The organism is Thermogemmatispora sp., from assembly GCF_042408735.1.
In the GTDB taxonomy this organism is placed as follows: Bacteria; Chloroflexota; Ktedonobacteria; order Ktedonobacterales; family Ktedonobacteraceae; genus Thermogemmatispora.
Genome location: NZ_JBHOQV010000089.1, coordinates 1 through 43,435 on the forward strand (window position 1 = coordinate 1; position 43,435 = coordinate 43,435).

At 60.9% G+C, this 43,435-nt stretch carries 29 protein-coding genes; 17 read left to right on the forward strand and 12 right to left on the reverse strand.

The window, feature by feature from the left end:
- The 3 genes from ACFMO7_RS06970 to ACFMO7_RS06980 form a co-directional block, all read left to right on the forward strand.
- Positions 1-475 (forward strand): ABC transporter substrate-binding protein (locus ACFMO7_RS06970; protein WP_376794800.1); only part of this gene is annotated, 475 nt, incomplete at its 5' end.
- An 878-nt stretch (positions 476-1,353) separates the two neighbouring features.
- Positions 1,354-2,232 carry a class I SAM-dependent methyltransferase gene (locus tag ACFMO7_RS06975; RefSeq protein WP_376794801.1) on the forward strand — a complete coding sequence of 293 codons (879 nt, stop codon included), beginning with the start codon at positions 1,354-1,356 and terminating at the stop codon, positions 2,230-2,232.
- Positions 2,233-2,618: 386 nt separating this feature from the next.
- Positions 2,619-3,494, forward strand: coding sequence for a class I SAM-dependent methyltransferase (locus tag ACFMO7_RS06980; protein WP_376794802.1), 876 nt, complete (start codon positions 2,619-2,621; stop codon positions 3,492-3,494).
- A 262-nt stretch (positions 3,495-3,756) separates the two neighbouring features.
- On the opposite strand, the gene ACFMO7_RS06985 is transcribed toward ACFMO7_RS06980, so the two are convergent.
- The 3 genes from ACFMO7_RS06985 to dnaA form a co-directional block, all read right to left on the reverse strand.
- Positions 3,757-4,812 carry an S-adenosylmethionine:tRNA ribosyltransferase-isomerase gene (locus ACFMO7_RS06985; protein WP_376794803.1) on the reverse strand — a complete coding sequence of 352 codons (1,056 nt, stop codon included), beginning with the start codon at positions 4,810-4,812 and terminating at the stop codon, positions 3,757-3,759.
- A gap of 169 nt (positions 4,813-4,981) precedes the next feature.
- On the reverse strand, positions 4,982-5,692 hold the full coding sequence (locus ACFMO7_RS06990) for an SDR family oxidoreductase (protein WP_376794804.1): 711 nt from the start codon (positions 5,690-5,692) through the stop codon (positions 4,982-4,984).
- A 252-nt stretch (positions 5,693-5,944) separates the two neighbouring features.
- The gene (dnaA, locus tag ACFMO7_RS06995) at positions 5,945-7,537 is read right to left on the reverse strand and encodes a chromosomal replication initiator protein DnaA (RefSeq protein WP_376794805.1); all 1,593 of its coding nucleotides are present in this window, start codon (positions 7,535-7,537) and stop codon (positions 5,945-5,947) included.
- A 712-nt stretch (positions 7,538-8,249) separates the two neighbouring features.
- On the opposite strand from dnaA, the gene ACFMO7_RS07000 reads away from it, so the two are divergent.
- From ACFMO7_RS07000 to ACFMO7_RS07030, 7 genes are all read left to right on the forward strand, one after another.
- Positions 8,250-9,029 carry a hypothetical protein gene (locus tag ACFMO7_RS07000; protein ID WP_376794806.1) on the forward strand — a complete coding sequence of 260 codons (780 nt, stop codon included), beginning with the start codon at positions 8,250-8,252 and terminating at the stop codon, positions 9,027-9,029.
- Positions 9,030-9,266: 237 nt separating this feature from the next.
- Entirely contained in the window at positions 9,267-9,695 is a 429-nt protein-coding gene (locus ACFMO7_RS07005; protein ID WP_376794807.1) for a zinc ribbon domain-containing protein, read from the forward strand.
- 235 nt (positions 9,696-9,930) lie between these two features.
- Complete coding sequence (locus ACFMO7_RS07010; RefSeq protein ID WP_376794808.1) at positions 9,931-11,325, forward strand: FHA domain-containing protein; 1,395 nt, start codon at positions 9,931-9,933, stop codon at positions 11,323-11,325.
- 30 nt (positions 11,326-11,355) lie between these two features.
- Positions 11,356-12,942, forward strand: coding sequence for a phytoene desaturase family protein (locus tag ACFMO7_RS07015; protein WP_376794809.1), 1,587 nt, complete (start codon positions 11,356-11,358; stop codon positions 12,940-12,942).
- Complete coding sequence (murA, locus tag ACFMO7_RS07020) at positions 12,939-14,357, forward strand: UDP-N-acetylglucosamine 1-carboxyvinyltransferase (RefSeq protein WP_376794810.1); 1,419 nt, start codon at positions 12,939-12,941, stop codon at positions 14,355-14,357. The genes ACFMO7_RS07015 and murA overlap by 4 nt, the downstream gene beginning before the upstream one ends.
- A gap of 131 nt (positions 14,358-14,488) precedes the next feature.
- Complete coding sequence (locus ACFMO7_RS07025) at positions 14,489-15,082, forward strand: TetR/AcrR family transcriptional regulator (protein ID WP_376794811.1); 594 nt, start codon at positions 14,489-14,491, stop codon at positions 15,080-15,082.
- Between the two features lie 99 nt (positions 15,083-15,181).
- A complete protein-coding gene (locus tag ACFMO7_RS07030; protein ID WP_376794812.1) occupies positions 15,182-16,876 on the forward strand; it encodes an MDR family MFS transporter in 1,695 nt (564 codons plus the stop codon).
- 183 nt (positions 16,877-17,059) lie between these two features.
- Here ACFMO7_RS07030 and ACFMO7_RS07035 read toward each other — a convergent pair whose 3' ends face one another.
- The 5 genes from ACFMO7_RS07035 to ACFMO7_RS07055 form a co-directional block, all read right to left on the reverse strand.
- Positions 17,060-18,076: a hypothetical protein gene (locus tag ACFMO7_RS07035; RefSeq protein ID WP_376794813.1), complete on the reverse strand. Its 1,017-nt coding sequence runs from the start codon at positions 18,074-18,076 to the stop codon at positions 17,060-17,062.
- A 291-nt stretch (positions 18,077-18,367) separates the two neighbouring features.
- On the reverse strand, positions 18,368-22,948 hold the full coding sequence (gene gltB / locus ACFMO7_RS07040) for a glutamate synthase large subunit (protein WP_376794814.1): 4,581 nt from the start codon (positions 22,946-22,948) through the stop codon (positions 18,368-18,370).
- Between the two features lie 486 nt (positions 22,949-23,434).
- Positions 23,435-24,289, reverse strand: a complete 855-nt coding sequence (locus ACFMO7_RS07045; protein WP_376794815.1) for a metallophosphoesterase — start codon at positions 24,287-24,289, stop codon at positions 23,435-23,437.
- 129 nt (positions 24,290-24,418) lie between these two features.
- Positions 24,419-25,405, reverse strand: a complete 987-nt coding sequence (locus ACFMO7_RS07050; RefSeq protein ID WP_376794816.1) for a serine/threonine protein kinase — start codon at positions 25,403-25,405, stop codon at positions 24,419-24,421.
- Between the two features lie 458 nt (positions 25,406-25,863).
- Entirely contained in the window at positions 25,864-27,432 is a 1,569-nt protein-coding gene (locus ACFMO7_RS07055; protein ID WP_376794817.1) for an APC family permease, read from the reverse strand.
- 449 nt (positions 27,433-27,881) lie between these two features.
- Here ACFMO7_RS07055 and ACFMO7_RS07060 point away from each other — a divergent pair, with 449 nt between their 5' ends.
- The 4 genes from ACFMO7_RS07060 to ppc all read left to right on the forward strand — a co-directional run bounded on the left by ACFMO7_RS07060 (position 27,882) and on the right by ppc (position 33,976).
- Positions 27,882-28,271 (forward strand): ACT domain-containing protein, encoded by a 390-nt coding sequence (locus ACFMO7_RS07060; protein WP_376794818.1) that lies wholly within the window; start codon positions 27,882-27,884, stop codon positions 28,269-28,271.
- Positions 28,272-28,500: 229 nt separating this feature from the next.
- Complete coding sequence (locus tag ACFMO7_RS07065; protein WP_376794819.1) at positions 28,501-28,791, forward strand: hypothetical protein; 291 nt, start codon at positions 28,501-28,503, stop codon at positions 28,789-28,791.
- Between the two features lie 146 nt (positions 28,792-28,937).
- Positions 28,938-30,446, forward strand: coding sequence for a carbohydrate binding domain-containing protein (locus tag ACFMO7_RS07070; RefSeq protein WP_376794820.1), 1,509 nt, complete (start codon positions 28,938-28,940; stop codon positions 30,444-30,446).
- A 593-nt stretch (positions 30,447-31,039) separates the two neighbouring features.
- Entirely contained in the window at positions 31,040-33,976 is a 2,937-nt protein-coding gene (ppc, locus tag ACFMO7_RS07075) for a phosphoenolpyruvate carboxylase (RefSeq protein WP_376794821.1), read from the forward strand.
- Positions 33,977-34,135: 159 nt separating this feature from the next.
- On the opposite strand, the gene ACFMO7_RS07080 is transcribed toward ppc, so the two are convergent.
- Positions 34,136-35,098, reverse strand: a complete 963-nt coding sequence (locus ACFMO7_RS07080) for a TIGR03560 family F420-dependent LLM class oxidoreductase (RefSeq protein ID WP_376794822.1) — start codon at positions 35,096-35,098, stop codon at positions 34,136-34,138.
- 879 nt (positions 35,099-35,977) lie between these two features.
- Between ACFMO7_RS07080 and argG the strand changes: the two genes are divergently transcribed.
- Genes argG through ACFMO7_RS07095 form a run of 3 tightly spaced genes read left to right on the forward strand, consistent with a single transcriptional unit; the run spans position 35,978 to position 40,063 of the window.
- A complete protein-coding gene (gene argG, locus ACFMO7_RS07085; RefSeq protein WP_376794823.1) occupies positions 35,978-37,270 on the forward strand; it encodes an argininosuccinate synthase in 1,293 nt (430 codons plus the stop codon).
- 3 nt (positions 37,271-37,273) lie between these two features.
- A complete protein-coding gene (gene argH / locus ACFMO7_RS07090; RefSeq protein WP_376794824.1) occupies positions 37,274-38,719 on the forward strand; it encodes an argininosuccinate lyase in 1,446 nt (481 codons plus the stop codon).
- 21 nt (positions 38,720-38,740) lie between these two features.
- Entirely contained in the window at positions 38,741-40,063 is a 1,323-nt protein-coding gene (locus ACFMO7_RS07095; protein WP_376794828.1) for an argininosuccinate synthase, read from the forward strand.
- A gap of 102 nt (positions 40,064-40,165) precedes the next feature.
- On the opposite strand, the gene ACFMO7_RS07100 is transcribed toward ACFMO7_RS07095, so the two are convergent.
- The 3 genes from ACFMO7_RS07100 to ACFMO7_RS07110 all read right to left on the reverse strand — a co-directional run.
- The gene (locus ACFMO7_RS07100; protein ID WP_376794825.1) at positions 40,166-41,071 is read right to left on the reverse strand and encodes an LLM class flavin-dependent oxidoreductase; all 906 of its coding nucleotides are present in this window, start codon (positions 41,069-41,071) and stop codon (positions 40,166-40,168) included.
- Between the two features lie 145 nt (positions 41,072-41,216).
- Complete coding sequence (locus tag ACFMO7_RS07105; protein ID WP_376794826.1) at positions 41,217-42,128, reverse strand: LLM class flavin-dependent oxidoreductase; 912 nt, start codon at positions 42,126-42,128, stop codon at positions 41,217-41,219.
- Positions 42,129-43,251: 1,123 nt separating this feature from the next.
- Positions 43,252-43,435 (reverse strand): hypothetical protein (locus tag ACFMO7_RS07110; RefSeq protein WP_376794827.1); only part of this gene is annotated, 184 nt, incomplete at its 5' end.

A 43,435-nucleotide genomic window follows, 5' to 3' on the forward strand; every position in this document is an offset into this window, starting at 1 on the left:
CAAGACTGGCCGAGTCGATGCCCTTAGCTTCTTCAAGCCTGTCGGCGAGACCGTCGAGACCCAGGGCCTGGGCCGGATCCTGATCAGCCCCGCTGGCGGCGACGTTCCTCAAATGCGAGGCCAGCTCAACGCTGTCTTCTATGCTAAGGCCAGTCTCATCCGCGCTAAACCGAACGCTATAAAAGCTCTGGTGCGCGCTATGGCTACAGCACTGGCCTTCATCCACAAGTACCCTGACCAGGCCATCAAGATCCTGCAGAAGTACACCCACATCGATGAGAAGACGGCCAATGCCGCTGCTCAACACCTGGCCAACTCCTACGCCACCACGCCTATCGTCGATGAGCAGGGATATAGCGTCAGCGCTTCCTTCGCTCTTCAGACAGGCGTTGTCAAGAAAGTCCCACCTTTCAGCACCCTGGTCGATATGCAAACTGCCACTCAGGCCATGCAGGGCTTTACACCACAGGTCTAGCCAGTTTGCTTTCCAGGGAAGAGCTGCCGCACGCGCTCTCCGCCGGCCAATCGGCAGCTCTTCCCTTGATGTAATCCGGGAAAAGCTCATCAAGTTAGAAGAAGTTTTAACAACAAATCGCCAACAGTGGTATCTACTCGCCTCTGCAGTGATTATCTTCATCGAAAGATATCTGAGAGATTATCAGACAGGTAGTGCTTTTTATGCAGAACTAGCTACTCGCCCCTTTCGCCTGAGCTGGCCAGCCAGGGGGAGCCTTTTCGATCTGAATCAGGTGGCAGCTCCTGAGTATAAAAAAGAGGAGATCCCTCACCAATACAGCGCTCAGCCCTCTTGCAATCAATATCAATACAGATTGATTGTCGACCGGACTTCGCCAGAGTGGCCAATCGCTCCGAGAGAGGCCGGCAATCATCGCAAGCTTCTCGCAGCTTGGCCGCGAGAAGACCTTCTCTTCTCACCCCCAGAAGGGCCAATCGGGTATTGGCCTGGTGTGATCAGTCGTCTGACGGCCCCTGACAGTTGGCAGGACTTTGAGGCTGCACAGTGCAGAGCGTTATGTGGCTTCCCCCTCTACCAGAGGCAGGCACAAAGCCGGTCGCTGGCCCTGGTACCTGGATCAGGGCAGCCGGTGATGCGCTCTCTTGGCTGGCTGCCTACGGTGTTCCTGAGCGAAGCTACAGGTGCGATTGACTCCTACAGAGCAGCTTTCTTAAGCAAGGCAGCTCAGCCTGGCAAGGCTTGTTTATTTATCAGCCCCAACTATCAGCCGCTCCTTTACTCAGCCTACGACAGCGATCAGTTTCTTAGCCTGGTTGATCAATCCTTTACGGGGGACCGACTGTCCCTCTTCGTTCGAAGGTGCAGGAGGGTTTGCTATGTCAGATTATGACTCGTCTTCCAGGAAGCAGCTTCTTGGCCTTACCGCTTACCTGACAGCCGCAGCTCGGGCCTACGAGAGCCAGCGCGAGGACCGCCTCTTCGATGACCCCTGGGCGGCCTCTCTGGCTGGACCCGAGGGGGTAGAGCGCTTTGCCAGCACTGAGGACCAGGGAGGATCGATTATTGTACGCACCCGCTACTTCGACGAATGGCTCCAACAGATAACGTACAAGGAGGGACTACGCCAGATTGTTCTGCCGGCTGCCGGCCTTGATACCCGCCCCTTTCGCCTGAACTGGCCACCTGCCACCCGCTTCTTCGAGCTGGATCAGGCCCCTATTTTGTCCTACAAAGAAGCTGTTCTCCAGGCCCTTCAGGCACAGCCACACTGCGAGCGCATCCTCGTGAGCACAGACCTGGCCCAGCCTGACTGGACCAGCGCACTTTTGGAAGCTGGTTTTGATCCCTCCACTCCTTCGGCCTGGCTCATCGAAGGTTTGCTGGCCTATCTTCCGCTTGAGCAGTCCCAGCAGCTATTGTCAGCCATCAGTCAGATAGCTGCCGAAAATAGCTGGCTAGCTTTCAATGCCGTTCATAGCGCGATGCTCAGCTCTCCCCTGACTCGGCCAAGAATTGAGCGCCTTGCCCGGGCCGGCTCACCCTGGATCGGGCCAATCGATGATCCCGTTGGCTTGCTAGAGGCTCTCGGCTGGGAAACAAGTTTCGTCTCAAGTGCCCACAAGGGTTACGAGTACGGACGAGCTGTTTTCCCTTTCATTGGCTTGGAAGAGCTATCCCCAGAGACAGAGAGGCTCTATCACATGCTGGTAACCGCCAAGAGAAAAGGCCCACCCTCCGCTCTTGCTGATCACTGATGAAATGCACCGTTCCTCTTCGCTTTCGCTCACCACCCATGACAAGGAGGTAGTTACTCGCTTGCAAAACCGATCCGAAGCAAGGCTTCAAAATCACTATTCGCTGCTAAATTCTCTTCTGATACAGCTTCTTTCTTGTTCATACAACAGCGCGCGGTCCCCGCCTCAGTACAAGCGCTAGCATACGCAGTCAGGAAGAGACGCCGCAGAGCTTCTCGCTCCAGATTGCAACCGGACTCAGGCTTGTCCCGAAGGCCATCCGCCGCTCGCAGTTGTAACGGATCGGTCAGAGCAGCGACACCGTCGGCAGGGAAGTCTACCGATCCCCATGATCTGGCCTGTTGTCATTCTAGCCGATCAGACTCACTCTGGAAAGGATCAACCCGATGTCAGAGCAATACAAAACCACTCTTCCGAAAGCTTCCATCGGACAGACAGCATATATGACGGCTGCCGTGCGCGCCCATGAGAGTCAGCGAGCGGACCGCCTCTTCGATGACCCGTGGGCTGCCGCCCTGGCTGGTCCTGAAGGCGAACGCCGCTTTCTCCAGCTCGAAGATGCCGGCGGGGGCATCATCGTGCGCACCCGCTTCTTCGATGAATTCTTGCACCAGACCATCGCTTTATCGGACATCCGTCAGCTTGTCATGCCTGCCTGCGGCCTTGACACGCGCGCCTTTCGCCTGTCCTGGCCTCCGGATACCTGCCTGTTCGAGCTGGATCAGCCTGCCGTCCTCCAATACAAGGAACAGATCTTACATGCCCAGCAAGCCATCCCACGCTGCCAGCGCCGCCTTGTGCCTGTCGATCTAACCGAAGCCTCCTGGCCCAACTCATTGCTAGAGGCTGGCTATAACCCTGCCCAACCCTCCGTCTGGCTGGTTGAGGGCCTCCTCTTCTACCTTCCCAATCCGGTCATCTTCCAGCTGCTTGAGCAGATCGGCGACCTCTGTTCCCCGCAGAGCTGGCTAGCTTTCGACGCGATCCACAGCGCAATGACCACCTCGCCTCTAATGCAGAAGCGCATAGAGCGCGTTGCCCGCCTTGGTGTACCCTGGATAGGCACGATCGACGACCCCGTCGCTCTTCTCTCTTCCCTGGGCTGGCAGGCCACCGTTATCTCTACCGCACGCAAGAGCTACGAGTACAACCGTCCGGTCTATCCTTTCATCCCGCAGGAGGAGCTGACGGTCGAAACGGAAAAACTCTATCACCAGCTCGTCGTTGCCGAACGCCGGAGGCAGAACACCCACGAGCAGTAACCAGGTCGGGCAGCGACTCCTCCCAAGGCTGCCCGCATCGCGGAAGAGAGCGGGCAAGGGCGCACGCTCAGGCTCCAGGAGGCGAGAGGCTGTCACGTGTCGTCCGGCAGCCAGGAGCGTCCCGATTCGCGGGAAGCGGTGCCCATCCGCGCGGCCCCAGGCAGCCAACAGCATTCGCCAGGTCGATGAGCGAATGCTGTTGGCTGCTTCCGACCTCAAGTCGGGCCAGAGCTGTCTTCAAGAAGCGCCGAGGACGGCTCGTTCACGGCAGGATCAGATGGACATCGCCAAACTCGTGCCAGAGATAGCCCTCCTTGAGAGCAGCGGCATAGGCCAGCTCCAGATGCTCCCGTCCAGCCAGCGCCTCCAACAGTGCCAGATGGGAAGCCTGCGGCTCATGGAAGCCGGTCAACAGGCCATTGACGGCGCGCAGTCCCCGCAGCGGGGTAATGACGAGATCGGTCCAGCCCTCGCCGGCATGCACCACTCCGTATCGATCAACAACCGTCTCTAGTGCCCGCATCGGCGTCGTTCCGATGGCAATGACCCGCCGTCCCTGCCGGAGGGCCGCATTGACCAGCTCAGCGCTTTCAGCAGGCACACGATAGTACTCCTCATAAGGCGGCTCATGCGCCTCCAGGCTGGCCACCCCGGTATGCAGAAGCACAGGAGCAAACTGAATGCCCTCAGCAACCAGACGAGTGACCAGTTCAGCCGTAAACGGTCGACTGGCCGAGGGCATTTCCGCGCTCCCGATCTCCGTCACAAAGACAGAGCGATAATACTCAATCGGCCACTCCTGCCTTACATAGGCATAGCGAATAGGAAAGCCATGATGCTCGAGATAAGCCGCCAGGGGTTCTGGCAGATCCAGCGTTGCCAGCCAGAGCCGCGCCCCAGCGGTCTCCCCCGCCCCCACGCGTATTTTCCGCCCGTAGGGGGCATAGAGTCGCGCCTGTCCCCCCCGCGGCAACGCCAGTATCTCGCCAGCTACAGCCTCGAAAAAAGGCTCTGAGCCACGCGCCAGCGGTAGCCGCAGCTCGATTACCCATAGATCAGCCGCCAGGCGCGTCGAAAGATGTAGCTCCAGCCGCTTCCCATCGGCCCGCACCGCATGCAGCGCAGCTTTCATCGTCCCACTGGTATTGATGACCAGGACATCGCCCCGCCTGAGAAACGTGGGCAGATCCCGAAAGCGCGCATGCACCAGGCGATGATCATGGCGATAGGAGACCAGCAAGCGCACCTCATCGCGTGCCAGACCACGCTCCTCGGGGGGTTCCCCAGCCTCCAACTGCGGCGGCAAGTGAAATGACATGGCGGTCAGTTCCGACCTGGCCCCCTTCGACAACCATCCCGGGGTAGCCCTCAAGTAGGCTTGTTCCCCATGTACCTCTCCCTCCGGCCGCCGTTCTCTCCAATCCTGTTCCCACATGTTCATAGGCACCTACCAATGTCAAAGATCCCGATTGCAACCGGCCAGCGCATCATCTTTTCACCTCGCGCGCCAGATAGCGACCAGAGGGATAGTCTCCCTCAATCAAGGCTACCAGACCTGGCACACTCACCTCCGGCGGAGGCCGATCGCTAATATCCTCGCCAGGAAAGGCTTCTTGATGCAGGCGCGTATTCATATCACCCGGATCGACCAGGTAAATGCGCCACTGCGGCTGCTCCGCGGCCAGAATCGCTGTCAGTTGCTCTAAGGCCGCCTTGCTCGAGCCATAGCCGCCCCATCCCGGATACGGCTCGCGGGCCGCATCGCTGGTAACATTGATGATACACGCTCCAGATGGTAGGTAGCGACCCAGGCGCTGGATAAGGGAGAGGGGTGCGAAGGTATTGACACGATAGACCTGCTCCAGCATATCGAGAGGATAATCCAGGAGAACAGGCTGGGGACTGGGACCAAGGATGCTGGCGTTATTGACCAGCAGGTCCAGTCTGCCCCAGCGCGCCACCAGAGAGGCCAGAGCCTCCTGATGCTCTGCAGCACCGATATCGCCAGCAATGGCAGCGATTTCACTCCACTGCGCCAACTCGCTCCGTGCCAGTTCCAGCTCGCTGGCCGTGCGAGCATCGATAATCAACCGCCAGCCAGAGCGAGCCAGCCGGCGAGCCAGAGCCAGGCCCAGCCCCCGGGAAGCCCCTGTGATCAGCCCGAGGCGTTCAGCTTTCAGAAGAGAAGAAGACATCATAGAGAACAGACCTCCTTGCTTCTTGCAGCCCACACAAGCGAGGTCCATCATAAGCGAGCGGCAGCCAACGCACACCGGGCAAGGGAACAGCTTGCGACCTGGCCACAGGGACAGGTCGCCTTTGACCAAAAGCTCAATCGAGACCGAGATCCTCAGCAGGATAGAAAAAAGGGCCTGGCCGACAGTGCAGCGCTCTCTTTGGTTTAGCACACTGCCGGTCAGGCACTGGCGCGGGACCAGGGGCCTGGTGGCTCAGAGCTGCCGCAGCCCCATCCTCGACTGCTCGATCGTCTCGATCACTGCGGCAATCTCACGGCGCACGCGATCATTGGTAGCCATCTCGGCCTGAACCTTCTCCCAGCCATGCATGATCGTCGTATGGTCCCTTCCTCCCAACTCAGCTCCGATCTGCAGCAGCGAGGCATCGGTCTGCTCGCGCATCACATACATTGCCACTTGACGCGGCCAGACGATCTCTCGATCGCGCGCTTTTCCCCGCAACTGCTCGGGATCGACGTTATAATAGCGGCAGACCCCTTCCAGAACCTCACGCACCGTCAACGTCGCTGGCGGCTTGCTGTTATAGATATGCTCTAAAGCTTTAGCAGCCAGGCCAACAGTGAGCGGCTCCTGATGGAGAGTCGCATAGGCGATCACCCGCTTCAAGGCCCCTTCCAGCTCACGAACGCTGCGGCACTCTGGACGTGCGATGTAGTCGATGACCGCTGGAGGAACCTGGAAGCGCATCGACTCAGCCTTCGAGCGCAGGATCGCCTGGCGATGCTCATAATCGGGAGGCTGAATATCGGCCAGCAATCCCCACTCGAAGCGGGAGCGCAGGCGATCTTGCAAGCTCACGATCGCTTTGGGAGGCCGATCGCTCGTCACCACAATTTGCTTATTAGAATCGTAGAGAGCGTTGAAGGTATGGAAGAACTCCTCTTCCGTCGATTCCTTTCCAGCGATAAACTGAATATCGTCGACCAGCAAAATATCGATCTGGCGATACTTCGCGCGAAACTCTTCTGTCTTCTGAAAGCGAATAGCATTGATAATTTCGTTGGTGAACTTCTCGGAGGTCGTATAGAGGACGCTGAGACCGGCAGCCTCCCCGTGATGGCCGATGGCATGTAGCAGGTGGGTCTTACCCAGGCCCACCCCGCCGTAGAGGAAGAGCGGATTGTAGACATAGCCGGGGCGCTCGGCGACTGCCTTTGAGGCGGCATGAGCCAGGCGGTTCGACTTGCCGACAATGAAGGTATCGAAAGTATAACGTGGATTCAGCATACTGCCGCCTTCAATGGGAGTAAAGAGGTGCTCCTGCACGCCGCCACCTCCAGCCTTCTCCTCAGCGGAGCGTTCATAGCCAAGAAACATAGCAGCCTGCTCCTCCTCATGGGCCTCGGCGCGATGAGGGGCCGGGCGAGCGTTAGCGGGGGCCTGAGACGTCATTGCAATCGCCGGTGAAGACGAGTCGAGCTTTGCCCGCAGGGCCGGGCGATGCCTGGGTGCGCGATAGGCGCGCTTCAAACGCTGGGCAGGACTCTCACCCCGAGCAGCCTCCTGCTCCAACTCCTGCAGCTCCTCACTGACAGTCGAGCCTTTAGTGACCAGAAAACGCACCTCGGGCTGACAGCCAATCACCTCCGAGAGGAGCGAGCGGATCATATCGATAAAGCGCACTTCCATCTGAGCCTTGGCAAAGGCCGAAGGCACCCCTACCATAAAGACATTCTCTTCAAACGAGAGACCCACCGTCCCGCTAAACCAGGTATCGTAGACGGACGGCTGGACCCGGGTCTGGATGTGCTCCAGGGTCGCTTTCCAGATCTGTCTTGCATTCACCGGCTCTCACCTCATACGCAGTTCGTCTCTGCCTTCAGGCTGCGTCAGTTCACTCTGGTTTGGTTCGTTCGGGCATAGGAATGCCAGGTCACAGGCCTGGATCTTTCAGAACAACTTGGCAGCTAGAGGGGTGCCAGCTCTGCCCTACGCTGGTAGTACAAGGGTCGGATGAGTAGGACAAAAAACACCCGGATGAACGTATTCCTGAATAGCAGAGGGTAATGGTAGCACTAAACCAAAAGGCTGTAAAGCCCTCTTTTGGTACCAGATGAGAAGCAGACCATAGGAATTCCTTTACCAGTAATATATACTGGGTTCAAAGCGCGCAGGGCGCTCTTGCGAGCGAGGACAAAAGTACTGTCGGCGCCGGAAGCGGGAGAGAGCAGGCGGAGCATACCTTCGCGGAGGATACCGCTTCGCCTTGTCTCTATACATTCTGCTACCACCGGCTCCTGGCCTCCCTCCCGCGCAGCCCCCCGCTCAGACCTTCCCTGCTCTTGTCTGGCCGCTGCCACTCACCTGCCACTCTTGTTCGTTCGCGAGAAAAGAGAGGAGGGCTGCAGACGAGGCTTCTCAACCAGTCCGGCCCTGCCCGCTTCTACGCCGCCATCCCTTGAGAGAGAGGATAGAAAGGAGGGGCAGCCGCTCCCTTCCCCGTCTTCGCCTGGCACCTTAGTTAGCAGGAACAGGGAAAGGCTGCTCGACGATACCGATGAAAGCACTGCTGCGCTCGGCACCGACTGTCTACCGGCGAAAGCCTGGATACGGCTGGCTGCTACTCTTGACTCTGGTTATCTTGATCGCATCGCTGACCACCGCCTGCTCTGGCTTGCTGGGCGGCAATACCAGTACCAGGCAGGGCGCTACCGCCACGGCGACCGGAGCAGGTGTAGCCCTGAATCAGCTCCATTGGTGCGGGAAGCCCTCGATGCTCTTCCGCGATGAGGGCGCTACTGTCTCTCCGGCAGCCTCCACGGCCACCGTCACAGCGACCGCCAGCGCCACGGCGACCGCCCAGGCGACTTCTTCACCAAGCAGCGGCCCGCGCACCCTTACGGACTGGGAGCAGGTTCAGCCCCTGCTCGGCTTCACGGTCTATCTGCCCCCTCGCCTGCCCGCTCGCACTTGCCTGGTCAGCGCGCTCGGCACGGTGCATGACCCCATCTTTGGGGGCAACTTCTCTATCTCTTATTTGCTGCCCGATGGGAGCGCCATTAGCCTCTCAGAGGCGCCACACCGTAATCAGAAGTCGCTTTTTCAGTGCACAGCTTCGCTGGTGACCCCTACGGCAGCGGCTCGCCCACAGGCCACACAGACAAAGGCTACTTCCACCGCGCAGGTGAGTCCAACGCCAACCCGCACCCCCAATCGCATCTGCTCCGGAGTGCGCGGCGAGACGAGCATCGTCTTCTCCGCACCCGGCGATGAGAAGACGCTAAAGCAGTTCTTCGATGCGCTGCAACCCAATGTGGCCTGGGTCCCTCTTTCATAGCCACGAGGCCGCGGGCCGCCCTGCCGCCCGCGGCAGAGGGCCTGGCTATTCTGCGCCCCCTCAGCTTTGCTGCCCCAGGCCACAAGAGTGTACGAGCGCAGAGAAAGAAATCCTTATCTACAGCCTCCTCTCTCCCGACCGGAGGATGAGAGCAGTCCCGAGGCTCCACATTCTGAAGGTGCTCTTTGGAGAGATGTAATTGCAAAAATAGCTGTAGCCAATAAAAGGAGCAAGTCTATGCAGCTACCAGGCACCTGCTCTTACTGCGGCACACCTCGCGACCCACAGGCCCGCTTTTGTACGAACTGTGGCGCCCCGCTGCTGCCTCCGGTCGGACTGGCAAACGCCCAGAGCAACAGGGGTATGAGCATGGGCGGTCCTCCAGCCGCTGCGCCGCTGCAACCGATGCCCGACTCGGCCTTCCAGCTCGCCAGCGGCTCGCCAGGCCAGCCGGCCCTCAGGCAGGTGGGTCTGCTGCTGCTGGCCGTGATCGGCGGCACCGTAGCAGCTCTTGCGACCCTGGGCCTCCTGGCCTGGTTCATCCCTGGACTGCGTGGCCTCTTCTGGTGCCTCGTTGGCCTGATCGCCTTGGTCCTTTTCTTGCTCTACCTGATCGTGCGTTCGGTTATCCGCCGGACGCTTGGACGGCTAAACCGCTTCTGGTAGCTTCGCTTCCTGCCAGGTCCAATGAGGAGGAGTCTCTGCTCCGGGCAAGGGAGCGGAGGGGGCCAGATGAGAGGTCCTATCGCGCTCGCTCCCTGCGGCTTGTGTACCCGCTCGACGCGCGGTGACCACTTCTGGTATAATGGCAACAGTTTTGCGAGTGCGCTAATTACTCCTGTGAGGTATACGAGGAGCACAAAAGCAAAGCCTACGTGCTAGCAAAGGGAGGAGATCTGTTATGGATAAGTGCCCCCGTTGTGGTGCAGAAACGCGGCCCGGGGATCGCTTCTGCTTGAGTTGTGGTCAGCCGCTGCTTCCCTCCGCTCCCGCCTATGAGCCGGCCCAGGCCCCGCTCTCCGGGGGCGATGCCACTCTGCCCGCTCAGGATGAGTGGGTAGCTGCCCCTGCTGGTTCGCAGCCGTCGTCTTCGCCCGGCGGAGGTGGAGGGTGGCCCAACGCGACGATGCCCGCCTCTCCATCTGCACCGACGGAGCTATCGCCCTCTCCAGTCCAGCCAGCCGCCAGCCACGAAGCGGCTGTGGCCACGGCGGTTCCCAAGATTAAAAACCCAGCCCGCTTCATTCTGAAATCTGAGAGCGGCGAAGTGATCCAGGAATACACCCTGGATAAGGAGGAAATTACGATTGGACGCGCTCCAACCAGCGATATCCTCCTCTCTAAGGACAAGCTGACTTCGCGCCGCCACGCCACAGTACGCTACGAAAATGGTCAATATATCCTGCGCGATGAGCGGAGCGCCAATGGCACCTTCGTCAACGGGCAGCAGCTCGAGGAGCTGGTCCCTTACACGCTGAAAGACGGCGACCATATTGGCATCGGTGAGCACGAGCTGATCTTCCAGGCCCCGGCCGTTAGCGTCGATGAGCTGCCCACGATCAGCATCCAGCCAGGCGAGCTAACCTATCGCACGCGCGAGGACAGCAATCTGACGGCTAGCTCGCTCGATCAGTTCGCGACGCACTCGGAGAGCGAGCTGTCTCCTTCGGCCGCCAGTGGAGCTGGCCTGGCCTCACCCGCCCCCGCTGTATCTGTCAGCGGTGAGAGCGGCCCGGCCAGCAGCACAAGCGTGGCAGAGCCTGCCGCCCCCAGCCCTGCGCGTGAGCCGGAGCCGGTCGCTTCCGCTGCCGCTTCGCTCGAAGCCGCTCAGCCCAGTGCTTCCAGCCTGGCCGATGGCGTAACCTTCAATCGCTTGACAAGCCTTCCTCTTCCGGCTCTGCCAGATATGTCTTCGCTGATGGCCGCGCTGGCCACGCTCGACGGCCAGGTTTCGGCCCTCCAGGAGCAGCTGAACGCCACCCAAGAGGCCCTGCGTAACCACGAGGCCGAAATCGCTCAAACGACGAATCAGTTGCGGGCCGGCGTGCGCCGCGTAGCGGAACGCATGGATCAGACGATCGCAGATGTGGCCCGCAGCCGCGAGGCCCTGGCCTGGTCCGAGCTGATTCAACTCATGGAAGATGTGACCAATAATCCGCGCGATATTGAATATGTGACACGCCTCGCCCGCAAAGCTCGCGAGCTGAATAAGGTCTTCCAGATCCATCAGAGTGTGCTCAATACCCTGGCCGAGTGCAATACACTGCTGCGCGCTCTGATCGGGGAAGAGCGCTGATAGCGGCCCAAACTCTAATGAATCAGGCTTGTGTTTAGAGAAATGCAGGAAGCTCACTACGACGCCGTCGTCATCGGCGCTGGCCTTGGAGGATTGCTCAGCGCCGCTCAACTGCTGCAGCGCGGCAAGAGCGTGGCTTTGCTGGAGCGGCTCGACCACTGCGGCGGACGCTTTACAGCTAAAACCTTTAAGGGCGTGCAGGTCAGCACCGGTGCTGTACATATGGTTCCTTTCGGCAGCAGCGGAGTGCTGGCCCGCACCCTGCGGCGCCTGCAGATCCCTCACCGTCTTCTTGACGCCGATGTCTTCGGCTCTTTCCACGTGCACGGACGCCAGGTACGTGCGCGCGGACTTCTCGGCGTCTACCGCTTCCTTGGCCCGCGCCAGTTTTTCTGGTTTCTGCGCCTGGGCTACTTGATGTTCTTCCGCCCGCTGCCCGCCGAAGAGGGCGCTCTGCCTTTCAGTGCCTGGCTGGCCCGCCACATCGATGTGAGGCACAATCGTGAGCTGGTGGCCTTCTTCGAGCGGATTGCCCGCTTTGCCCTCAGTCTGGAGCTAGACCAGGTCTCGACGGCAGAGGTCATCGCCACGACAAAGAATATGTTCCGCTACGGCGCCCCCGGCATTGTCGAGGGCGGCTGCGGCGCGCTGGTAACTGAACTAGAGCGCCGTTTGCGCGAGCGGGGGGCCACCCTGCTCCTGAGCCATGAGGCCCTGCAAATTCTGCACACCGATGGGCAGGTCAGAGGAGTACGGGCCCGCGACAAGACCACCGGCAATGAGCTGCTGCTTCGGACCTCCCTGGTAGTCAGCGATATCGGCCCTCGTGCAACCAACGCTTTGATCGAGAATCGCCAGGTGCGCCAGGCCGAGATCCTGAAGCAGCAGCGGCAGACCCCCCAGATGGCACCAACTGCAACTGAGGCTGAGAGGATCTATCGCGAAGCGGTGGGGCTAAAGGTCCATGTGCTCAGCGATGTTTCCTTGATCCCGCACCGGGGGATTATGTACTGCCTGGATACCCAGCGCATTGCCGGCATCGTTCAGCCGACGAACTGTGATCCTCGCCTGGCCCCTCCTGGGAAACATTTGCTCATCACGCATCAGGTGCTCCAGAGCGATAATATTGAGGAAGAGAAGGCCCTGGCCATCGCCGATCTCCGGCAGCTCTTCGGAGAAACCTTCGAACGGCATTGCCGTATCCTGACGATGAGCGTCTACCGCGGCGAGTGGCCGGTGAATCGCCTGACCCAGGGAAGCGATCTCTCGCCGGTAACACCCCTCCAGGGCCTCTTTCTGGTGGGCGATGCTGTCAAGCCTAGCGGCTATCTGATGGTCGAAGGAGTCGCCCAGAGCGTCAATCACGTGCTCGACCTCCTCGATGCCATCGAGCGCGGCGAGGCCGCCGGCCCGCTGGGAAGTCCTCGTCTGCCACAGCCTTCCACCTCTGGCACCAGAGACCAGAGCTGGCTGGACCGGCCGCCATTTAGGGCCAGGCCACGCCGATCACGCTCGGGTTACGTGGAACGTCCGCCTTCCCGCCTGAATGCCCTGCGCTGGTTATGGACGGCCCCGGGCAATGCTCGCAAGCAGGTAAGGAGACCCCTCTATCCATGACAGACGTCGCAAAGGCTGCTCCCTATTACCTGATCCGCGGCGGCACTCCTCTCCACGGCGAGGTGACAGTCAGCGGCGCGAAGAACGCTGTCACGAAGATGACCATCGCCTCACTGTTGACCGAGGAACCCTGTACGCTGCGCAATGTGCCTCTCATCGGCGATCTCTATTTGACGCTCAGTCTCTGCCAGGATATGGGTTCTGAGGTGACCCTCAATGAGCAGGAGCATACGCTCTCGATCAGAACCCCTGCTATCCACTCGACTTCGGTTTCTGCCACGATCGGCGGCCTGAATCGCATGGCGATTCTGACGGTCGGTCCGCTGCTGCACCGCTGCGGCGAGGCCGATATCCCTCTTCCTGGCGGTGATCGCATCGGAGCTCGCCCGATCGATTTCCATCTGAATGGCCTTCAGCAGATGGGGGCGACCATCGTAGAGCTGGGGGGACGCTACTATATGAGCGCTCCCCGCGGCCTCCATGGGGCCACTATCCGGCTGCCCTTTCCAAGCGTGATGGCCACCGAGAATTTTTTGATTACGGCTTCTCTGGCACGCGGTGTGACGATCATTGAGAATGCCGCCCTCGAACCCGAGATCATCGATCTGATCAAATTCTTGCAGAAAATGGGGGCCATTATCGAGCAGAAGGTCGATCGCCGGATCGTGATCGAGGGGGTGCCACGCCTGCGCGGGGCTCGCCATACACTCCTGAGCGACCGCAATGAGGCGGTCTCCCTGGCCATCGCCGCCTATCTGACAAAAGGCGATATTTATCTACGCGGGGCCCAGCAGGATACGCTGCTGACTTTTCTGAATACGCTGTCAAAGATGGGCCTGCGCTTCGAGGTGGAGGATGAGGGCATTCGCTTTATCGGGGATGATCGCCCTCCCCCACCAATCGCTCTGGAAACGGATGTTCACCCAGGCTTTATGACGGACTGGCAACAGCCTTTTACGATTCTGCTGACGCAGGCCGATGGGATTTCGGTGGTGCATGAGACGATCTATGAGGATCGCTTTGGCTACACCCATGCCCTCAAGACGATGGGGGCCCACATCGGCCTCTATACAAAGTGCCTGGGCGAGGTCCCGTGTCGCTTCCGCGAGAAGCAGTATCTGCATAGCTGCGTGGTCCGCGGCCCAACTCCCTTGAGCGCCGCCCGCCTGGATATCCCAGATATCCGCGCCGGCTGCTCGTATATTCTGGCCGCCCTCTGCGCCGAAGGAACCTCCGAGGTCCATGGCGTGGAGCATATCGAGCGCGGCTACGAACGCCTGGATGAGAAGCTGCGCGCCCTCGGCGCCTCCCTCGAGGTGGTTCGTCCGTCGCCGGCCGCCGACCTCAACTCCGAGGCCTCTCTCCCCTCAAGAGTCCAGTTCCCTAAAGCGTCCTCACACGAGGAGTCCGCCTAGCCCCGCCAGCGCTCCGCCTCCTCCCTCCTGCCCCGTCACTTGACAAACCAGGGCAGGGAGGGTATACTCCCTTATCGATGAATGAATGTGTATTCATTCATCGATAAGGGAGCGCGAGGAACAGCACCATTATGCCACGCAGTGAGGAGGCCAATCGCCAGATTCGCGATGAGCGGCGGCGCCAGATTCTCCATGCCGCCGCCGTCGTCTTTGCCCGCAAGGGGCTGGCGCTGACGCGCATCAGCGATATTGCTGAGGCTAGCGGCATCAGCCAGGGGCTGATCTACCGCTACTTCTCCAGCAAAGAGGAGCTGTTTAAAGCGCTGGTTGAGACGGCGCTGGATCGCTCGCAGACGGGCCTGCAGCAATTACGCGAGCAGGCTGGCACGCCCTGGGAGAAGCTCTCTCGTCTGACGGCTTATATGTGGGAAGGCATGCGCCGTCAGCCCGCCTATGTTCATGTGGTCCTGCATGCTCTGATCGGCGAGACAGTGCCCGAGGAGATCCGCGGACTCGTGCAGTACCATGTACGAGAGTCACAAGCCTTCTTTCGCGAGCTGATTGTGGAGGGTCAGCGCGCCGGCCAGGTAGTGGCCGGCGACCCCGATGAACTGACCTTGCTCTATGGATCGCTGATGCTGGGCCTGGCCTCAGGTGCCTGGTTCATTAACTCTAGCGTTACGCAGCCGTCTGTTGAGGGCATCTTGCGTATCCTCAAAGGCTGAGACGAGCTGAGGTGCTGGTTAGCCAGTTCTGTTGTCGTTCCTACTTCCTTAAAATCATACGTCCTGATGTCCTGATGTAGGTATAGGAGGGTCAGGCTTATGCGGTCAGATATGGAAGCAACGCGCTCGCCGTCCAGTGCGCAAGGAGAAGATGTCTTTCCCTACAACCGACGGCAAACTCTCGCCACCATCGGCGGTATCCTGCTGATCCTCTTTCTGGCGACCCTCGATCAAACCATCGTCGCGACTGCCCTGCCGCGGATCGCCGCCGACCTGCAAGGCTTCGCCTCTCTCGCCTGGGTTGGCACCGTCTATCTGCTGACCTCGACGGTGACCATTCCCATTTACGGCAAGCTCTCCGACCTTTTGGGGCGCAAGCCTATCTTTCTCTTCAGTCTCTTGCTCTTCCTGATCGGCTCGGCGCTGAGCGGCCTGGCCCAGTCAATGACCCAACTGATCATCTATCGTGCCCTACAGGGCGGCGGTGCCGGCGGTCTACAGCCCATTGCCAGCGCGGTCGTGGGCGACCTCTTTCCGCCCCGTGAGCGAGGGAAATGGATGGGCGTGACGGGCAGCATGTACGCGCTGGCCAGCATCGTGGGACCGTTGGCCGGCGGCTGGCTCACCGACCATCTTTCCTGGCGCTGGATCTTCTATGTGAATCTGCCCCCTGGTATTGCGGCGCTGCTGATACTCATCCAGTTCATGCCGCCCTTGCAGCCTGCGCGCCGGCCTGTTTTCATTGACTACCCCGGCGCCCTGCTAGTCGTCCTCGCAACGGTCCCTCTGCTGCTCGCATTCTCTTGGGCAGGCAATCAATACGCCTGGCTCTCGTTGCCCATCGTTGGCCTGCTGACGGGCGGGATGGTCATGCTGGTCCTCCTGGTTCTCTATGCAGCTTATCAGGAGCGTCAGGGGAAGGAAGCGATCTTTGAACCTGGTCTTTTTGCGCGTAGCTGGCGCATTTTCGGCGTTGCCTCGATGGTGACTATCGGTCTGAACATGGCCCTGTTGGGCAGCGCTTACTACATTCCGCTCTTCATTCAAGGAGTCATCGGCAGCTCAGCGACCAATAGCGGCCTGGTGGTTATCCCACTGGCGCTGGCCGCCATTACGGGCGCGGTGGTTACGGGACTATCGCTTTCTCTGACGGGGCGCTACAAATGGCAGGCGGTCGCCGGGGCGGGGCTGGCTTTCCTGGGAACTCTGCTGCTGCTGCGGCTGAACGTGCACTCAAGCTGGCCAGACGTGCTGGTCGCCATGCTGGTGCTGGGGGTTGGTATGGGAGCAGGTCAGGCGGTCTATACAACGGCGGTGCAGAACGCCCTGCCGGATAAGATTGGCCAAGCCACGGCGGCGCTGGCATTCTTCCGCCAGCTCGGGGGCACCATCAGTCTGGCCATTCTCGGGGGCATCGTCACCGCCACCTATATGCCAGCCTTTCACGCGGCGCTGCCAGCGACCCTAAGGGAGGCTCTCCCGCCGCGACTGATCGCTACCTTTGCCGATCCGTTGGTGCTGCTCGCGCCAGGCGAGACGCTGGCTCAGATTCGCACAGCCTTTGCCGCCTATGGACCGCAGGGCGCCGCTGCCTACACCACCCTGCTCAACGCGGTGAAAAGCGGTCTGGTACAGAGCCTGCATCAGGCTTTCGTCGCGAGCGCTTTCATCAGCGTCCTGACCTTGCTCGCCTCCTGCCTTCTCAAGGAACAGGTTCTGAGCCGTCGCCGGCGCAGTAGCCGGCAGCTCGGGGAAGAAACGCCTGCTCTCTCGAACCCATCGGAGCCATCATAGCCTGTCAAGCCCACTCCCATTGACGGCGCCTCGCACTGGGCCGAAGAGGAGCGGCGTCGGATGAGTGGCAATAAGCAGCTCTGAGGGGCAGCCCACAGCCAGCGATCCGGCCCTCAGGACTCGATCCAATGGCTGCTCAAGCCCCTCAGGAAAAGAAAAAAAACCAAAAGAAGCGAAAGTAGTTTAGTGAGAATTTTCAGACAAATTGAGCAGCAAGCGACGCACCTCTTGAACATCTTGCGCCAGACTGATGGCCAGTGTTGTCTGGCGCAGGGTGGTGAAATCCTGGGCGGCCTCTGCTCCTTGTCTGGCCAGCGTCAGCTCCTCGGGGAAACGCAATCGCACGATCTCCAGCAGCATCTCACGCCCCTGGCGAAGCACTTCCTGATAAGCTTCCTTATAAGCCTCCTTTAATCCCTCCTCGCGTCCCACTTTCAGTCCCTCCTCGCGTCCCGCTTTCAGCCCCTCCTCGCGTCCCGCCTTCAGCCCCTCCTCGCGTGCTTCCCTGCGTATCCTTTCCCGCAGCCGTTGCATAAACTCCCGATGCAGCCAGGATTCCTGAAACACATCCTCAAGCATAGCAAACCTCTCCTTGAGCCACTCGCTATCTTCAGCCTTGGTGAAAACTAGTGAGGCCAGCACATAGGTCACATAGAGCAACTGATTGCGCGTCGCCTCCGCCACGGGAGCGAGCGCACTGATCACCTCTTCCACTGTCTCGCGCCTGGCGCCATCGCGCGTGAGCGTCAACAGTGGCAGCACTGCTGGCGATCCCACAGCCCGCAGCTCGTGTGTCGGCACATCGCAAAGACGAATCACATCGAAGTAGAACCGATGATTCTCGCGCATCGGTAGGCGCTGGCGGTAGGGCGATACCGCCGCCTGACAGGGCGTCAGATAGATGACTACTGACAAGACCGGCAAGCCGTACTGACAGTAGGCCTGTACATTATATTCCCATAAGCGCCGCGCCATCTGGCTATGGGCTCGCGTCTGAAACTCAATATGCAGCAGCAAACGCTCCCCCTCTACCTCAATTATATACAGGCTATCGGCGTTCAGATGGCGACGCTCCTTGATACGTAAGAGCGAGGAGACCGTTCCAACAAAGCGCCCGCCCTTAACCAGATAGGTCGTCCATCCCTGGGGATCAAGACCAAACAGGTACTTTGAACTCCAATCCCACTTTTCATCTGCCATAGACCCTAACGAGCCACCCTTCATAAGCTTATTTACGCCACTGAGTATAGCATCTACATGCCAATTTGTCTATAGATAATCGCGGCATTTTTGATGAAACTATTTTCATATTAATGAACACCCTGGGAAGGAGGAGAACCGTACCGGCGGCCCTAAGCAAAAGGCGAGGCTTTAGCCTCACGGATGTGAGGCTAAAGCCTCGCCCCTTGCTAGAGCTTTGGCCAGCGGGCTGCAGTTATTGAGGAGCGCTGGAAGGAGTCATCCGTCGCCCCGATGTTCTTTTGCCAGGCGCTAGCTCCCGACGGCGTCACGCTTCTCCTCGGGATAGGCTCCCAAGAAATCGCAAGCCGTCTGCACGCGCTCGCGTGGCGCCACACGCCAGAAGAAGCGCTGCATGTGATCCCACTCGGCCAGAATCTGAGCCGCGCGCCAGCTATGAGTCTTCTTACGATGGAGGACAATCAGCTTGCGCAGCGCCTCGGCCTCATCGGGATCATTGATGCGCTGCAGCTCGACCAACTCGGTGTTGCAACGCGGCGGGAAGACGCCCTCGGTATCGAGAACGTAGGCCACCCCAGCAGACATACCGGCCCCAAAGTTGATGCCCGTGCTGCCGAGCACCACCACCATGCCGCCGGTCATGTACTCACAGGCATGGGCCCCCACGCCTTCAACTACCGCCAGGGCGCCGCTGTTGCGCACCGCAAAGCGCTCTCCCGCACAGCCGGCGGCGAAGAGCTGGCCACCGGTGGCTCCGTAGAGGACAGCATTGCCCATGATAATATTCTTGTGCGCCGGATAGCGCGCCGAGGGAGGCGGCATGATAATGATCTGGCCCCCGGTCATTCCCTTCCCCACGTAGTCGTTGGCCTCTCCATTGAGAATCAGGCGCATACCGGGAACGCAGAAGGCGCCGAAGCTCTGTCCCGCAGAGCCGTGGAAAGTCGAGGTCACGCTCACCCCGGGCAGCCCCTTATTGCCATAGCGCCGCGCGATCTCTCCCGCCAGGCTCGCCCCGACCGTGCGATCGGCATTCTGAATGCTGTGCTGGGTGAAGACGCTGCGCTCTCCGTTTAGGGCCTGCTCGGCCTCGCTAAGGATCTGAGCCGCCACCTGAGAACCCGGAGGCGGTGGCGCCGGGGCCACAAAGCCGCCCGCCGGCGTCGCCAGAATAGGGGCCAGCTCGATGCGTACATCATCGGGACACTGCAGCAGATCGGCCCGCCCGATGATTTCGTCGAGGCGCCGCACGCCCAGCTGAGCCAGAATCTGGCGCACCTCTTGGGCCAGCAGGGTCAGATAGTTGACAATCATCTGTGGCCGACCTGTGTACTTGGCGCGCAGATCTTCACGTTGGGTGGCTATGCCAGCAGGACAGGTATTCAGATGACATTGACGCGCCATATCGCAGCCGATCGCCACCATGATGGCCGTGCCGAAACCGAACTCATCGGCCCCCAACATCGCCGCGATCACCACGTCGCGCCCGGTCTTGAGGCCACCGTCGACCCGCACCCGCACGCGGCTACGCAGGCCATTGCGCACCAGAGTCTGCTGTGTCTCGGCCAGGCCCAGCTCCCAGGGGATACCAGCATGCTTGATCGACTGGAACGGCGAAGCCCCTGTTCCGCCATCGTGGCCGGCAATATGGATATAGTTGGCATGGGCCTTGGCTACGCCAGCCGCAATGGTCCCTACTCCTTTGCTGGAGACAAGCTTCACGCCGATGCGGGCCCGCGGATTGACCTGACGCAGATCGTAGATCAGCTGCGCCAGATCCTCGATACTGTAGATATCATGATGAGGCGGTGGCGAGATTAAGGGGACGCCCGGCGCCGTATGACGCAGACGAGCGATGAAGGGCGTGACCTTATTGGGCGGGAGCTGACCACCCTCACCCGGCTTCGATCCCTGGGCCATCTTGATCTCTAGTTCCTCGGCTCGCACCAAATACTCGGTGGTCACTCCGAAGCGCGCCGAAGCCACCTGCTTGATCTTGCTGCTGACCGGATGGCCCTCGAGCAGCTCATAGTACCAATCGGGATCTTCGCCGCCCTCACCGGTGTTGTTGCGCCCTCCAATGCTATTCATCGCAGCCGCGATGGTGCGATGGGCCTCGGGACTGAGGGCACCCAGCGACATGGCAGAGACCACGAAGCGGGCGCGGATCGCTTCGACTGGCTCAACTTCGTCGATGGGAATGGGTTCACGCGGCACGAAGCTGAGCAGATCGCGAATATTGGTGGGAGGACGTCCATAGATAAGCTCAGTAAAGCGGCGATAATCTTCAGGGTCCCCGCTTTGAGCCACCTTCTGAAGAGCGCGCACAACCAGAGGGTTGAAAGCGTGATACTCAGCATCGCGACGGTAGCGATAGTAGCCAGCCTCGGGCAGCTTGCGCCGCTGATGAGCCGCTCCGGCCCCAGCCCCAGTGCCGGCAGCCGCGCGTGAAGCCACCGCAGTCTGTTCAGCCGGCTGAGCCAGCTTCTGATGGTGCTCAATCAACTGGCGCGCAATCTGCTCCAGCCCAACCTTGCCTGGATGGGCCGGAGAACCGGCAAAGCAGCGCTCCACCAGGGTCGGCTCCAGAGCCACAATCTCGAATTGCCCGCCACCGATAATGTTACGCACGGTCGAGATGCCCATGCGCGCCATCACCTTGCGCAGACCCTCCTCAACGCCGTGGAAGTAGCGCTCAACCGCTTCTTCGGGCGTGATCGACTCCAGGTGGCGCTCACCGGCCAGAGCACGCACTGTGGCCAGCGCTACCGCGGGCATAATGGCCTCCGCCCCGTAGCCGAGCAGCAAGGCAATTTGATGAATGTCCCAGGCCGCCCCAGTCTCACAAATCAGCGACACCGAGGTGCGCAACCCCCGACGGATCAGCTCCTGATGCACAGCCCCAACGGCCAGCAGCATCGGAACAGGTACGTGCTCCAGGTCGGTTCCAAGGTCGCTCAGAATCAGGAGATCGACGCCCTCAAGGACAGCCGCCACCGCCTCACGCTCCAAGCGGGCCAGAGCCGCCTCTAGCCCAGCCGGACCATCGGCCAGAGCAAAGGTAGCCGCCAGAGTGCGCGCCCGGAAGCCCTGGTCCTCCAAATGGCGCAGCCGCTCAAGCTGGGCCTCGGTCAACAACGGCGTCTCCAGGTGGATCAGATGAGCGTGACGCGGCGACTCGCTGAGCAGGCTTTCGCGCCGTCCCAAATAGCAGTCCAACGACATGACCACCTGCTCGCGCAACGGGTCGATGGGGGGGTTCGTCACCTGAGCAAAGCGCTGATGGAAGTAGTCGGCCAGGGAACGGGAGCGTAGGGAAAGGGAGGCAAGCGGGGTATCGTCTCCCATGCTCCAGATCGGCTCTTTGGCATTCTGGACCATCGCGCGCAGAATCAGCTCTACATCCTCATTGGTCACACCAAAGAGCAACTGACGCTGGAAAAGATCCTCGGCATCCGGCTCTTGCTGATCACCCTCACTACACAGCTCGGAGGCAACCACCTGGGGCAGGCGCGTCAGGCGCACAAGATGAGCATCGAGCCACTGCTCGTAAGGCTGGCGCTGCGCCAACATCGTCTTGATATCCTCGTCGCGCAGCACAGCATGACGCTCCAGGTCGACGGCAATCATCTGCCCCGGCCCCAGACGCCCTTTCTCAACTACCTCATGCGGCTCACAGGGAATCACCCCGACCTCCGAGGCCAGAATCAGCAGCCCATTCGAGGTCAGAGTGTAGCGCGCCGGACGCAGGCCGTTGCGGTCAAGAGCCGCGCCCACAAAGCGCCCATCGCTGAAGACCAACGCCGCCGGTCCATCCCAGGGTTCGATCTGGCCCGCATGATACTCGCACCAGGCTCGCCACGCATGATCTAGCTCCGGCATCTGCTCCCACGCCGGTGGGATCAACATCTGCATACTATGCAGCAGGTCCCGGCCAGAACAAGTCAAGAACTCAAGCACGTTATCGAGCTGAGCCGAATCGCTGCCCCCTTCCTGAATGACAGGCAATAGATCGGCCAGCTTCTCCCCCCAGCGAGCGGCGGTCAGAGCTTTCTCGCGCGCCCGCATCCAGTTACGATTACCGAGCAGGGTATTGATCTCACCATTGTGAGCCAGCATGCGGAAGGGCTGGGCCAGAGGCCAGGAGGGGAAAGTGTTGGTACTGTAACGCTGGTGAAAGATAGCGAAAGCGCTGGTGTAGAGGGGATTGGCCAGGTCACGGTAAAAACGAGCCAGGGTATCGGGAGCCATCAGGCCCTTATAGACCAGGGTATGGCGAGAGAGCGAGGCCACATAAGCCTTGTCCAGACCAGCCTCTAGCCAGCGGCGCTCGATCTGGCGACGGGCATAGTAGAGAACGGCATCGAATTCCTCGGGGGTAAGCTTGTCTGGACATGCAAGCAAAACCTGGGAAATTGTCGGCAGGGTTGCGCGCGCCTGGGAGCCGAGCACGCTCTCGTCGAGCGGCGGCTGGCGCCAGAGCAAGAGCGGGATCTCCAGCTCCGCCAGCGTCTGCGCAACGATCTGGCGACTGGCCTCAAGCTCCTCGGGATAGCGCTCACGCGAAGGGAGAAAGAGCATGCCCGCGGCCAGAGCCTGAGTCTCTGGCAGCCTCACCCCCTGGGCCTCCAGCTCCGCCCGGAACAAGGCCGTCGGAAGCTGGGTCAGCACGCCAGCACCATCGCCGGTCTCGGCATCGGCATCCTGGGCTCCCCTGTGCGTCAGGCGAGCCAGCGCCTCCAGGGCCATCTCTACCAGCGCATGACTGCGCTCTCCGGAAATTTGTACAATAAAGCCTGTACCACAGGCATCGTGTTCCCACCGGGGATCGTAGAGCGGATATGCGGGATCAGCAGAAGCGTGGTGCTGCATAGATTGCCCTCCTGTAAAACAGACAGCATAGAAGACCAGGAGGCACCAGCATCGGAGCCACACTAGGTCGGCGACCAGAACAGCGCTCGCCGAGGTCATCGGGATAGACAGGATTGCAGGGCGCACAGATGCGCACACATGAGCGGCATTGGTCGGGGAAGAGCGGCGGGGCTCGCGGACACCTGGTCACGGTCCATACAGCCGAACAACCAGCGTTCGCTGTTCAAAAAGTGTAACATACGAACGCGGCTTTTGGCAAGGGGAAACCCGTGAAGAAGGCAGGGGCCAGAGGCCGTGAGCACTGTAACAGTCGCTCACGGCCTCTACGCTCTGTCCAGCGAGCTGATCGCATGAGAACCGCCCTGTTCCCACACGCGGCCTGTCTCAGGAGTTCAGGAGGGCTACAAGGAAGGATATGGTTATCTGCTCGCGAAAGAAAAGATCGGCAACTAGAGCGGCAGCCAGACAGGTCAGGAACAGCGCCGGTCAGCCGGCAGCAGCCTCCAGCGGCGTCTCCCCTTGAACAGGAGCGACTGAGCCTTGACGGGCCGCACGAAGCTGATAGAGGAGGCCGGCCCCTCCCAGATGCAGGCCACCATCGATGTTAACACAGTGGCCCCCCGCATAGATCCAGGGATCGACGATTCTCCCGGCGGCCTGGCCAGTCAGAAAGCTGATGGGAGTGTGCCCATGCACAAGGCAGCGCCCCCCAAAGGAGCGCAGGAAGCGCTGTGCCATCTCCGTCCCCACAAACGGGTTGGCAAAGAGGCCCCGTGCCCCAAAGTCGTCCAGGGTTTCTTCCCAGGCCAGGGTATCGCTGTGCCTCAGCAGGCGAGCGAAGTAGGCGTTGACCTCCTCGAGCGTCCGACCATAGCGCAGATAGAGCGGGGCATCGGCATGAATGAGAAGGTGCTCGGCCACCAGAGCCATCGCCGGTAGCTGCATCAGCCAGTCTACATGGTGCTGGCGCAGAGCGGCCAGGTCGGCTCGCTGGCCTCCATTCTTGCGCCAGCGGGCCAGGAAGCTGCTGCCGAGACCAGTAGAGCGCCGGCCAAAGCGATAGGCCGCCAGCAGGAGCAACTCATGATTGCCCAGCAAGGCCTCGACTCGTCCTCCGGCTGCCGCCGCCTCCTGCTGCAAGCGCATGACGAATTCAACCACCGCAATACCATGTGGCCCTCGGTCAACAAAGTCGCCCAAAAACCAGAGCCTGGCCTGACCTCCACTCCAGCGCTGCTGACCATCGATTAGCCGGGCACGCTGCAGAAGCGTCAGCAGCTTCTTCAAATGGCCATGTACATCGCCGATAAGATAGATAGGAACCGCGATGGACCCAGACATAGCATCGCCCCCCTTTCGTCCCAAGAAACCATGAAGCGGGAACAACAAAAACAACAGTACGTCCAAAAGCCACTTTTGGCTATCTGATCCAGCAAAGATGGATATGAGATGTGGTGCTATCTACTTGCTTTAGCGTACTGAGTGGTGCAGAAACTGCACCAGAAATCCGAAGGCAATGATGGCGAGGGAGAGGGCGATAATGACGAGGGAGGCGATCAGAATCAGGCGTCCGGTTTGGCCGAGCTGGGCTGGGTCGGGTGTATAGGGCACTGGCTTAACTTCTTCCAGATTGCGCAGATCGTGGAGCAGCTCCTGCATGCTCTGATAGCGCTTCTGCGGGTCGCGGCGAATAGCGCGCATCACCACGGTCTCCAGCTCCGGCGAGAGCTGCGGATTGTACTTAAGAATCGAGGGCGGATCTTGCGAGACGTGCTGATTCATAATGGCGAAGACGTTCTCGCCCTCGAAAGGGGTACGACCACAGAGCATCTCATACAGGATGATGCCAACCGCGTAGATATCGGAGCGGGCGGTGCCACGCTCACCTTTGAGCTGCTCCGGCGACATGTAGTCGGGAGTTCCCACCGTGCTGGAGAGGCCACGCCAAGTCACGCGCCGCGCCCCTTCCAGCAGAGCGATGCCGAAATCAATGATCTTGACATCCCCGTTTTCCTGTATCAGGATGTTCTCGGGCTTAATGTCGCGGTGGAAAACCCCATGCTCATGGCAATAGGCCAGAGCCTCACAGATCTGAATGGCAATGCGCAGGGCCTCAGCAACCGGCAGGGGATCGGGAGCGCGCTCCTCAAGAATCTCGCGCAGAGAGCGACCTTTGATGTATTCCATCACGAGGTAGTCTTCAGAGCGCGGCTCATCTACATTCAGCAGCCGCTGCACGTAGGGATGATTGACACGATGGCCAACCTCCGCCTCGCGCTTGTAGCGCTCGAAGACGGCGATGTTGCCGATCAGCTCACTATTGGGGAATTTGAGGACGACCAGCTCCTGGTTGTGCAGGTCGCGGGCCAGATAGACGCGGTTCATACCGCCGTGGCCCAGCATGCGCACGATCTCATAGTGGTCGACGCGCGTCCCCGGTGGATAGACTCCTTGCATCGGCTCCGTACGCCTTTCCGCGAGATAGTCGCCAGTGCCAGTCTGTCTCTCTCCCCAGTGTAGCATAAAAGGATCGGCCTCGCCAGTCTTGGTCTTCCTCCCTGGCAACCCTCATCACCTCACCAGGGAGCCTGCCAGTGTCCTTCCTTGCCCCACTCCCTCTTCTCTTTCGCCCGGATTGGCTACGTCGTCAACAGCCCTTCTTCTCTCACCCACTTTCTGGTCCGTTTGCGTGTATGCGCGCCTGCCTGCGGAGGGTCGGGCTGGGCCGGCAGGATCAGCCAGAGAGCTTTCCACCGCGGCCGCTCCGTTGCCGCATCGCCGGTAGCCAGCACTCCCCGGCCTCCTGCTCGACCAGCTCTCATGACAGGAACAGGCAAACACACCAATGAGAGGAACAGTTTGCACAATGGCCGCCAGTCTGGCTCAGTCCTCTCCTCGACGAGAGCAGAGACCAGCTAGCTGCTTTCGCCTGAGAGGACCCCGGAGCCGGCACCGACCTTCAGCCCCAGCTTCTCCTTGTGGTCCTCCGGATAGAGAATCGGCTTACCTGTTACCAGCTTGCGAATGTAGAGGTAACCAAAGCCGATCACCAGCCAGGCCACAGCGAAGAGGGCAGCGATAATTGTGTTGAGCTGCGAGGCTCCCCCCGCCGTGATGGCATAGTAGAGCACGCCGACCAGCATCAGAATATTCATGAGCGCTCCCAGGACCGGCGCCACGATCGTCGAGAAGATGCTCCGTCCGGGGACGCCGCGGAAGGCGATCAGACAGATCAGACAGGTCATACCGTAGAGCAGGAAGGTGCCGATGTTCGAGATCAGCGTCACCTGGGTCAGGTTGTTCACGTTCAGCACACCGTATGACCCGACAAGCGCTGAAATGATCGTCAGGACAATCACACCAACGTGGGGTGTGCGGAAACGCCCATGGAGGAAGCCGAAGACTACAGGCAGCTCGGTATCCTTGCCCATCGCATAGGTCACGCGCACACCGGTGTTCAGACAGGAGAGCGAGGTGCCCAAGAGGGCGACCACCACGCTGGCCGCCAGCATCATGGCATAGGCCAGACCGTTGCCACCAAGGAGGCTATCGCCAATGATCCGCGCCAGGTCCCCAATGGGAGCCACAGAGCTGTTGGCCGCCGCGAAGCCGCTGCCACCGGCATTCTTGTACCCATCGTTGATCAGGAAGTTGGCAGCAAAGTATTCCAGGAAGTAGAAGATGACCGCCTGAATGACCAGGGAGAGAATGACTCCCCGCGGAATGTCGCGCGCCGGATTCTTGGCCTCCGCCGCCAGAGCCGTGGCCGACTCAAAGCCCACCACCAACAAGATGGCGATCGTCGACTGGAAGATCAGGCCTCCCAGATCGTGAGGCAAGACGACGCTCAGCGGGTTCGGATGCATGTAGTGCAGCTCAGGATGCTGGATACGGTAGACAATGGCCAGGATCGAGAAGCTGACCAGTGCAATGATCTGGATGGCGTTGATAATAATGTTCGCCAGCGTGGCACCAGTGACGCCAATATAGGCAATGGCTCCTACGATCAGGGCAAAGACAAGACAGACCAGCACCTCCTGCCAGGGCGCCCCAAAGCTGGGCACAAAGGTCTGGATGATGTAGGTGATGACCAGCCCCATGAAGGCTACCATGACGCCCGGATAGATCCAGTAGTACAGGTGCGAGGCCCAGCCCACAATGAATTTACTCAAGCGCGCGAACTTGAAGTGCCGGTGTTCCTCTTGCTGCAAGACCGCCGCCTCGGCAAAATAATAGGAGCTGCCGGGACCTGCTTCCGGGTAACGCCTGGCCAGGGTCGCATAGGCAATGGCGGTGAGCATGGCGATGGCCGTGGCAATGAAGACCGAAAACCACATGTTCATCGCCGAGGACGGCACCGCCTGGATCTGGTAGGTGGTCCAGAGAAAGGCGCCCGGCGCAATGAGCGCCATTGCGTTGATGGTGACACCCGTCAGCCCCAGGGTGGGCTGCATGCGCACCTCTCCACCGGTTTCTGTAGCCATGAGGAACCTCCTTTTCTAGCAGCGCAATCCCAGGAAGAAGTTGATGATGGCTGGCCTCATTACCACAGGACCTCGCCTCCGTGGCGCTCAACGGCGGAAAGAGCTTGCGGGCAATCACCGCTCGTTCGTCTCCTGCTCTTCCCCACGCTAGTAGTGTAGCGCCGCCCCCTCGCCGAAAAGTAGAGACAATCCATCAAAAAGTCTGCCGCGGGATTCATGCATTGTGCACAATCACGGGGAGCGTTTCTGCGGCTATACTTGACGATGTGGGGGCTTTTTGCTCTCCGCGACCTGGCCCGCTGCCGCGCGTAGCGACCAGGCCATTGTGCAAAAGACACAGACATCGGGGCACTGCCTCCGGCAGCCTCTTCGCTGTCGAGGCCCTGCTCTCGCACTGCCCTATTTGCTGGCTACGCTGTTGCTGTCGGAGAAGGGAGTTAGATTGCTCTATGCGGACTTTGACGCTTTCGATTTTGCCCGGCCAGTACGCCGTCTGCCGTCTCGATCCCAATGGCCCAATCCCCCACTGGGCCTTGATCGGCGATGAGTTCATCTCGCTCACTCGCACCCCCTACGAGCTGTCTGTGGTCTGCTGCGAAGAGAATGTTCCCCAGGAGGGCTACCAGGTCGAACGCGGCTGGAAGTGCCTGCGCGTCGATGGCCCTTTCGATTTCTCTGTGGCCGGCGTGCATGCCTCGCTGGCTATCCCACTCGCAGAAGCTAATATCAGTGTTTTGGCCATCGCTACCTATGAGACCGACCATATCCTGGTGAAGGCCGAAGACCTGGAGCGCACCAGACGAGTTCTGGAAGGAGCCGGCCACCGCTTCCGTACTTAGCTCGCCTTTCCCTCTGGCCTCCCCCTCCTTCCTCCTCCCCGGATCGCTCTCCTCTCCTACTCAATCCAAGGCCGCCTCCGCGCCCCAGCGGCCTTTCTTCTTCCACCTGGTAAAGTGGACTATACATCTTGACATTCTGTCCAGAGTGGGCTAGTATCTCCTTGGAAAGGTTTCGTCCGGTTATGCAGGCTCGCTGCGCGCGAGCAGAAAGTGACCGTCGGGTGGGCCTATGTCTGGCTATGATCCTTCCCTTGCTGGGGGCCAGAGCGAGGTGGCGCGCCTTCGTCGCCAGATCGAGGCTGAGTATCTTGCCATGCAGCGCGGCCTCTATGGCCTGGCCTTTGGCCGGGCGCGCCATCAGGTGATTGCCTTTCATTTGCGCCGTGCCGATCGGCTCGCCGCCCGGTTGGCAGGCTATGTCGGTGAAGCGATGGCGCTTCAAACCCTGTGCCAGCTCTACGATGAGGTGCTCAATCAGGAGGTGAGCGATGCCTTATCCTCTTCCCGCCCCTCCTCTTAACCGTGGGTCGCCTGGCCGCCCTGCGCAAGGCCGTGCTGGGTGCTTGTCTGACTTTGACGCTCTTTTCACCGCATGGCAGCGGCCTTCCTCTCTTATGCCTGTCCTTTTCTGTTTCCACCAATGCATGATGCAACAAAGGAGCAACGATGCAGCAGAGATTACCGCGTCCTATCGCTTTCGTCATCCTGTTGGCTGTGCTGGTCGCCGCGCTCTTTGGCGGCTGGCAGCTCTACCAGAGTCGGCCAGCGCAGGCCGCCGGCTTCCCGGCCCGCTACTTCGCTCCCTACGTTGACACGGGCCTCTATCCGACTTTTCCGCTGACGCAAACGGCTCAGCAGATCGGGGTAAAGTTCTACACGCTGGCCTTCATTATCAATGGTGGCGGAAGCTGCCAGGCCGAGTGGAATGGCACCACGCCCGTCAATCAGGGTTTCCTGCAGAGCGATATCAGCAATCTGCGCGCTTTGGGTGGGGATGTGATTGTCTCCTTCGGCGGCGCCAATGGTATTGAGCTGGCTCAGGCTTGCAGCAGTGTCAGTAGCCTGCAGGCGCAGTATCAGGCTGTGGTGACGAACTATCAGCTGACGCGTATCGATTTCGATATCGAGGGCGCGGCCATCGCTGACTCGGCTTCGGTCGATCGGCGTAATAAGGCCATTGCCGCTCTGCAGGCGGCCAACCCGGGCCTCTTTGTTTCCTATACGCTGCCGGTGATGCCCTCGGGTCTGACACAAGATGGGATCAACTTGCTGCAGAACGCCATTACGAACGGCGTGAATGTGGGCATGGTCAACATCATGGCGATGGATTACGGTAGCTCGGCCCCTCCCAATCAGATGGGTCAGAATGCCATCAGCGCCGCTCAAAGTACGTTTAATCAGCTCAAGAGCCTCTACCCCTCGAAGTCGAGCGCTCAGCTGTGGGCCATGATCGGGGTCACGCCCATGATTGGCCTCAACGATGTGTCGCCCGAGGTCTTTACGCTGCAGGACGCCCAGCAGCTTCTGAGCTTTGCCCAACAGAACGGCCTGGGGGAGCTGTCCATGTGGTCGGCCGGCCGTGACCAGTCCTGCCCCAACAATGGCGCCTACGTCTCACCAACCTGCAGCGGTATCCAGCAGCAGCCCTTCGATTTTTCGAAGCTTTTTAACCAGTTTACTGGAGGCAGCGTCTCGAATCCGACCCCTACTCCAACAAGGCCACCAGCTACACCCACTCCTACCCCTGGCCGGACACCGACCCCAACAGCGACGCCTTCCCCAACGCCAGGCGGGGGGAATCTGGTGGCCAACCCCGGCTTTGAAAGCGGCTCGCTGGCTCCCTGGAGCTGCGATGCGGGCGACCGCGTGGTGACCTCTCCGGTCCATAGCGGCTCCTATGCTCTGCAGTTGACGCCCAGCAATTCGACCACTGGTCAGTGCACGCAGACGATCAGCGTGCAGCCGAATCATACGTATACGTTGAGCGCCTATGTGAACGGTCCGTACGCCTATCTGGGTATCAGCAGCGGAGCCAGCAACTGGACGAGCAGCACAAGCTATACTTTGCTGTCGGTCTCCTTTACGACTGGGGCCTCGACGACCAGCGTGACGATCTACGTCCACGGCTGGTACGCCCAGGGCCCGGTCTACGTTGATGATGTGGCGCTGCGCTAGCCAGCTTATTGCTTGGCTGGCTGGCTTTGCGACCGGCCTTCAGTCGGTTCTGAGCTGAGCAGGCACCAGGCAGGCAATGATCTGACTGTCCCGCCTTCCTGGCGCCTCTCTTTCTCTCCGGCCTGCCGCTGGGGCCGACTTCCGAAGTCGTCTTTCCTGGTTGCAGGCCGTTTCTCCCCCGCATGGTTCCTCCTTCGTTGGTCAGCCTCAGCCAGCCCGGCAAGGTCAGGAGCTGGACGACTGGTCCCGGCTGATATCTGCAGAGAAGCACGACTATTCGGGTGGTGTTGTGCTACAATTGCTAGTGACGGCGCAATGATGAGCCTCCCACAAGGACCGTCGATCGCACCACTGATGAGGGCTTTTGCAACGTCGATCGCCTGATCGTCTATCTGCCCGGAATTTCCATCTGGACAAGGGATTGTCGCCTGGCCCGGCTACCAACCCGGGCAGCGTTGTCGCATTAGCAAGCAAGCAACAGAAAGCTGGGCAGGATGTTTGGGGCAGCCAGGAGCCGGCCAGGACAGGATCAGCTGCTACTCCGATGGTAGAGCAGGGCTTTGGATCTAGCGCTTGGAAAAGGATACTTCTCTATGTCTGAACAGGAACGCCGTCAGGAGAAAGATGCTCCCTTGCGTCGGGATATTCGTATGCTCGGCGATGCGCTGGGACGGGCCATTCAGCAGTATGGGGGCAGTGAGGTGTTCGAGACGGTCGAGCACCTCCGCCGCAGCTGCAAGCGTCTGCGCGACTATGCTGAGCAATTGGCTCACGCGGAGGGAGCGGAAGCGGAACAGTTGCAGCGCGAGATTGAGGCATTGGATGCCGAGATCATGCGGGTCGTGGAAGGCTGCGATCTGCGCATGGCTATCGATGTGATCCGCGCCTTCACGATCTACTTTCACCTTGTCAATACGGCGGAGCAGTATCACCGCATTCGACGACGCCGCGAGCACGAGAACAGCCCGGAGCCGACCCCACAACGCGGCTCGCTTGCTGCCCTGATGCGCTTCTTCGAGCAGCACGGGGTAGACCGTGAGTCGCTGCGCGCCCTTTTGCAGCGCCTCTCGATCGAGCTGGTCTTCACGGCCCATCCGACCGAAGCGACGCGCCGCACGCTGATCATTAAGTCGCGCCAGGTGGCTGATCTGCTGGACGCCTACGACCGCGAGTATGGTCATCTGCTCGGTCGCCCTCAACGTCCCTGGCCACGCCAGCGTGAGCTGGAGAGCACGATCGCGTTGCTCTGGCGCACCGATGCTGTTCGCCATGTGCGCCCGCAGCCGCTGGACGAGGTGAAGATGGGCATCTACTACCTGGATGAGATTATCTATGAGGCGCTGCCTGAACTCTATGAGGAGTTCGAGCAGCTGCTGGAGCGACACTATCCCGATCTCGATCTGCGCGTACCTCCTTTCTTGCGCATCGGCTCGTGGATCGGCGGCGATCAGGATGGCAATCCCAACGTTGGCCCAGAGACCCTTCTGCAAGCTCTACGCTTGCAACGGGCCAGCTTGCTGACCCACTATCGCCGCTCGATCGAGTCTCTGGCCCGCGAGTATTCGCAGTCGATTAATTACAGCACAGTGACCGAGGAGCTGCGCCGCTCGATCGAGGAGGATGCTGCCCGTCTGCCAGACTATGATCGCGAGCTGGGCGAGCAGACTCGCCTGGAGCCTTACCGCCGCAAGCTGTCGTTTATGTGGAAGCGCCTGGGGGCCACCCTGGCGACCATGGCCCCCGCCCAGGCCGAGGAGGCCGGCGAAGCGGCCTCGGCCTCGCAGCAGACGGTGGCCTATCGCTCGGCGGAGGAGCTGCTGGCCGATCTGCGCCTGGTTTACGCGAGCCTGCTGGCCGACGGCGAGCGCGAGGTGGCCAACGGCGCTTTGGCTCGTTTGATCCGCCAGGTAGAGCTGTTTGGCTTCCATTTCGCAGCCCTCGATGTGCGCCAGCACAGCGAGCGCCATGCGCAGGCCCTCTCAGAGCTGTTGCGCGTGACTGGTCTGGCAGCAACTCTGGCCTCCGCTTCTGGGGCCGAGGGTCTGACCTCCAAGGACTATCTGGACATGAACGAGGAGGAGCGGCTCCAGTTGCTGGAACTCCTGCTGCGCGATCCGCGCGTGTTGCCACGACGCGGCCTTCAGCTGAGCCGGGAAACGGCGACGGTGCTGGGCACTTTCGAGGCCATCCGCCAGGCGCGGGAGGAGTTCGGTTCCCGCGCGGTGACCTGCTACATCATCAGTATGGCGCGCACACTCAGTGACCTGCTCGAGGTGCAGTTCTTCTGCAAGGAGGCGGGTATCAGTGGCCTGCCGATCGTCCCCCTGTTTGAGACGATCGCCGATCTGCGCGGCTGCGCCGCCATCATGGAGAGGGCTTTCCGCTGCCCGCTCTATCGGCAGTGGGTCGCCAGTCATGGCGATGAGCAACAGATCATGCTCGGGTACTCGGATAGCAGCAAGGATGGCGGGATGCTGACCTCGGGCTGGGAGCTGTATCAGGCGCAGCAGCGCCTGGCTGCGCTTGGAGAGCGCTATGGCGTCGGGATCACGATCTTTCATGGGCGCGGCGGAGCCATCGGGCGCGGCGGCGGCCCTATCTACGAGGCCATCCTGGGCCAGCCTCCGGGCACGGTCAACGGGCGTATCCGCATTACGGAGCAGGGCGAGATGCTTTCCTTTAAGTATGGGCTGCACGAGATCGCCTTGCGCAACATGGAGCTGGTGGTCACCGGCGTTATTGAGTCAAGCCTCCCCCAGGCTCAGCGCTGCGAAGAGTCACCGCGCTGGGTCCAGATCATGGACCGCCTCTCGTTGAGCGCCTACCAGCGCTACCGCCGCCTGATTTACGAGGACCGCGAGTTCTTGACCTTCTTCGAGCAGGCGACGCCGATTCTTGAACTCGGCTGGCTCAATATCGGCTCGCGCCCCGTACGTCGCACGAGCGGACGCAATATCGAAGAGCTGCGCGCTATCCCCTGGGTCTTCTCCTGGATGCAAAGCCGCTATGTACTGCCAAGCTGGTACGGCATCGGGGGAGCCATCGAGGAGTTTGTGCGCGCCGAGCCGGAGGGCCTGCGAGAGCTTCAGGAGATGTATCGCTCCTGGCCATTCATGCGGGCCTTTCTCGATAATCTGCAGATGACGCTCTCAAAAGCAGATATGCATATTGCTCGCCATTATGCCACTCTGGTCGCCGACGAGGAGCTGCGCCAGCGTATCTCTGCGGAGATCGATGCGGAGTATGAGCGAACGCGCAGTTGGCTGCTGCGCATTGTGGGAGGCAAGGCTCTGCTCGATAACTCGCCGGTTCTGCAACGCTCAATTCGCCTGCGCAATCCCTATGTGGACCCACTGAGCTACTTCCAGGTGGTGCTTTTGCGCCGCCTGCGCGCCCTGGGCGGTCCGCTAGACCTGAGCAAGGCCGAGCAACAGGAGGCCGGCGAGCAAGAACGCGAGCGGGCACGTCTGACCTATGCTGTCCTGTTGACCATCAACGGCATCGCGGCAGGTCTGCGCAATACTGGCTAATCTGCCAGCGGCCCCTCCCGAGGTTTGGGCCAGGGAGGCGTGGCTCGGCATCGGGCAGATCAGCCGCGCGAGGGATAGGGTAAGCAAGGAGCGGTCCCATCCCTCGCTTTTTTGCTCTGGTGAGCTGCACGCAACGGCTGGCTCCCCGTCGGCAGGGAGTTAGACATGCGGAAGGACGGTTTCAGCAAAGTCACGCAGGCCCTCGATGTCATCAAGATAGAACCACTGCAGCATCAGTTCCTGAACGCCGGCTTCGCCGTAGCGCCTGATCTGCTCAATGGCCATCTCGGGTGTGCCGACGATGCAGCGATTCTGAGCCAGCACCCGCTCCAGAATCTCTTGCGAGGAGAGAGGGGCATAGCTGGGATCATAGTGGCGCCACCAGTCGAGACGCTGATAGAGATCCTCGCGCGTGCGTCCGAAGAAGAGCGAGGTCATCATCGTGCGCTGCACGCTTGTGGGTGGACGCCCTCTTTCCTGCAATAGCTGATCAAGCCAGGCCGACAGGTCGCGGAACTGCTCGGGGGAGAGAAAGCCAGCGTTCCAGATGTCGGCATAGCGCGCCGCCAGCGGCAAGGTGCGTTTGCGCCCACCTCCGCCGATCATGATGGGTGGCCCGCCCGGTCGCTGTGGGCGGGGCAGGAGCCGCGCCTCACGGAGCTGATAGAAGCTGCCGCTGAAGGTGACTGGTTCCTCGGAGCGCAGCAGGAGGGTAATGACCTCCAGCGCCTCGGCAAAGCGCGCCATGCGCGTGCGCATATCTCCCAGGTCTAGCCCGAACATGGCGTGCTCGCGCTCCTGCCACCCAGCCCCGACGCCAAAGATGAAGCGTCCCCCGCTCAGATCGTCGAGGGCAATAGCCTGGCGCGCCAACATCACGGGATGGTGAAAGGAGACCGGCGAGACGAGTGGGCCAAAATGAAGGCGCCGGGTATGGTCGGCGGCATAGGCCAGCGAGACAACGGTTTCCAGGGCCTCACGGTCGGGGGGTACGGGATCGGTAAAGTGGTCGGAACGGAAGAGGCCGGCATAGCCCAGCCCTTCGATGGCCTCAACCAGACGCCGCCAACGGGGCCAGGTCAGGCCCGTCTGTCCCTCTATCTGAATGGAAATAGCGACCATCGTGCAATAGTTCTCCCTCCTGACTGAGCTGAGCGTGAGCTGCCTTGCTTGCGGCAGAGCAGAGCAAGGCGCCCTCTGACAAGCAACGGCACCCTCTCCGCCCTTTACCAGTATGACACACCGACCAGAACAGGCACAAGGGAGGGAGAGGGCAGCCGCCCGCCAGCAATCTTCACTTACTTACTGGGGTTGACGGCTCCGCAGAGCGTATGGTATCTTCAGAAAAAAGAAATGCCCGCCAGACAGAGCGTTGATCGTGGCAGGCATGCTTTTTTTCACTAGCAGCAAGAGACTATTTTCCTGGCAGAGGCGAACTTCTCCTGCCAGGATCGGCGATTAGGCCACAGAAGCAACAAGCGAATAAGAGCCTGCTGATAGCTGTCCCGCGTTGAGCGAACGTAGTACAGAGAAAGCGGCCTACAGCGATCCGATGGTTGGTGAGAGTTCGGAAGGAAGCGCCCTCTGGAACGCCTTCGTGAGCGGCTGGCCGAAGAAAGTTCGCGACGCGCTCGCACCAGGTTGAAAGGTTCTCTATGCCGGCAGGAAAACCGGGGAGCGCAGAGCGGGCAAGTAGGATCAGGTGGGTGGTTCCCACGCAGCGCAATAACCGCAAAGAGTGGTCACCGTGCATGCTCTTCACAGCGGCGTGAGCGGCATCCAGCAGGAGAGGTCTGGTCTCCTCTCTCCGGCGCTATGCAGCGGCTGGTGACAATAAGGGTGGCACCACGGGTGTAGGTGCAGGCGAGTCCTTAAGCCTGTCTCGCCTTCTTCCTACTCTCGTCCCTTCGGGTTTCCAGGAGAGGAAGGGGCGAGAGTTTTTTGATACCTGCTCGCTCCTTCCTGACACGTCTTCCTTAGACCTTGAAGGAGGGTTGCACGATGACGACCAACAGTCAGGAACAGCAGAGCAAGCAGAGTGCCCTCGCAGTTGCCCTGCAGAAGATCGATGCGGTGGAGGTCCCCCAGGGGAAGAGCATCGCCCTCGCCTACTCCGGCGGCCTTGACTCCTCGCTCTGCGTCAAGCTCTCCCAGATCAAGTACAAGGCGCGGGCCTTGTACGCCATCAATGTCGATGTCGGCCAGGGAAAAGATGAGATTGAGATGGCGGTTAAACGCGCGGTCGAGCTGGGCATACAGCCGATTACGATCGACGCTAAGAAGGAGTTCACCGGGCAGTGGCTGACAAAAGCCATCCAGGCCAACTCGGACTACAACGGCTACCCCGTCTCAACCTCAATGACGCGCCAGTTGATCGCGGCGAAGGTAGCACAGAAGGCCCTGGAACTGGGCTGCGATGCCTTGATGGAGGGTTCCAGCGGCAAGGGCAACGACCAGTACCGCATGCATAACGTCTTTAGCCTCTTCGCCCCCGGTCTCTCGATCTTCGTGCCAGTGCGCGACTTTGATCTGACGCGCAGCGAGGAAGGGCTGCTGATGGAACATTACGGCGTCCCTATTGAGGAGATCATCGTCGGCGGCGACGATAAGACGATGTGGTGCCGCTCGATCGCTAGCGGCGGCATCGATCTGGATACCGAGCTGCCCGATTCAATCTGGATGTGGCTGATACCTCCTCATAAGGCGCCCGACAAGCCGACAACGATTACGCTGACCTGGCGCAATGGCCTGCCAGTTGCTCTGGACGGCCATGAGATGCCGCTCGATGAGATGATCGAGACGCTGAACGCCCTCGGAGGCGCCAATGGAATCGGCAAGATCGACATCTTCGAGGATGGTATCATGGGGCTGAAGTCGCGTGAGATCTACGAGGCGCCCGCGGCGACGATCTTGCTCAAGGTCCATCGCGACTTGGAGCAGTTTTGTCTGACCAAGGAGGAGATCCAGCTCAAGCGGCCTCTGGATGCCTACTGGGCCCGCATGGTCTACCACGGCGAGTGGTTCCACCCCCTCAAGCAGGCTATCGATGCCTTTATTGCCGAAACTCAGAAGGTGGTGAACGGCGAATATACGCTCCAGCTCTATAAGGGGAACATCGATATTGTGGCACGCAAGGCGGAGGGCGGCCTCTTCTTCCCCGATGTGCGCTCCATCAAGAGCGCCAGCTTCAATCAGAAGGAGTGCGCCGCCGTGGCCCACATTCGCGGCCTCCCCTATGAGCTGATCGCGCGCCGCAATCAGAATCTGGGGCTTAGCCCGGTAGAAGAGGTCTGACCAATGCCTAAACTCTGGCAGAAAAGCTACCGCTTGAATGAGCAGGTCGAGCGCTTCGAGGCGGCCCAGAATAGCGTGCTCGATGCTCGCCTGGTGCGCCACGATGTCTGGGGGTCGCTGGCACACGCGGCCATGCTCACCAGGATTGGGGTGCTGACGGAGGAGGAGCACAGGGTCTTGAAAGAGGCCCTGTGTGACATCCTCCATTTGGCGGCAACGGGACAGTTTACGATTGCTCCTGGCGATGAGGATGTCCATACGCGCGTTGAGAACTATCTGTCCGAGGTGGCCGGGGCCGCTGGTAAGAAGATCCATATGGCCCGCTCGCGCAACGACCAGGTGCTGGTCGATCTGCGCCTCTATGCGAAGGAGCAACTGCACGGGATTGCCGGCGCTCTGCTGACGCTGGTGGAAACGCTCTGGCGCTTCGCCGACGCCCATGCCGATGTGCCAATGCCCGGCTATACCCACATGCAGCGGGCAATGCTCTCGTCGGTGGGCCTGTGGGCCGGAGCCTTCGCCGAGGCTCTGCTCGACGACGAACAGCTGCTGAGCGCCGCCTATGGCCTGAACGATCAGTCGCCGCTTGGCTCCGCCGCCGGCTACGGTGTTCCCATCGCCATCGACCGCCAGTACACCGCTGAGCTGCTCGGTTTCGCCCGCGTGCAGAATAACGTGGTCTATGTCCAGAATAGCCGCGGCAAGGTGGAGGCGGCCATCGTCCAGGCACTGGCCCAGGTGATGCTGGATCTGAGCAAGCTGGCCCAGGATATCTTGCTGTTCACAACAGCAGAATACGGCTTCTTCCACGTGCCCCAGGAGCTATGCACGGGCAGTAGCATTATGCCTCAGAAGCGCAACCTGGGCGTGATGGAGCTGGTGCGCGCCCGCGCGCAGACGGTGCTGGCTTTTCAGCAGCAGATCCTGGCGATTGTCACCGGTCTCCCCTCGGGCTACAATATGGATTATCAGGAGACCAAGCGCCCTTTTATGGAAGCTCTGGACGTGGTGCGCGAGTGCCTGGAGATCTCTACGCTGGTGATGGGGTCGCTAGAGGTCAATACCGAGCGCCTGGTCGCCGCCTGCACCTTCGAACTCTTCGCCGCCGATCGCGCCTACGAGTTGACCCGCACAGCTAACCTGCCGTTCCGCGACGCCTATCGGATTGTTGGGGCCGAGGTGACTGCCCAGCTTGATCGGCAGGAGCCGCTGCCGACTGAGAGCCGCGAGCAGCTCGTCGAGCGCCTGAAGAAGCGTAGCCATCTTGGTGGCGCCGGCAATCTCGGCCTGGAGCAGGTTGGCCAGCGGCTGGCAGCCGCCAGAACAGCCTGGCAGGAGCGCGCCGCCGCTTTCGAGACAGCAATCCAGCGCCTGACAGGTCGGGCACAGGATGAGCAGCGCGACCAGGATAGCCCCGCTTCGGCGCAGGGCGGGATTGAGTCTGACTAAGTGAGCATGGGGAGGCTTAAGCTGATGGCTACTGCGGTTCTCGCCTATTCCGGCGGTCTGGATACGTCTGTGGCGATCCGCTGGATTAAGGAGAAGTATGATCTGGATGTGATCGCGCTGACCATCGATGTCGGCAACGATCGCGATTTGCAAAGCATTGCCCGCCGGGCGGAGCAGATTGGGGCGGTGAAGGCGATTGTGGTCGATGCGCGGGCCGACTTTGTGCGCTATTTTGTCTGGCCAGCCCTACAGGCCGGCGCCATCTATGAGGGCCAGTATCCTCTGGCCACCGCTCTGGCCCGTCCTTTAATTGCGCGCCTGTTGGTAGAGGTGGCTCGCGCCGAGGGAGCAGTGGCCGTGGCTCACGGCTGCACCGGCAAGGGCAACGATCAGGTGCGCTTCGATGTCTCGATCGCTACCCTGGCCCCCGATCTGAAGATTATTGCGCCTGTGCGCGAGTGGAGCATGACGCGCGACAGCGAAATCGCCTATGCCGCTGAGCACAATATTCCGATTCCAGTGACGAACGCTAGCCCCTATTCGATCGATCAGAATCTGTGGGGCCGCAGCATTGAGTGTGGCGCACTGGAAGATCCCTGGGAAGAGCCACCGGAGGACGTCTATGCCTGGACCACCAGCCCCTGGCTCTTTGGACGTCCGGGTGGCCCACCTATTCCAGAGCCGACCTATATCGAGCTGACTTTCGAGCGCGGCATTCCGGTGGCTCTCAACGGCGAGGAGATCGATGGGGTGGCCTTGATCGAGACGCTCAATCCTTTGGCCGGCAAGTATGGGATCGGCCGCATCGACCACGTCGAGAATCGTCTGGTGGGGATTAAGTCGCGCGAGATCTACGAGGCGCCCGCCGCGGTGGTGCTGCACGCCGCTCATAAGGCGCTGGAGAGCCTGACGCTCAGTCGCGATCAGCTTCGCTTTAAGGAGCTGGTCTCCGCCGAATATGCGCGCCTGATCTATAACGGACAGTGGTATAGTGCTCTGCATCAGGACCTGGCGGCTTACGTGCAGAGCACACAGCGCTTTGTGAGTGGCAAGGTGCGTGTGAAGCTGGCTCCAGGCCAGTTTGCTGTGGTCGGTCGCCAGTCTGAGCATTCGCTCTATAGCCATAGCCTGGCAACCTACGATACGGGTGACCAGTTCGATCATAACGCCGCTGTGGGCTTCATTAAGCTGTGGGGGCTGCCTCTGCAGACTCAGGCCCAGGCTCAGCTTTTACCTTCACTCGGCATCGAGGGGAACCTGCTGAAAGGGGTTGAGGGCAACCTCCTGGAGAAGGGACCTGCTTACTCCCACTCCAGCGCTCTTTCTTCGGAGGCAGAGAGCTAAGCCCCCAAGAGAGCCGGCGCGGTCAGGAACAGCGCAGCGCTCCTGGCCGCGCTGCTCAGGCTGTACCCTCTACCCGGCCGGCGAGCAGGGCAAAAGGTGAGGTCAAGGGGCGCCGAGGGCCGCCCGAACGCCGGGGACCACCTCGGCGGCGAAGCGCTGGATTTGCCGCAGGCGATCTTCCGCCGGCCAGTAGATAAAGGTATCTAGCCCTACCTCGCGCACCAGGCGCGTCAGTTCGGCAATCCAGTCGCGGACACCGCCACGGAAGACGCCGCGCTCCCAGCCAGAGCCGCCGGCGGTGATCAGGCCCATGACGTTGTAGATGCGGCGAATGGCCTGCGGCGAGCGCCCTGCCTGCTGGGCCGCTGCGTCAATCTGGCGTTGCATGGCGGGTAGCTGCTCAGGAGGGGCATAGGTACTGCTGGGGATCCAACCGTCGGCCAGGCGTCCAGTGAGACGCAGCATGCGCGGACGATAGGCTCCTAGCCAGATGCCGATCGCATGGGCAGGACGCGGTCCCGGGCGTGTCCCCCGAGCGCTGTAGTAGCGTCCCTCAAAGCGCAGGCTGCTCTCGCCGCTCCAGAAGCGACGTATGAGCTGCACCGCTTCCTCAAGGGCGGCAACCGCCTCGCCAGCGTTGCGCCTTGGCCCTCCCATAGCGACAATGCCCTCGGCAAAGGCGCCTGTGCCTAGCCCCAGCTCGATGCGACCGCCGCTGAGGAGATCGAGGGTGGCCGCAGCTTTGGCCAGCATCAAGGGAGGACGCAGCGGCAGGTTGGCAACGTTGGGGAAGAAGCGCACGCGCTGGGTGGCCTGTGCCAGAGCGGCAATCAGGGTCCAGGTCTCCAGAAAGCCCGCATTGTAAGGATGATCCTGAATGCCGATGAGGTCGAGGCCGGCCTCTTCGACGGCGCGCGTTAGTTCCAGAGGCCAGCGCGGGTCGTCCGCCGTAGGGTCAACGTTGGCTCCGAAGAGGATAGGAAGGCGTGCCCTCTCAGGCGTTTCCATTGCTTGCACCTCGCTCACTTGTTGCTGTGTTTGTGCTTGCTTGCTCAGCAGGTTCGCCCCGATCAGCAAGCACTCACCCTCACCGGATCCCGCCCGCTTACGATGCTCCCTGCTCTGCCACTCGTCTCCATTTCACCAGCCTCGCTTAGGCGGCGCCAGTTCCGAGACGAAAGCGAGGTAGTACCTGTCGTGCAAGCAGCTCGACTGTCTGGAGATCCTCTAGCTCCCAGCTTCCTAGCATAAAGGTGGTGATCCCCAGATCAAGGTAAGCCTGGATCTGCTCAGCAATCTGCTCCGGAGTGCCAAGCAGTCCCCTGCCCTGGAGCCTGTCGGCCTCCTCCCTGGAGGACCGGCAGATACAGCGCCCGAACCAGCTCCGTGCAATCTGGCTGGGGTCGCGCCCGAGCTGACGGCAGGCGTCCTCAAAGGTCGCAAGTCGTTCGCGGTAGGCTTCGGGCCTGATCCAGGCAGCGTTCCAGCCGTCGGCATAGCGGGCCACGATGCGCAGCATACGCGTACCCAGACCACCGACGATAACGGGAGGGAGAGGCTCCGGCTTTGGTTCGCAATAGGCCCCCTGAACACGATAATGGTTCCCCTCAAAGGTCACTTGCTCCTCGCTCCAGAGAGCCTTAACAATCTGTAGGGTCTCCGCAAGCTGGTCCGTGCGGGCCCGCGGCTCCGGGAAGGGATAGTTGTAGGCACGATATTCCTCCTCGTGCCAGCCTGCGCCGATGCCCAATAGGAAGCGCCCCCCGCTCAGATACTGTAAGGTGGCTCCCATCTTGGCCAGAAGAGCCGGATTACGAAAGGACTGGCAAAGGACCATGTGGCCAATGCGGTATTGGGGGTAAAGAGCAGCCAGATAGGTCAGAGCCGTCCAGCCCTCCAGTACCGGTGAGCGGCCAAACTGCAGGTGATCGGTGAACCAGAGCGAGTCGATGTACTCGCCCACCAGAGCGATCTGCTGTCGGGAGATCTCAAGGAAGCGCTCTGCTGCCATGCCGGGCGTCGGTCCGGCGTTGAGTACCCAGCCAAAGTGTACCTCTGTTGTCATAGCTTAGCTGGCCTTCACTCTCGTACTGGTTGTTGCCTTCATTGTACCCCCGCGGTACAACCCTGGCAAGGCGAGGCAGGTCCGCCCCCAGAAGACTATTCCCCTAAAGGGGCCGCCAGATGGGGCAAGCGCAGGAAGACTTCTGCCTCTGCTCTTCAGGTTGCAGGCTAGCGAAAGTCCTTCTTGAGTAACAGGGCTGCATAGGATATAGTATTGTGGAATATCATCGCCGGACTTCGTACCTTTATGACCTATTCAGCTCGGATACTTGTACAATTCATTTGTAGGAGGAAAAGACCACTGCTCCCTGCTCTGTCACATGAGGACTTGACAACGGGTCTGGCTTCTCGCCCCCTTGCTCCCAAGGTCAAGGCCCGCTGGCTGCCAGAGCGCGACAGCTCTCACGTCAACGGCATGATGCCGCTCATCACCGCACCCCCAAAGCGCATCATCCCTCCCGCGCAGTCCGCCGCACCAGGCACCAGCCCTCTGCCCTCTCGGACGGCGCTCCTTGCGGCAACTCCCTTCGCCGCTCCCCCTGGCCCAACCAGCCAGGCGCTCACGCCCCAGACTGTCCGCTCTCCCCACCGAGGCGCCCGCCTCGGTCTGCCCTCCCACCAGGCCGGCCGCCTCGAACAACCAGCCCCTGCTCCCGACCAGGCAGCCCTGCCCTGGCTCACGACCCCTGCCCAACAGCGCCGCCAGCACCTCACCACGCCACCCCCTCAAGGGCTGGCCAGGGCTCCCTCGCTCAGATCTCCACCCGTGCAGGCTCCTCCCCGCCAGCGGGACGCCGCCTCCCAGCACGAGCTGCGGCTGAGCCCTGGCCCCCTGAGCGAGCGCTTCCGCATCCCCTCGCAGGGCGAGGCCCCCCACACCACCTTCCTTGGTCACGGGGCCACGATTGGCAACGCCCCCCGGGACGCTGACCGGTCCGCGCACCAGGTCTCCCCGCTGGCGGCTGTGCAGATCCAGGGGGCTGACCCGACCCCGGTGCAGCGCAGAGCGGTGGGAGGCATGGAGGTAAGAACACTCTCCCTGGCGGGGACCTCCACCTCGACGGGCCAGGCCAGCGTTCATGCAGGAAACCGCCTCAGAGAGCCTGTCGATCATCCTGCTCGCCTCAGGACAGGCTTGCAGAAGAAAGGCCCTCGTGGCGCAAGACCACGCGTGAGGCCCATTGGGCCACCCCAGCGACGGGGGAAGCTGCCAGCGCCTCCGGCCAGCCCTGCAGGCGCTGCCTGGCTGGGAAGACCCTCCCGCTCTCGGCAAGCGCCCAAAGCGCCAGCAAGGCAGGCGGAAGCCGC

What these genes read in the sequence shown, in the direction of transcription:
- ACFMO7_RS07010 (WP_376794808.1), top strand. Translation starts at nt 9,931, where the DNA reads ATGGATAAGTGCCCCCGTTGTGGTGCAGAAACGCGGCCCGGGGATCGC.
- ACFMO7_RS06975 (WP_376794801.1), top strand. Translation starts at nt 1,354, where the DNA reads ATGTCAGATTATGACTCGTCTTCCAGGAAGCAGCTTCTTGGCCTTACC.
- ACFMO7_RS07050 (WP_376794816.1), bottom strand. Translation starts at nt 25,405, where the DNA reads ATGCAAGGAGTCTATCCACCGGGGACGCGCGTCGACCACTATGAGATC.
- ACFMO7_RS07025 (WP_376794811.1), top strand. Translation starts at nt 14,489, where the DNA reads ATGCCACGCAGTGAGGAGGCCAATCGCCAGATTCGCGATGAGCGGCGG.
- argG (WP_376794823.1), top strand. Translation starts at nt 35,978, where the DNA reads ATGACGACCAACAGTCAGGAACAGCAGAGCAAGCAGAGTGCCCTCGCA.
- ACFMO7_RS07055 (WP_376794817.1), bottom strand. Translation starts at nt 27,432, where the DNA reads ATGGCTACAGAAACCGGTGGAGAGGTGCGCATGCAGCCCACCCTGGGG.
- gltB (WP_376794814.1), bottom strand. Translation starts at nt 22,948, where the DNA reads ATGCAGCACCACGCTTCTGCTGATCCCGCATATCCGCTCTACGATCCC.
- ACFMO7_RS07000 (WP_376794806.1), top strand. Translation starts at nt 8,250, where the DNA reads ATGAAAGCACTGCTGCGCTCGGCACCGACTGTCTACCGGCGAAAGCCT.
- ACFMO7_RS06985 (WP_376794803.1), bottom strand. Translation starts at nt 4,812, where the DNA reads ATGTCATTTCACTTGCCGCCGCAGTTGGAGGCTGGGGAACCCCCCGAG.
- ACFMO7_RS06980 (WP_376794802.1), top strand. Translation starts at nt 2,619, where the DNA reads ATGTCAGAGCAATACAAAACCACTCTTCCGAAAGCTTCCATCGGACAG.
- ACFMO7_RS07105 (WP_376794826.1), bottom strand. Translation starts at nt 42,128, where the DNA reads ATGACAACAGAGGTACACTTTGGCTGGGTACTCAACGCCGGACCGACG.
- ACFMO7_RS07065 (WP_376794819.1), top strand. Translation starts at nt 28,501, where the DNA reads ATGTCTGGCTATGATCCTTCCCTTGCTGGGGGCCAGAGCGAGGTGGCG.
- ACFMO7_RS07080 (WP_376794822.1), bottom strand. Translation starts at nt 35,098, where the DNA reads ATGGTCGCTATTTCCATTCAGATAGAGGGACAGACGGGCCTGACCTGG.
- ACFMO7_RS07035 (WP_376794813.1), bottom strand. Translation starts at nt 18,076, where the DNA reads ATGGCAGATGAAAAGTGGGATTGGAGTTCAAAGTACCTGTTTGGTCTT.
- ACFMO7_RS07100 (WP_376794825.1), bottom strand. Translation starts at nt 41,071, where the DNA reads ATGGAAACGCCTGAGAGGGCACGCCTTCCTATCCTCTTCGGAGCCAAC.
- ACFMO7_RS07030 (WP_376794812.1), top strand. Translation starts at nt 15,182, where the DNA reads ATGCGGTCAGATATGGAAGCAACGCGCTCGCCGTCCAGTGCGCAAGGA.
- ACFMO7_RS07060 (WP_376794818.1), top strand. Translation starts at nt 27,882, where the DNA reads ATGCGGACTTTGACGCTTTCGATTTTGCCCGGCCAGTACGCCGTCTGC.
- ACFMO7_RS07005 (WP_376794807.1), top strand. Translation starts at nt 9,267, where the DNA reads ATGCAGCTACCAGGCACCTGCTCTTACTGCGGCACACCTCGCGACCCA.
- argH (WP_376794824.1), top strand. Translation starts at nt 37,274, where the DNA reads ATGCCTAAACTCTGGCAGAAAAGCTACCGCTTGAATGAGCAGGTCGAG.
- ppc (WP_376794821.1), top strand. Translation starts at nt 31,040, where the DNA reads ATGTCTGAACAGGAACGCCGTCAGGAGAAAGATGCTCCCTTGCGTCGG.
- ACFMO7_RS07070 (WP_376794820.1), top strand. Translation starts at nt 28,938, where the DNA reads ATGCAGCAGAGATTACCGCGTCCTATCGCTTTCGTCATCCTGTTGGCT.
- ACFMO7_RS07045 (WP_376794815.1), bottom strand. Translation starts at nt 24,289, where the DNA reads ATGTCTGGGTCCATCGCGGTTCCTATCTATCTTATCGGCGATGTACAT.
- ACFMO7_RS06990 (WP_376794804.1), bottom strand. Translation starts at nt 5,692, where the DNA reads ATGATGTCTTCTTCTCTTCTGAAAGCTGAACGCCTCGGGCTGATCACA.
- murA (WP_376794810.1), top strand. Translation starts at nt 12,939, where the DNA reads ATGACAGACGTCGCAAAGGCTGCTCCCTATTACCTGATCCGCGGCGGC.